General features: G+C 40.3%; 54 protein-coding genes and 3 pseudogenes (2 of these 57 running past the window's edge). 43 read left to right on the plus strand and 14 right to left on the minus strand.

Features of this window, described 5'->3' with window-relative positions; genetic code table 11:
- From ACSU6B_RS08190 to ACSU6B_RS08220, 7 genes are all read left to right on the plus strand, one after another.
- Positions 1–2,483, plus strand: the 3' portion of a protein-coding gene (locus ACSU6B_RS08190; protein ID WP_410884237.1) for a GH32 C-terminal domain-containing protein. It extends 2,884 nt beyond the left edge of the window; 2,483 of the gene's 5,367 nt are visible here — the last part of the coding sequence; its start codon lies beyond the left edge, outside the window; the stop codon is at positions 2,481–2,483.
- Positions 2,484–2,682: 199 nt separating this feature from the next.
- Positions 2,683–5,079, plus strand: coding sequence for a GH32 C-terminal domain-containing protein (locus ACSU6B_RS08195; RefSeq protein ID WP_410884239.1), 2,397 nt, complete (start codon positions 2,683–2,685; stop codon positions 5,077–5,079).
- A gap of 334 nt (positions 5,080–5,413) precedes the next feature.
- Positions 5,414–6,745: a glycoside hydrolase family 68 protein gene (locus ACSU6B_RS08200; protein ID WP_410884241.1), complete on the plus strand. Its 1,332-nt coding sequence runs from the start codon at positions 5,414–5,416 to the stop codon at positions 6,743–6,745.
- A complete protein-coding gene (locus ACSU6B_RS08205) occupies positions 6,745–8,112 on the plus strand; it encodes a glycoside hydrolase family 68 protein (RefSeq protein WP_410884243.1) in 1,368 nt (455 codons plus the stop codon). Before ACSU6B_RS08200 ends, ACSU6B_RS08205 begins: the two co-directional genes overlap by 1 nt.
- A gap of 164 nt (positions 8,113–8,276) precedes the next feature.
- Positions 8,277–9,623, plus strand: coding sequence for a glycoside hydrolase family 68 protein (locus ACSU6B_RS08210; RefSeq protein ID WP_410884245.1), 1,347 nt, complete (start codon positions 8,277–8,279; stop codon positions 9,621–9,623).
- Between the two features lie 128 nt (positions 9,624–9,751).
- Positions 9,752–11,152, plus strand: a complete 1,401-nt coding sequence (locus ACSU6B_RS08215) for a sucrose-specific PTS transporter subunit IIBC (protein WP_410884247.1) — start codon at positions 9,752–9,754, stop codon at positions 11,150–11,152.
- A gap of 51 nt (positions 11,153–11,203) precedes the next feature.
- The gene (locus ACSU6B_RS08220) at positions 11,204–12,058 is read left to right on the plus strand and encodes a PRD domain-containing protein (RefSeq protein ID WP_410884369.1); all 855 of its coding nucleotides are present in this window, start codon (positions 11,204–11,206) and stop codon (positions 12,056–12,058) included.
- A gap of 85 nt (positions 12,059–12,143) precedes the next feature.
- On the opposite strand, the gene ACSU6B_RS08225 is transcribed toward ACSU6B_RS08220, so the two are convergent.
- Positions 12,144–16,568, minus strand: a complete 4,425-nt coding sequence (locus ACSU6B_RS08225; protein WP_410884249.1) for a pullulanase X25 domain-containing protein — start codon at positions 16,566–16,568, stop codon at positions 12,144–12,146.
- A 391-nt stretch (positions 16,569–16,959) separates the two neighbouring features.
- On the opposite strand from ACSU6B_RS08225, the gene ACSU6B_RS08230 reads away from it, so the two are divergent.
- Positions 16,960–18,015, plus strand: coding sequence for a LacI family DNA-binding transcriptional regulator (locus ACSU6B_RS08230; protein ID WP_410884251.1), 1,056 nt, complete (start codon positions 16,960–16,962; stop codon positions 18,013–18,015).
- 35 nt (positions 18,016–18,050) lie between these two features.
- Here the strand turns inward: ACSU6B_RS08230 and ACSU6B_RS08235 are convergent, their stop codons facing one another.
- Positions 18,051–19,805: an alpha-glycosidase gene (locus ACSU6B_RS08235; protein ID WP_410884371.1), complete on the minus strand. Its 1,755-nt coding sequence runs from the start codon at positions 19,803–19,805 to the stop codon at positions 18,051–18,053.
- Positions 19,806–20,076: 271 nt separating this feature from the next.
- On the opposite strand from ACSU6B_RS08235, the pseudogene ACSU6B_RS08240 reads away from it, so the two are divergent.
- From ACSU6B_RS08240 to ACSU6B_RS08265, 6 genes and pseudogenes are all read left to right on the plus strand, one after another.
- Positions 20,077–20,169, plus strand: a pseudogene (locus ACSU6B_RS08240) (hypothetical protein); the annotation flags it as partial.
- A gap of 112 nt (positions 20,170–20,281) precedes the next feature.
- Positions 20,282–21,607 carry a sugar ABC transporter substrate-binding protein gene (locus ACSU6B_RS08245; protein WP_410884253.1) on the plus strand — a complete coding sequence of 442 codons (1,326 nt, stop codon included), beginning with the start codon at positions 20,282–20,284 and terminating at the stop codon, positions 21,605–21,607.
- A 149-nt stretch (positions 21,608–21,756) separates the two neighbouring features.
- Entirely contained in the window at positions 21,757–23,163 is a 1,407-nt protein-coding gene (locus ACSU6B_RS08250; protein ID WP_410884255.1) for a carbohydrate ABC transporter permease, read from the plus strand.
- The gene (locus tag ACSU6B_RS08255; RefSeq protein WP_410884373.1) at positions 23,163–23,999 is read left to right on the plus strand and encodes a sugar ABC transporter permease; all 837 of its coding nucleotides are present in this window, start codon (positions 23,163–23,165) and stop codon (positions 23,997–23,999) included. The genes ACSU6B_RS08250 and ACSU6B_RS08255 overlap by 1 nt, the downstream gene beginning before the upstream one ends.
- Positions 24,000–24,249: 250 nt before the next feature.
- A complete protein-coding gene (locus tag ACSU6B_RS08260) occupies positions 24,250–25,224 on the plus strand; it encodes a LacI family DNA-binding transcriptional regulator (RefSeq protein WP_410884257.1) in 975 nt (324 codons plus the stop codon).
- 330 nt (positions 25,225–25,554) lie between these two features.
- Positions 25,555–26,640 (plus strand): Gfo/Idh/MocA family protein, encoded by a 1,086-nt coding sequence (locus tag ACSU6B_RS08265; protein ID WP_410884259.1) that lies wholly within the window; start codon positions 25,555–25,557, stop codon positions 26,638–26,640.
- A gap of 124 nt (positions 26,641–26,764) precedes the next feature.
- On the opposite strand, the gene ACSU6B_RS08270 is transcribed toward ACSU6B_RS08265, so the two are convergent.
- On the minus strand, positions 26,765–27,541 hold the full coding sequence (locus ACSU6B_RS08270) for an AraC family transcriptional regulator (RefSeq protein WP_214998895.1): 777 nt from the start codon (positions 27,539–27,541) through the stop codon (positions 26,765–26,767).
- A gap of 137 nt (positions 27,542–27,678) precedes the next feature.
- On the opposite strand from ACSU6B_RS08270, the gene ACSU6B_RS08275 reads away from it, so the two are divergent.
- The 8 genes and pseudogenes from ACSU6B_RS08275 (at position 27,679) to ACSU6B_RS08310 (ending at position 35,162) form a co-directional block, all read left to right on the plus strand.
- Positions 27,679–28,440: a sugar phosphate isomerase/epimerase family protein gene (locus tag ACSU6B_RS08275; RefSeq protein ID WP_410884261.1), complete on the plus strand. Its 762-nt coding sequence runs from the start codon at positions 27,679–27,681 to the stop codon at positions 28,438–28,440.
- Positions 28,441–28,599: 159 nt separating this feature from the next.
- On the plus strand, positions 28,600–29,583 hold the full coding sequence (locus ACSU6B_RS08280) for an ROK family glucokinase (RefSeq protein ID WP_410884263.1): 984 nt from the start codon (positions 28,600–28,602) through the stop codon (positions 29,581–29,583).
- Between the two features lie 149 nt (positions 29,584–29,732).
- On the plus strand, positions 29,733–30,461 hold the full coding sequence (locus ACSU6B_RS08285; RefSeq protein ID WP_410884265.1) for a ThuA domain-containing protein: 729 nt from the start codon (positions 29,733–29,735) through the stop codon (positions 30,459–30,461).
- Positions 30,461–31,498, plus strand: coding sequence for a Gfo/Idh/MocA family protein (locus tag ACSU6B_RS08290; RefSeq protein WP_410884267.1), 1,038 nt, complete (start codon positions 30,461–30,463; stop codon positions 31,496–31,498). The genes ACSU6B_RS08285 and ACSU6B_RS08290 overlap by 1 nt, the downstream gene beginning before the upstream one ends.
- A 124-nt stretch (positions 31,499–31,622) precedes the next feature.
- Positions 31,623–32,591, plus strand: a complete 969-nt coding sequence (locus ACSU6B_RS08295) for a sugar phosphate isomerase/epimerase family protein (RefSeq protein WP_410884269.1) — start codon at positions 31,623–31,625, stop codon at positions 32,589–32,591.
- Positions 32,592–32,697: 106 nt separating this feature from the next.
- Entirely contained in the window at positions 32,698–34,368 is a 1,671-nt protein-coding gene (locus ACSU6B_RS08300; protein WP_410884271.1) for a glycoside hydrolase family 13 protein, read from the plus strand.
- Between the two features lie 138 nt (positions 34,369–34,506).
- Positions 34,507–34,719: pseudogene (locus tag ACSU6B_RS08305) on the plus strand (GH36 C-terminal domain-containing protein); the annotation flags it as partial.
- A gap of 173 nt (positions 34,720–34,892) precedes the next feature.
- A complete protein-coding gene (locus ACSU6B_RS08310; protein WP_214998875.1) occupies positions 34,893–35,162 on the plus strand; it encodes a SemiSWEET transporter in 270 nt (89 codons plus the stop codon).
- An 83-nt stretch (positions 35,163–35,245) separates the two neighbouring features.
- Here the strand turns inward: ACSU6B_RS08310 and ACSU6B_RS08315 are convergent, their stop codons facing one another.
- The 6 genes and pseudogenes from ACSU6B_RS08315 to ACSU6B_RS08340 form a co-directional block, all read right to left on the minus strand.
- Positions 35,246–35,635 (minus strand): hypothetical protein, encoded by a 390-nt coding sequence (locus ACSU6B_RS08315; protein ID WP_410884274.1) that lies wholly within the window; start codon positions 35,633–35,635, stop codon positions 35,246–35,248.
- A gap of 140 nt (positions 35,636–35,775) precedes the next feature.
- Positions 35,776–35,945: pseudogene (locus ACSU6B_RS08320) on the minus strand (IS5/IS1182 family transposase); the annotation flags it as partial.
- 219 nt (positions 35,946–36,164) lie between these two features.
- Positions 36,165–36,401: a hypothetical protein gene (locus ACSU6B_RS08325; RefSeq protein ID WP_410884276.1), complete on the minus strand. Its 237-nt coding sequence runs from the start codon at positions 36,399–36,401 to the stop codon at positions 36,165–36,167.
- 61 nt (positions 36,402–36,462) lie between these two features.
- Positions 36,463–36,696 (minus strand): hypothetical protein, encoded by a 234-nt coding sequence (locus ACSU6B_RS08330; protein WP_215002746.1) that lies wholly within the window; start codon positions 36,694–36,696, stop codon positions 36,463–36,465.
- Positions 36,693–36,959: a hypothetical protein gene (locus ACSU6B_RS08335; RefSeq protein WP_215002748.1), complete on the minus strand. Its 267-nt coding sequence runs from the start codon at positions 36,957–36,959 to the stop codon at positions 36,693–36,695. The genes ACSU6B_RS08330 and ACSU6B_RS08335 overlap by 4 nt, the downstream gene beginning before the upstream one ends.
- 28 nt (positions 36,960–36,987) lie before the next feature.
- Entirely contained in the window at positions 36,988–37,218 is a 231-nt protein-coding gene (locus ACSU6B_RS08340; protein WP_215002750.1) for a hypothetical protein, read from the minus strand.
- Positions 37,219–37,453: 235 nt separating this feature from the next.
- Here ACSU6B_RS08340 and ACSU6B_RS08345 point away from each other — a divergent pair, with 235 nt between their 5' ends.
- The 3 genes from ACSU6B_RS08345 to ACSU6B_RS08355 all read left to right on the plus strand — a co-directional run bounded on the left by ACSU6B_RS08345 (position 37,454) and on the right by ACSU6B_RS08355 (position 40,272).
- On the plus strand, positions 37,454–37,927 hold the full coding sequence (locus ACSU6B_RS08345) for an Hsp20/alpha crystallin family protein (RefSeq protein WP_410884278.1): 474 nt from the start codon (positions 37,454–37,456) through the stop codon (positions 37,925–37,927).
- Between the two features lie 79 nt (positions 37,928–38,006).
- Positions 38,007–39,173, plus strand: coding sequence for a hypothetical protein (locus tag ACSU6B_RS08350; RefSeq protein WP_410884280.1), 1,167 nt, complete (start codon positions 38,007–38,009; stop codon positions 39,171–39,173).
- A gap of 130 nt (positions 39,174–39,303) precedes the next feature.
- A complete protein-coding gene (locus ACSU6B_RS08355; protein WP_410884281.1) occupies positions 39,304–40,272 on the plus strand; it encodes a bile acid:sodium symporter family protein in 969 nt (322 codons plus the stop codon).
- Positions 40,273–40,352: 80 nt separating this feature from the next.
- On the opposite strand, the gene ACSU6B_RS08360 is transcribed toward ACSU6B_RS08355, so the two are convergent.
- The 4 genes from ACSU6B_RS08360 to ACSU6B_RS08375 all read right to left on the minus strand — a co-directional run bounded on the left by ACSU6B_RS08360 (position 40,353) and on the right by ACSU6B_RS08375 (position 43,131).
- Positions 40,353–40,565 carry a hypothetical protein gene (locus tag ACSU6B_RS08360; protein WP_215002755.1) on the minus strand — a complete coding sequence of 71 codons (213 nt, stop codon included), beginning with the start codon at positions 40,563–40,565 and terminating at the stop codon, positions 40,353–40,355.
- Positions 40,566–40,664: 99 nt separating this feature from the next.
- Positions 40,665–40,832, minus strand: a complete 168-nt coding sequence (locus tag ACSU6B_RS08365) for a hypothetical protein (protein WP_168242104.1) — start codon at positions 40,830–40,832, stop codon at positions 40,665–40,667.
- Between the two features lie 67 nt (positions 40,833–40,899).
- Entirely contained in the window at positions 40,900–42,636 is a 1,737-nt protein-coding gene (ade, locus tag ACSU6B_RS08370; protein WP_410884284.1) for an adenine deaminase, read from the minus strand.
- Between the two features lie 24 nt (positions 42,637–42,660).
- On the minus strand, positions 42,661–43,131 hold the full coding sequence (locus ACSU6B_RS08375; protein ID WP_410884286.1) for a nucleoside deaminase: 471 nt from the start codon (positions 43,129–43,131) through the stop codon (positions 42,661–42,663).
- A 399-nt stretch (positions 43,132–43,530) separates the two neighbouring features.
- Here ACSU6B_RS08375 and ACSU6B_RS08380 point away from each other — a divergent pair, with 399 nt between their 5' ends.
- The 18 genes from ACSU6B_RS08380 (at position 43,531) to ACSU6B_RS08465 (ending at position 57,226) form a co-directional block, all read left to right on the plus strand.
- Positions 43,531–44,175 (plus strand): NTP transferase domain-containing protein, encoded by a 645-nt coding sequence (locus tag ACSU6B_RS08380; protein WP_410884288.1) that lies wholly within the window; start codon positions 43,531–43,533, stop codon positions 44,173–44,175.
- Between the two features lie 67 nt (positions 44,176–44,242).
- Positions 44,243–44,758 carry a 2-oxo-4-hydroxy-4-carboxy-5-ureidoimidazoline decarboxylase gene (gene uraD / locus ACSU6B_RS08385; RefSeq protein WP_410884290.1) on the plus strand — a complete coding sequence of 172 codons (516 nt, stop codon included), beginning with the start codon at positions 44,243–44,245 and terminating at the stop codon, positions 44,756–44,758.
- 14 nt (positions 44,759–44,772) lie between these two features.
- Entirely contained in the window at positions 44,773–45,726 is a 954-nt protein-coding gene (pucL, locus tag ACSU6B_RS08390; RefSeq protein WP_410884292.1) for a factor-independent urate hydroxylase, read from the plus strand.
- Entirely contained in the window at positions 45,723–46,082 is a 360-nt protein-coding gene (gene uraH, locus ACSU6B_RS08395; RefSeq protein ID WP_410884294.1) for a hydroxyisourate hydrolase, read from the plus strand. Before pucL ends, uraH begins: the two co-directional genes overlap by 4 nt.
- A gap of 13 nt (positions 46,083–46,095) precedes the next feature.
- Entirely contained in the window at positions 46,096–47,454 is a 1,359-nt protein-coding gene (gene allB / locus ACSU6B_RS08400; protein ID WP_410884296.1) for an allantoinase AllB, read from the plus strand.
- 29 nt (positions 47,455–47,483) lie between these two features.
- On the plus strand, positions 47,484–48,743 hold the full coding sequence (locus tag ACSU6B_RS08405) for an ArgE/DapE family deacylase (protein ID WP_410884298.1): 1,260 nt from the start codon (positions 47,484–47,486) through the stop codon (positions 48,741–48,743).
- The gene (locus tag ACSU6B_RS08410; protein WP_168242111.1) at positions 48,740–49,042 is read left to right on the plus strand and encodes an urease subunit gamma; all 303 of its coding nucleotides are present in this window, start codon (positions 48,740–48,742) and stop codon (positions 49,040–49,042) included. The genes ACSU6B_RS08405 and ACSU6B_RS08410 overlap by 4 nt, the downstream gene beginning before the upstream one ends.
- A gap of 208 nt (positions 49,043–49,250) precedes the next feature.
- Positions 49,251–49,580 carry an urease subunit beta gene (locus ACSU6B_RS08415; RefSeq protein WP_410884300.1) on the plus strand — a complete coding sequence of 110 codons (330 nt, stop codon included), beginning with the start codon at positions 49,251–49,253 and terminating at the stop codon, positions 49,578–49,580.
- Positions 49,577–51,289 (plus strand): urease subunit alpha, encoded by a 1,713-nt coding sequence (gene ureC / locus ACSU6B_RS08420; protein WP_410884302.1) that lies wholly within the window; start codon positions 49,577–49,579, stop codon positions 51,287–51,289. Before ACSU6B_RS08415 ends, ureC begins: the two co-directional genes overlap by 4 nt.
- Positions 51,290–51,299: 10 nt before the next feature.
- The gene (gene ureE / locus ACSU6B_RS08425) at positions 51,300–51,746 is read left to right on the plus strand and encodes an urease accessory protein UreE (protein ID WP_410884304.1); all 447 of its coding nucleotides are present in this window, start codon (positions 51,300–51,302) and stop codon (positions 51,744–51,746) included.
- Positions 51,739–52,425, plus strand: a complete 687-nt coding sequence (locus ACSU6B_RS08430) for an urease accessory protein UreF (protein WP_410884306.1) — start codon at positions 51,739–51,741, stop codon at positions 52,423–52,425. The genes ureE and ACSU6B_RS08430 overlap by 8 nt, the downstream gene beginning before the upstream one ends.
- A 24-nt stretch (positions 52,426–52,449) precedes the next feature.
- Positions 52,450–53,061, plus strand: coding sequence for an urease accessory protein UreG (gene ureG / locus ACSU6B_RS08435; RefSeq protein WP_410884308.1), 612 nt, complete (start codon positions 52,450–52,452; stop codon positions 53,059–53,061).
- Positions 53,062–53,880 carry an urease accessory protein UreD gene (locus tag ACSU6B_RS08440; protein WP_410884310.1) on the plus strand — a complete coding sequence of 273 codons (819 nt, stop codon included), beginning with the start codon at positions 53,062–53,064 and terminating at the stop codon, positions 53,878–53,880. It begins immediately after the preceding gene.
- Positions 53,881–53,998: 118 nt separating this feature from the next.
- On the plus strand, positions 53,999–54,454 hold the full coding sequence (locus ACSU6B_RS08445; RefSeq protein WP_410884312.1) for an SRPBCC family protein: 456 nt from the start codon (positions 53,999–54,001) through the stop codon (positions 54,452–54,454).
- 101 nt (positions 54,455–54,555) lie between these two features.
- Positions 54,556–55,491 carry a dipeptidase gene (locus ACSU6B_RS08450; protein WP_410884314.1) on the plus strand — a complete coding sequence of 312 codons (936 nt, stop codon included), beginning with the start codon at positions 54,556–54,558 and terminating at the stop codon, positions 55,489–55,491.
- A complete protein-coding gene (locus tag ACSU6B_RS08455) occupies positions 55,488–56,516 on the plus strand; it encodes a DmpA family aminopeptidase (protein ID WP_410884316.1) in 1,029 nt (342 codons plus the stop codon). Before ACSU6B_RS08450 ends, ACSU6B_RS08455 begins: the two co-directional genes overlap by 4 nt.
- Before the next feature lie 5 nt (positions 56,517–56,521).
- Positions 56,522–56,752, plus strand: coding sequence for an excisionase family DNA-binding protein (locus tag ACSU6B_RS08460; RefSeq protein ID WP_168242119.1), 231 nt, complete (start codon positions 56,522–56,524; stop codon positions 56,750–56,752).
- 99 nt (positions 56,753–56,851) lie between these two features.
- Positions 56,852–57,226: a DUF488 domain-containing protein gene (locus tag ACSU6B_RS08465; RefSeq protein ID WP_410884318.1), complete on the plus strand. Its 375-nt coding sequence runs from the start codon at positions 56,852–56,854 to the stop codon at positions 57,224–57,226.
- Between the two features lie 328 nt (positions 57,227–57,554).
- Here the strand turns inward: ACSU6B_RS08465 and trhA are convergent, their stop codons facing one another.
- A protein-coding gene (gene trhA, locus ACSU6B_RS08470) for a PAQR family membrane homeostasis protein TrhA (RefSeq protein ID WP_410884320.1) crosses the window boundary here: on the minus strand, positions 57,555–57,671 show its end. The gene runs 531 nt beyond the window's last position; 117 of the gene's 648 nt are visible here — the last part of the coding sequence; the start codon falls outside the window, past its right edge — the gene reads right to left on this strand; it ends in the stop codon at positions 57,555–57,557.

Below are 57,671 nucleotides of genomic sequence, written 5' to 3' on the forward strand. Positions count from 1 at the left end.
CGGCAAGCGAAGGTTATATCCTTGGCTTGGGACGGCACGGGAAATGGTCGTTTCAGGCAAGTATCAACGGGGAATGGAAGGAAGTTTGGGCTGCCGAAAACAAACCTCTTGAAAAAAATAAATGGTCGTATATTGTTGCCACCTTTGATAAGGCCGAGCAAAAAATGAAGCTGTATTTAAATGGTGAATTAGTCGGAGAGACGGTCACTCCAAAAGGAACCATCACACCATCATCAAATGATTTATTAATCGGAAAACATAACAGCGCTGCCTTGGTTAATGGAGCTTTCACTGCCAATATGTTTAATGGAATGATAGACGAATTAAAAATGCATAACCTTTCGCTATCAGGGGAAAAAATTAAAGAAAATTATGATTCGTATTTAAGTAGTTTTGAGAATCATAAACCTCCAACACCTGATTTGGCACCAGATCGGAGCAGATATGATGGCGACCGGTACCGACCGCAATATCATTTTATTGCACCGGAGCATTGGATGAACGAGCCTCATGCACCGTTCTACTATAATGGGAAATATCATCTATTCTATCAAAATAATCCCCAAGGCCCATATTGGCATCACATTCATTGGGGGCATTCTGTAAGTGAGGATATGGTTCATTGGAAAGATGCACCGATAGCACTTGCTCCTGATGGCAATTCAGTTGCGCCTGATGGTGTTTGGTCAGGTGGATCAACTGTTGATGCCAATGGGAAACCGGTATTATTTTTTACAGCAGGTGATGATAAAAAGGTTCCTAATCAAATGACGGGTCTTGCAATGAGTAAGGATCCCGGGGACCCGGATTTGAAAGAATGGTCCATGTACGAGAAACCAGTTACGGTTCAAGCGCCAAACCTGCCGGCAAAAGAAGGGGAGGTATGGTACGGGCAATTCCGTGATCCGTATGTTTGGAAAGATGGAGATACATGGTACCAGCTTGTTGGTTCTGGTATTAAAGGAGCGGGGGGAACTGCACTTCTTTATACCTCTAAGAACCTGAAAGATTGGGAATACAAAAAGCCGCTTCTGGTTGGCAATTATAAGCAAAACCCGAAAACAGGCCAGGTTTGGGAGTTGCCAGTATTCCTGCCTTTAGGGAAAGATACTAATGGTGTTGAAAAATATGTCTTCTTCATCAACCCTTGGTTTGATGGATACAATCCGCACAATGTCAAATATGTTTGGTATTGGATTGGGACATGGGACAAAGAAAAGTTAGAGTTTGCCCCTGACCACACGGATCCTAAGCAATTTGATTACGGCGAACACTTTACAGGACCAAGCGGGATGGTTGATGGAAAAGGACGTTCCATTCTCTTTAGTATTGCACAGGACCGAAGGACGGAACAGCAGCATTATGATGCTGGCTGGGCTCATAATGCAGGATTGCCGCTAGAGCTTTCCTTAAACCCAGAAGATGGGTTGGGAATTAAACCCATTACTGAATTGAGTTCTCTAAGGAAAAAGGAACTTGTTTCAATCAAGAATGAAAACACAGAAAAAGCCAATGAATTATTAACAAATGTTAAGGGTGATCAGTTGGAAATTCAACTGGAAATCAATCCAGCCTCTGCAAAACAAGTAGGTATAAAAGCTAGAAAGTCAGCAAATGGCGAGGAAGAAACATTACTATTCTTTGATGTTGAAAAACAATCACTAAACATTGATCGAAACAAATCCAGTCTCGATCCTGATATCCAAAAAGGAATACAGGGCGGAGGGCTTAAGATTGGTAAAGAAAATCTCAAGCTTCATATTTATCTGGACCGGTCAATGATTGAGGCTTATGCAAATGGTGAAAAAAGCATCACATCACGTGTATATCCAACCCTTTCCGATGCTCTGGGCCTTGAGTTATGGAGTAGTGGGGGAAGGGCGAAAGTGGTATCGATGAAGGTATGGGAAATGGGTTCCGCATACGGGGATACGGTTCCTGCCTATTGGCCTGAATCGAATGGCGGCGGAGATCCAATTCCAGAAAGTACAGAATTGCCAAACCATGATTTCCAAACCGGCGATTTAACAGGATGGACTGTTGTAGAAGGGGAAGCTTTTAGTAATGAACACGTTTCTAAGGCAAACGATTGGGGATGGGGCGGACCGTTTAACCAAGCCTCAGACCGAATCGACCCGGAACGATACCATTTATGGGGTTTTAATGGGGAAAAAGGCGGGGATTCATTGACAGGAGTGTTAAAATCGGAGAACTTTGTGTTAGGTGGAAACGGACAAATCGATTTCCTAATTGGCGGCGGAGCTAATATCGACAGACTTTATCTAGCACTGGTAAGAGCTTCAGACGGCAAAGAGTTAATGAAGGAAACGGGTGGCAACTGGGAAGCCTATCGAAGAGTTAACTGGGATGCTTCGGATTATATAGGAGAAAAGTTATACATCAAAGTTGTAGACTATGAAACTGGCGGCTGGGGACATATTAATATTGATGATGTAAATGTACCTGTGGCCATAAAAAGGTAAAATCTTACCTTGATAGATAGGATCAAATAACCTAGAATAATCATGTGAAATTCAATATTGCAGGATTGCGACTGGTTAGCAGGCAAGACCTAAAATGAGTAAAGGACAGAAGGTACCTTTGTGTATATGTCCTTACCTATTTTAGGTCTTTTTTTGTTATTAAGGTTGAATACACTGTACTAGATAAGGAGTTTTTAAGATGAAAAAGAAGAGGATTATATGGATGAGGCTGCTTGTTTTGGCAGTTTGCTTCCTGACGATTACAGGAGTTTTAATCAAAAAACAGGTGAACACCAGATTAGAAACAACCAATATCAATCAAAAGAAGGATCAACCATTAGACCTGGTGCTTAGTAATGGTGCTCTCCATCAGTGGGGATTTGATGAAGGGGATGGTAACGTCACTAGTGATCATGCTCAATCTGTGTCGTCTGTTATTCATTATGCTTTAACATCAGATCCGGAATGGAAAACCGGCATTAGCGGTAAAGCATTATTATTTGATGGATATTCCAATTGGCTGGAAATCCCTTCAGAAAAGGTTCATAACCCAGCTGGGTCTTTTTCGATTGAAGCCTGGGTTGCCCCGAGGGCCTATGAATGGGGAGACAATGGACAGCCCTCCGTGATTATCAATCAACAGGATAAAGGAAATAAACAAGGGTTTATGCTCGGAATGGGACGGCATGGATATATCACGTTTCAACTGGCCTTAAACGGGGAATGGCAGGAAATTTGGTCGCCAGAAGGGAAAATTTTGCCGAAAGATCAATGGTCTCATGTTGTTGCACAATTTGATAAAGAAACAACTAAAGTCTCACTCTATTTAAACGGTGTACTCATTCAAGAAAAAGCAGTGCCTCCGAATAGTGAGTTTACACCAGCAGCTCATACGCCGTTACTTGTTGGAAAACATAATCAGGCAGTCGCTGTGTCTGAGGTTTTCCAAGTTAATATGTTTAATGGATTAATGGACAATGTTTCCCTATACAACAAAGTATTTAGTAATGAATCAATTAAACGACACTATGAAGAAGCCATTAACGGCTGGAACAATAAACTGCCGATACCAGATACTTCATTTGATCGAACGGTTTATAAAGGAGACCGCTATCGTCCTAATTATCATTTTACTGCTCCGCAGCATTGGATGAATGAACCACATGCACCCATTTACTATAACGGAAAATACCATTTATTTTATCAGTTTAATCCAGCTGGTCCTTTTTGGCATCAGATTCATTGGGGACATGCTACAAGTAAAGACATGATTCATTGGGAAGATAGTCCCATTGCTTTAAGTCCAACAGAGGGAACTGCCGCAAGAGACGGCGTATGGTCCGGCAGTGCCACATATGATAAGAATGGAGTACCAGTATTATTTTACACAGCAGGACACGATGAAATGAAGCCGAATCAAATGACTGGTATGGCAAGAGCAGAAGATGCAAATGATGTCAACTTGAATCATTGGATTATGAAACCCAACCCTGTAACGATACAAGAGGAAAATATGGATACACCCAAAGGAAAGGTAATGTTTGGCCAATTTCGTGATCCATACGTATGGAAAGATGGAGACAAATGGTACCAGCTGGTTGGATCGGGTATAAAAGAGGCAGGAGGAACCGCATTACTCTATACCTCAGAAGATCTTGAACACTGGAAGTATGAAAAACCATTGATGATAGGTGATAAAGGGAAATATCCACGTACAGGAGATGTATGGGAACTGCCATTTTTAGTTCCGATTAAAAACAAGGAGACTGGTGAACAAAAATATGTATTCATGATCAGTCCTTATTTTATGTCCCCTAGTCCGGATGCAGCTCGTTTTACATTTTATTGGATCGGGACTTGGGACCCAGATCGGTTGGAGTTTATCCCTGAACATGAGGAGCCTAAACTGTTTGATTATGGTGAACATTTTACAGGAGCACAAGGGTTTGTGGATGAAAAAGGGCGTACCATCGTAACTAGTATTTTACAAGACAGGCGTTCGGAAAGTGAAAAATATCAATCAGGATGGGCACATGGAGCCGGGCTGCCGCTCGAAATCTATTTAAATGATAAGCAAACTCTTGGAATTCGTCCAATTGAAGAGGTCCAGTCACTTCGAAGAGAAGAACTGGCATCCGCCCAAAATGTTACAATGGATGAAGCAAATAAACAGCTTCGAAAAATCAAAAGCGATCAATTCGAAATCGAGTTGGAATTCGATGTTTCTAATACGAAAGCAGCCGGTTTAAAAATATTAAAAGACCCAAATGAACAGGAAGAAACCAGTATTTTTTATGATAATGAAAGGAAAACCATTCATATTGACCGCCAGCATTCAAGTGAAAATCCTGAAATTGAAAAGGGAATTCAAGGTGGTGCGCTAAACCTTGATGACGATATCTTAAAGGTACGCCTATTTGTTGATAAATCGATTGTGGAAGCATACGTCAATAATGAAATAAGTATTTCGTCCCATGTATTTCCAATAATGGATCAATCGAAAGGACTCGAAGTATTTGGAGTGGATGGAGAACCATTTATACGTTTGATGAGGGTATGGAGGATGGCTACAGCCATTGAAGGAGAGAAAGATTAGCCTTACGGGTTTAACTCTATCTAATGAGTTTTGTATTGGTTATATGAAAATATAACTAGTAAATCCTAATGAAATTAAGAGTATATTATCCTATTGTAGGAAATTGTCGAACAGAATATAATGATCCCTGTAAACAAAATTATGCGGGATTGTGACTGGTAAAGCAGGCAAGACCTAAAGTGTATGAAGGGCGAAGTGTACCTTTTTGGTAGACGTACCCTTGTACATTTTAGGTCTTTTTTTGTTCTCTGAAAAAGGATTTTAACTAGTTTTAATAGTCGAAAAATTCTTAACGGACACAATGTTCCCGCGAAAAATGGAGGATTTAGGGGAAATGGAAAAGAAAACTCGTAACAAATCGAAATTGAAAAAGCTGGTTTTGACAGCCGTTGTTGCTGTCAATTGCCTGTCCGTAACACAAGCATTTGCAGCGGAAATCAGTTCAGATTACACATCTATCTGGTCACGTCAGCAAGCAGAAAAAGTAACGCCTACTGACAAAACAACTGCACCGAAAATTGATCTTGATTTTGATCTTGTAGCACCTGATCAATGGGTATGGGATACATGGCCATTACAAAATAGAGATGGTTCAATGGCGATTGTCAATGGCTACCGAGTGGCTTTTGCATTGGTAGCACCGCGTTCTTTAGGATGGGGTGAGCGCCATACAGAAGCAAGAATTGGAATGTTCTACTCCAAGAACGGCAAAGATTGGACGTACGCAGGAATCCCTTATGACTATAATAAAGCCTTGGGGCATATGCAATGGGCCGGAACAGCAATGCTTGATGACAATGGAAAAGTTCATTTATTCTATACGGCAACCGGTGAAAAAACAAATTGGGATAACAATGGATGGGATAAAAGAGCCGTACAGCGGATTGCGAAAACAACCTTTGATATTCATACGGATAAAAACGGGGTTCATCTGACCAATGAAGGTAAACATCAAGTAATTCTTGAAGCAGATGGAAAATATTACGAGACACTTGCACAAGCGAATAGTCCGATCATTACGGCATTCCGTGATCCATTCTTCTTCCAGGATCCGAATACAGGCAAAGACTATATTATTTTCGAAGGACAAGCTGGAAGCGATAGAGACTTTATCAAACCGGAAAATATCGGGGATGAAGAATACCGCAAAACCCATTCCGTTCCTGCAGGAGCCGAATTGTATAACGGTAATATCGGGATCGCAGAAGTACTTGACAAAGACGTAACCAAATTAAAGCTTCTCCCTCCATTGCTTGAGTCGGTTGGAACCAATCACCAGATGGAACGTCCGCACATGGTCGTAAACGGAGATGATTATTATCTATTTACCATCAGCCATACCTTTACGTATGCTCCTGGCCTGACTGGTCCTGATGGTGTCTATGGATTTGTTGGTAAAGGACTGTTCGGCAGCCATAAACCAATGAATGAAAGTGGTCTTGTGATTGCGAATCCAAAGGAAAGCCCTTATCAAGCCTATTCTTGGATGGTTCTTCCAGACCAGCAGGTAATCAGCTTTATTAACGAGCCGAAAGATGAGAACGGTAATGTGAAATTTGGCGGTACATTCGCCCCAACTCTAAAAGTGAAGCTGAATGGTGAAACATCTGAAGTTGTAAAAGAAGGTAAAGCGGGCGAAATTAAACCATTTGGGGCAAATCGCTAATGATAGCTCGAAAAGGAGAAGGAAGGATGACCGTTATGAATAAGAAAGCAGTTTCTGCCATCGTCTTGGCTGCGAGTGTTATAGCCTCAACTTTTTCCGGGGTTTATGTAAAAGCAGAAGACGTAGGGCAAACGACAAATTGGACACGGGAACAGGTCTCAAAAATTGAACTTAATCAAGATAATACCTTGCCTTATACGGATATAAGCAAGCTTAAGAAATTATCACCAGATTATCATATTTGGGACACGTGGCCCCTGTTGGATCGCGATGGAAATATCGCTTCAGTAAAAGGCTGGAAAGTGATGTTTGCCCTATCCGCTCCAAATAATGTGCTGCCTGGAAAAGTACATGACATTGCAACCATCCGCTATTTTTACTCGAAAAATGGTAAGGATTGGACTCTCGGCGGGACACTTTTCCCAGAAGGAGCTTCATTAGGTTCTCGCGAATGGGCTGGATCTGCAATGTTCGATAATGGGAAAATTCATGCCTTCTATACGGCAACTGGCCATAGAGGGGAAGAGCGATTGACATTTGAGCAGCGCATTGCTGAGGCATCCGGTGATATTATTGCTGATAGCAATGGAGTTCATTTTGAAAATTGGGGCAAACACAAGATCATTTTAGAGCCGGACGGTAAATATTATCAGACGAAGGAACAAGCTCAGCAAGGCGAAGGCGGCGGCTACGCTTTCCGTGATCCGATGTGGTTTAAGGACTCAAAAACCGATAAGGAATATATTTTATTTGAAGGAAATTCAGGCGGTACTGTAGGGGAGCGCACATTTAAACAAGAATATGCCGGAAGTTCCGAGTATACAAGCAAGAACCCGGTACCTGCGGGAGCAGTTCATGCCAATGCGAACATTGGTATCGCAGAGGTAGTGGATGGTGATCCTTCTAAACTTAAAATGCTGCCTCCTCTTTTGGAAGCAAATTATGTCAACGAAGAACTGGAACGGCCGCATATTGTAGTAAAAGATAAAAAGTATTATCTCTTTACTGACAGCCATATCAATAAATATGCTGAAGGGCTGCAAGGACCTGAAGGGATGTATGGATTTGTTTCTGATAACTTGATTGGTGGTTATCAGCCGCTGAATAAGAGTGGTTTGGTTTTAGCCAATCCTCCAGGAAACCCATACCAAGCGTATTCATGGCTTGTCCTTCCTAATATGAATGTCGTCGGGTTTGCTCATTTTGGCGATTTAGGCAACATGTCAATTGGTGATGTTGGAAACCAATCACCAGAATTCCAATTTAGCCATTTTGGAGGTACATTGGCGCCAACGATACAGCTATCAATCAAAGGCGACACAACAAAAATAGCAAAAGAGTTAAACCCTGGCTGGATTAAACAATAAGGAAATGATTTGACCGGTTCCCGCGCTCCAATCGCTCACTAAGAGACCGTATAAGCGCTCGTGGAACCGGTTCCTTAGCTCTAATCGGGCGCTTGAAATTTATGGTTAATCAACAAAGTTTTTAACAAAGTAAAAGTAAGAGGGCATTTGGAGGAACACTTTTCATGAAATGGAACAAAGTTAAAAAAAGCAAATCTATCATAGCAGCTATTATCGGACTTTTTATTATCTTCATACCCATTGTTGGTCCAACCGTTTCTGCCCAAGAAAATGCAGATACATTCAACTGGACCAGAGAAAATGTTAGCACTCTAACAATCAATGAGCAAAATACAGCTCCGACATTTAATAAAGATGAGCTCGTTAAACTTTCATCAGACTATTATATTTGGGATGAATGGCCATTGCAGGATTTGAACGGTCATCCAGCTGTAGTAAATGGTTTTAAAATTATTTTCGCCCTATCGGTACCGAAGGATGTCCTTCCTGGAAAACGCCATGATCTAGCTCAAATTCAATATTTCTATTCAAAAGACGGAAAGAGCTGGGTGTCAGGTGGTCCCGTTTTTAAAGATGGAGATGCATTGGGATCCAGACAGTGGGCTGGCTCATCCATCATTAATCAAGATGGGAGATTACAAATCTTTTACACAGCAACAGGGCAAAAAAATGAAGCCGGGCTAAGCTATGATCAGCGGCTGGCAACTGCAACGGCAGATATTCGTACAACAAACACTAGTGCGACCTTTAAGAATTGGTCCAAACATGAAATAATTCTTGAGGCAGATGGTAAATACTATCAATCAAAGGAACAAATAGGGCAGGAAGAATCTTCTTATGCGTTCCGCGATCCGTATTTTTTCCAGGATCCAAAAACGGGCGAAGAATATCTTTTATTTGAAGCGAACTCCGCAGGAAAGCTTGAAGACCGTCCCTATAAAAATGAATATATTGGTTCGGAAGAATTTCGCCTGAACCATGTAACCCCTGAAAGTTCAAAAGCTTTTAATGGCAGCATTGGTATTGCCAAAGCAACCAATAAAGATTTATCCAAATTTGAATTACTGCCGCCCTTATTAGAAGCAAATTATGTCAATGACGAACTGGAGCGGCCGAGTGTAATCGTAAAAGGAAACAGCTACTATCTTTTTACGAAAACACACAGTGAGAAATTTGCACCCGGTCTTGACGCACCGGAAGGATTATATGGATTTACTTCAGACTCTCTCTTTGGAGGCTATCATCCCTTAAATAATAGTGGACTAGTTATTGCAAATCCAACCGATAATCCGTATCAGGCATATTCCTGGATGGTTATGCCGAATGGCACTGTCACGAGTTTTGTGAATTATGTTAATGTGGACAGTAAAGATATGTATGAAGTTGGCGAGCAATCACCGGAGTATCAAATGGAGCATTTCGGCGGAATGCTGGCACCGTCCTTAAAACTATCGATCACACGGGATGGAACAAAGATTGTTCATGAAAAGAAGCAAGGGGTTTTTAAATAAGACACAGTTGTGGCGTTCAGTTTTCTACTGAACGCCACTGTGCATTCTTAAAACATTTGTCATTATTTACCTGAAAATCAATCTACTGCATGATGTGAAACAGACAATCCATAAATTCAAGGTGGAAGATGAACATTCAAGACGAACGGAAAGAAGCTAAAGATATTGCGCAAGAATTATTACCGTTATTAGGCGGTAAAGAAAATATTATGAATATGACCCATTGCACGACTCGTTTGCGTTTTGAACTTTTAGATGAAAGCAAGGTTAATAAAGTTGGAATCGATAAACTGAACGGTGTACATGGAACCTTTTCCCGAATGGGACTTTTCCAAATTATTTTAGGCCCCGGGATTGTCAATAAAGTATACAGGGCCATACTTGAAACAAAACAGACTCCTGTTTCTGGCATCTCTCCTGCAGAACCGCCAAAGGTGAGAATGAATCCTTTTATTCGATTTGCCAGGACCTTGTCCAATATTTTTGTTCCGATTATTCCAGCTATTGTTGCAAGTGGTTTACTAATGGGACTGATCGGAATGATCAAGGTGTTTCACTGGGCACCGTCTGAAAGCTCATTAATGAGAATGCTCGATATCTTTTCAAGTGCCGCCTTTATTATTTTGCCGATATTGATTGGTTTTAGTGCTGCCAAGGAATTTGGAGGCAATCCAATCCTGGGTGCAGTGATAGGTGGGATTTTAACTCACCCTTCCCTGTTAAATCCCTCCAAGCTTGGATATAAAGTACCGGAATATATGGAGTTTCTAGGGGTTGATATCCCTTTAATAGGGTATCAGGGAACCGTAATACCAATATTAATTTCTGTCTTTTTTATGAGTAAGCTCGAATTGCGCTTGAGAAAAATTGTACCAAGTGCATTAGATCTATTTTTTATCCCATTTTTAGTCATCATATGTGTTGGTTCTATCTCACTTTTAGTAATAGGCCCGATCTCATTATTCATTGGTGACATGATGACAAATACTTTTCAGCTTATCTATCAATCTGGAGGTGTACTAGCCGGATTTTTATTTGGCGGCTTGTATTCTCTCATTGTGGTAACGGGGCTGCATCATACTTTACATGCAGTTGAAATGGAATTGCTTGCAAATCCAAAGATAGGTGTTAACTTTTTATTGCCAATTTGGTCTATGGCCAATATGGCTCAAGGAGGAGCGGGGTTAGCCGTATTTTTTAAAACCAAGAATGAGAGACTGAAAAAAATTGCCATCCCTTCATCTTTTTCAGCATTTTTAGGTATTATTGAACCGGTTATGTTTGGGATGAATATAAGATTGTTCAGACCATTTATAGGTGCAGCTATAGGCGGTGCTTTTGGAGGAGCGTATGTGGTTCTTACTCATGTAGTAGCAAACTCTTATGGCTTAACAGGAATTCCAATGATCGCTATTGTAGCTCCATTAGGGTTTTCCAATTTAATGCATTACCTTATTGGACTTGGAATCTCTGTCATAACCGCATTCATAGCTACTTTGATTCTTTGGGTGAAGGAAGAAACCGAGTAAGTAGTCAAGATTTCACAGCCAATGCAAGAGCAAAAGAGGAAGGTGAAAGATATTAGAATTAATAAAATCTTAAATAATAGTGCGGTTGTAGTGAAAGACATAGACGGAGAAAAGATCGTGATGGGAGAAGGAATAGGATTCCAGAAAAGAAAGAATGATTTGGTGAATCAAGCTAAAATTGATAAAGTTTTTGTCATAAAGGATTCAAATGAGCATAAAAAATTCGAAGAAATATTACAATTATTACCGGAAGAGCATATAAAAATCGCAGAAGAAATCATCACTTATGCAGAAATGGAATTGGGTGTCATGATAAACGAGCATATCCATGTCGCTTTTTGTGATCACTTATCATTTGCCATTGAACGATTAACAAATGGCATTTCCATTAAAAATGCGCTACTTGATCAAATTAAAATTCTTTATGTAAAGGAATTTCAAATAGGACTTTGGGCAAAGGCGTTAATCAAAGAAAACTTAGGAGTAGAAATTCCTGAAGACGAAGTAGGTAATATTGCATTGCATATCCATACTGCTAGGATGAATGCAGGAGATATGCAGGAAACGATTGATACCACTACGACTATTCAAGAAATTACAAGAATAATTGAAAGTTGTTTAAATATCAATATTGTGGAAGATACGATGTCATATGAACGATTAATTACCCATTTGCGATTTTCGCTTAAAAGTCTATTATCAAATGAGACGAACCATGATTATGACCAAAAAATGGCTTCGATGATCAAGGAAAATTTTAAAGAAGCATTTTCCTGTGCAAAAGAAGTTGGCCAATTTGTTGAAGGGAAATACCGTGTAAAATACCCTGATGCAGAGTTAATGTATATTTCCATGCATATTCAAAGATTCTATAATCGAGCTGTTATGCGGAAACAACAGTTGTGAAAGCTGATGTCAATACCAAGTCGCTTTTCTTAACTTTCGGCAAAAAAGGTCTGCCATGATTCCGGCAGACCTTTTCGATGACCACTTACTTGGTTTCGCTTATCGTTTTTGTTAGGACATCGATGACATAGTTCTTTGTATTCTTGCTAATAGAACCGCCGTCCTCTTTAAAGATGGTGGACTTTGTGGAGTCAGTTGGTTCGATATGAACAGGTACTTGTGTCTGTCCTGCTTGAAGGGTAAAGGATTGAGTGAAATTCAGATCATTTCCGACTGTCACTTTTTCCCCATTGATAGTGAGGTCAGCTCCCTTAATTGCATTCCCCTTTATAGTCATAGTTGATCCATTGACATCAATTTGACTGACTGCCAGCGGCATATCAATCCAGCGCAGAATGGTATCCTGTACAACCATTTTGTTGTTTCCTTGATTGGTGACCACAATTTTCATATCGGTTCCTGCGGCACCATAGCCGTAGTTACTGATATCGTCATCCGAATGATCGGATGGCGTATGATCTGCCAACCCTTCATGATCCCAAGTATTGTCCCTCGTATATTTATACGTAAGCTCTGTTCCTTCCTCAAGCTCCACTGTGTATTCCCAATCAGGCGTCACAGCGCCATTACGGCTCATAGTCCAGGCACTAGTATTCCAACCATTCAAGCTGCCTGGTATATTGACCTGCGCTGCTAAAGGTGTATAATCCGGTGCATGAACCTTAAAGGTTACTTGTACCATAACAATTTCAGGGGTTACACTTACCTTGTTGGATTCTACATGGTTTCCAGCCTGGTCATAGACACGCACTTGATATTGGTAGGCAGTTCCATTTGCCACCTGATAATCACGGAAGGTGGCGGCACTGCCGTCCAATGTTGAAAGAATTTGGCTGTCACGGTAAATGACCGTTTTAAATGGCTGATCCGGCTGCGTGAGTTTCCAGTTCAAGTTGACCTGACCGGATTCCTTGGTCGGAGTGTCCAAAGTAACATCATTAGCAGGCGGGGTAGTATCAGACGTGCTGTGTGAAAAGGTCACTTCACCAGTAATTGAGTAAACCCATGTATTTCCTAAATCCGGCGTAAAGGCCATTCGGTATTCATATGTGCCCGCCTCATACGCTGTAAAGCTTCCCTGAAACTCATTTGCCTGGTCTCCCTGAGCCTGGCCATTATACAAGGCTTGGTAAGATGTCCAAGCGGTTTGGCCTTTCATTCTTACTTGGAGATCGGCCGTGATTCCTTCTGCTGCACCAGATTCTGTCGCACCTGGCAGGTAAATAGCTGCTTTAACATTGGAGGCCTGTGCCAGATTCAATTCCCTGTTGTCTAAAGTAGTCAGGTCCTTAATACTAGCCTTTGCAGCATCGTAATGAGGCACAAGGCCGGATGAGGCAGCTGGTATAGATTCATTCCCACTTTCATTCACGGCCGTCACAGTAAAATAGTAGGTACGACCATTATTTAAATCGGAAATGTTCACAGATGTACCTGTAGTTTCTTTCACTTTTGTCCATAATCCACCTGAAACGGTAGATTGATAGACATTGTATTTTGTACCTGTTCCTGTCCAGCTTAAAGTAACTTCTTTAGAACCAGCTGTGCCGGTAACTTCTTTAACAGGCTGTGGTTGTTTAACATCATTAACCGTTATTAACATTCTTCCGGACTCTGCTGGAACTGTTAATGACAGCTTGCCATCCTTCGTTGTAGTCAGATATTTAGGGTCCAATTGGTCCACAAAACGAAGACCATTCGCGAGCAGCACTTTTGTATCGATATCAACCGTTTGTGTGGTTTTCCCTCTGTTAATAATGACAAGGCCAGATTTTGTATCTTTTGTCCGGACATAGGCTAACACATCACCCTTTGCGTATAAATGGTGCAGATCGCCATGAGCGAATAGGTCAGTATTTTCCTTGCGGATTTGACCAATCTTTTGATAGTGTGCAATGAGGTCTTTGTTTTCGTTCCCCCAAGGATATGTGCGTCGGTCATCTGGGTCTTTGGATCCTGTTTGACCCGCTTCATCTCCGTAATAAATGGTTGGTGCTCCAGGGTAACCCATTTGCAGGATAGAAGCCAGCTTCAATCGCTTCACACCTTCATCGTATTTGTAGTTCGGATCTTGTTCCGCTCTGAAATACGTATCCGTTCCATTGCCTAACAGGAAGATTGCCCGAGCTGTATCATGGGATCCCATCAGGTTCATGAGGGCATAAAAAGCTTCCTTTGGATAGTCCTCCTGTATAGCGAGAAGGGTGTTTTGAGCATTAGCGGCATTACCGTTCTTTAAGTAATCCAAAATGGCTCCGCGGAAACGATAGTTCATGACTGAGTCATATTGATCCCCTAAGAAGTACTTGGATGCATCATCCCAAATTTCACCTAGAATAAGTGGCTCTTCTTCTTTTTGAAGTGTTTTTCCGGCTCCTATCATAGTCTTGGACTTCATTTGCTTGCGGAATTCCTGCCAGAAGGAACTGTCCACTTCATTAGCTACATCTAGGCGCCAGCCAGATGAACCTCGATTAATCCAAGTTTTTCCTACTGAGTCCTTGTCATAAAAAATATAATTTGCCAATGCTGTGTTGTTAAGTTCACTTGGATGGTCAACCTTTGTGCCGTTAACGGATTCGAATACAGGAAGACTGTCGTATCCCCACCAGCCTTCATACTTATAATGCTCACCCGTCGAAACACCGTTGACTTTTTCATTTGGAACTTTAACATTTTCAATATGGAACCAGTTTTCAAAGCCATATGGGCTAAAGGTTTGTCCTTCAGCCATGAGTATCTGTTTGGCCTTATCCTTAGCTGCAGTTTCAGACAATTTTTCGTTATTCATTAAATCGTAAATACGAGACCAGTATTCATAGGCACCCACTGTTTTATATTTGTGGTAGCGGTCAAAATAGATGGAATCATCAGCCACATGATTAAATACCCCATCCAAAATCAGGTGCATGTTCCGTTTAGACAATTCCTTGGCGAAATCCTCGAATTCTTTTTCCGAGCCAAACATAGGATCCACCTGTTTATAGTCTGCTGCATCATATTTATGGTTGGACGGTGCAAGTGCAATTGGGTTTAAATATAGGGTATTGACGCCAAGTGATTGAAGGTAATCAAGCTTCGCCTTAATACCAGCAATGTCGCCGCCAAAGAAGTCGTTTGTAAATTCTCCGTCCCCTGTGTAGGAGCCAGTGCCTTGTTCATATGGATTATCCGGCAAGGATGACCAGGAGTCGGGATGTTCTATTGGCTGGCTGCCTCGGGCTCCAATCTGATCCTTTACATGGTCATTTGCTTTGTTGCCGTTATAAAAACGGTCCGGATATATTTGATAAACAACAGCTTCCTTCATCCAATCCGGTGTTTGATAGCCCGGGTCGAAAACGGTCAATTGGAAGAGTCCTGCATTTTTATCCTCCGCTTTACCGGTATGCCCTTCCTGTGTGTCTTCTCCGTATTCCACTGTTGTATCCTGATCCCCGGCAATGAATTTATAGCCGTGAACTCCTTTGTCAGACGGTGTAAAGGTGGCTTCCCAGAACTCAATGGCACCTTTGTCTTTTGTGTCTGACCAGCCTGTATTCTTCATTGAAAGAACCTTTGTTGTGCCTGTATTATAGTTTTTCACATACAGGCTGGCTCTGGTCAGGTCACCCTTTTTAGCCGATAATCGGAAGGTGACAGGTTTCCCTGCTGGAACTGCCCCAAACGGCGTCCGGTATACTTGGTCCCATGAATCATGATAAAGAGCATTCTTATCTATCATGCCATCAGATCCAATAGGTTTATAATCTGAATAAACTTCTTTTGTTTGGTTGTTATAGAAAAATGTGATTGTCGTATCAGAGAGTACATTCAGCTTCTCATTTGAACCAGGATAGGATTCCGTCCAGTCCTTGCCCAATACAATCTTGTATTCGTAGCTGCCTCTAGGTACCTTTACAGTAAAGGAATAGACGTTATCAAAATGGGTGTCCTCCATTAATGCTGTTGAGTCTGTCGGACTCCATGCAGTCCCTGCGTGAATGGCAGGTTGAATGGTTCCTACTAAGCGAGGCTTTTTGTCCTCATTTAAAAGTGTGTAATGGGTACTATCAGCAATGGCATGGGTATTGTCATTGTAGTAGAAGGTGACTTTTTTTTGTTCGGTCAGAGTTAGTTTAATGTTGTTTCCACCAGGCGCGCCGCCGTCTCCGTAATTTTCGGACCAGCCTCCTCCAATGGCGATTTTGTATTCATATGTCCCTGACGGCAGTGTGCCAGTAAGGCTGTACAAATCATTTCCTTGGTAATCCATTTGCGTTTTAACAGAAGATGGATCCCAATCTCCTGAATTCCCCAAAACTGCCTGCAGACTGCCAACAAGTACAACCTGCTTTGGTGTTGTTTCTGCCGCTTTGGCTGTTTGACTTGTTACAAGTCCAGAAAATAACTGAAGAATTAGTCCAACTACGGTAACAAGCGACAGCAGTGTTCTCTGATTTCTCTTCATGAAAAATCTCCTTTCCCTAACTCTATTAATCTAGAAAAGCGTTTGCATGTAGTTGCACAAAAAAGCCGTATGTAAGATCCTTAGAGGACTGTATTAGTGTGCAAACGTTTGCGCAATCACTTTCAAAATTTATTATATCTTTTTCTCAGCACAATTCAATAGAAAGCCAGAAAAAAATCTAAATTTTCTGATACATCGTTACCAAAATCGGGAAGTCATTATTTTTTAGCTGTATAACTGGTTGTAAACACTTTATAATAAAGGGTGGATTGTGCAACCGATTTCGTAAATGTAAGTGCTGTAAAGACGATGGAATATGCAAAAATGACCGTTTCTATTATATTAAAATTAGTAGTAGAATCAATTAACTTTGAATGAGAGGGGAGAAGAAATGGCTGTTACCATCAAGGATGTGGCAAAGCTTGCAAATGTCGCACCATCAACTGTTTCAAGAGTAATTGCCAATAATTCACGAATTAGTGAAGCGACGAAACGAAAAGTTAAAAAAGCAATGGAACAGCTAGGGTATCATCCTAACCAAAATGCCAGAAGTCTTGCCAGTCAATCAACCCAAACAATAGGGCTTGTCATGCCGAGTTCTGGAGATGTCGTTTTTCAGAATCCGTTTTTCCCTTCTATTTTACAGGGAATAAGTGAGGGGGCCCGTGAAAAAAAATATGCTTTGCAGATGACAACAGGGAAATTAGAAAACGAAACACTTGAAGCAGTTATTAATATGGTACAAGGGAAAAGAGTAGATGGCATGATTCTTCTTAACTCCAAGGTGGAGGATAAAGTCATTTCGTACTTAAGAGAAAGGGATTTTCCTTTTGTTGTTATTGGAAAACCTTCTAAAGATGCTGAAGAAATCACACATGTTGATAATGATAATGTTCGTGCCATGAGAGAAGCTACTGAATACTTAATAGACCATGGCCATCGGAAAATTGCTTTTATTGGAGGGAACCCAGAACTAATGGTTACGGTTGACCGTTTGAATGGGTATAGGCAGGCTTTAAAAAAGGCAAACATTCCTATAAAAAATGAATATATCCTTCATGAGGAATTCCTAAGGGAAGGCGGTCAAGAGGCGGTGAGTGAGTTAATGGCACTTGAGCAACGCCCAACTTCACTCGTAGTGGTTGATGATTTAATGGCACTAGGTGTACTAAGTACATTAGATGAGCTGGGAATCAGGGTTCCGGAAGAAATCTCAGTCGTTAGTTTTAATAACGTCCTCTTAGCAGAAATGTCCAAACCACCGTTAACTTCAGTGGATATTCATATTTTTGAGCTTGGATATCAAGCATCGAGGAGTTTGATTCAACTAATCGAAGATCGGACAGAACCAACCAAACGGATTATCATTCCTCATCAATTGGTTGAACGTCAATCATGCAGTCACCTCCTGGAGAAACAAAAAGCAGATAGTAATGAGAATCTATAAAAGATTCCCTCTATACCGTCTGCTTTTTCATTGTTTTAGTTCTTCAATTGGATTATTGCGAATCCATAAGGTGGAAGTTCAACTTTTGACGTCTCTCTAAGAGGTATGTTGTTCCATAAATCAACAGGGCTTTTGCCTGTAAAATCATATGGAATCGTCACGCCAAGCTTATCAGCAGAGTTATTAATCGCAATGATAATCGTTTCTCCAGCCGACTGCTTGGAATAAATGATATGGTTTGTATCGGCATTCGTTTCTAAAAACGTAAACTTGCCTTCATTTCTAAATGCAGCATACTCTTTTCGAAGCGAAATTAATTTTTGGACAGTGTGAAAGAGTTCCAGATTTTGTTCCTCTTCATCCCAATTCATGCATTTCCGGCAGCCGGGGTCGTTTTCTCCGGTTAAGCCGATTTCGTCTCCATAATATATACAAGGTGTGCCGATAAATGAGAGTTGGAATAGGAAAAGAAGCTTCAGCTTGTCGATATTTTCATCACAAACCGTTAAAACTCTTGGGGTATCATGACTCCCTAATAAATTAAACGCCACTTCATTCACATTCTTAGGATAAGACATTAACACGTTTGTGAGCTGATGTGCTAACTCTTCCGCATTAATTTTATCTTTTGCAAAAAAGTCCAAGGACGCATTTGTAAACGGATAGTTCATCACTGCATCAAATTGATCTCCTTGAAGCCAAGGCATAGAATCATGCCAAATTTCTCCCAGAATGTAGGCATCAGGTTTGATCGCTTTTACCGTTTTTCTAAACCCTCTCCAAAACTCGTGATCAACTTCATTGGCAACATCGAGGCGCCATCCATCAATATCAAATTCTTCAATCCAGTATTTTGCGACATTAAGAAGATATTCTTTCACTTCAGGATGTTCCGTATTTAACTTTGGCATCAAATGTGTAAAGGCAAATGTATCATAATTTGGTTCCGGAAAAGCTTGCACTGGAAGTTCCTTCAAATGAAACCAATCTTTAAAGTTGGATTTCTCTTGTTTTTCAAGGACATCCTGAAAAGCATCGAAATAAAAACCACTGTGATTGAAAACGGCATCAAGCATGACACGAATCCCATTTTTGTGGCATACTTCCACAAGCTGTTTAAAGGTTTCTTTGTCTCCAAATTGCGGATCAATTTCCATATAATCAATGGTGTCATATTTATGATTCGTAGCCGCTTTAAATATTGGCGTAAAGTAAATGCCTGTAATCCCAAGTTTTACTAAATGATCAATATTTTCAATAATTCCTTCAAAGTCGCCGCCGAAGAATGTATCAGGTTCAGGATCTTGGCTTCCCCACGGAAGTGTGCCTTCAGGGTTTAACTCTGGATTGCCATTCGCAAACCGTTCGGGGAAGATTTGATACCACACCGTATTCTTAACCCATTCCGGCGCTTTGAACACATCAATCGGATTTAAAAATGGAAAACAGAAATAAAAGCTGGAATCACGAGGATCTCTGTCCACAAAACCCCTTTCGCCAAATACAGCGGATTCAGTATTTGAATTGAGTTCAAATCCGTAGCGTAATCGACGGAATTCCGGTTTCACCTCCGCAAACCAGTAATCGAATAATTCATCCGATCCTTCCAATGTCATTGGTTTAGTAAAGTTTGTCCACCCATCTTTTGTCCACTGATAAGGATCCCCATATATTAAAAACACCTTTTTTAAATCACCTTTTTTAGCGCGAAGGCGAATATGCAATGTTTTATTATCATAGGCATAGGCAAAATTGTTTTTCGGTCTGTGATAAACGGCTTCTTTTAACATCATAACTCCTCATTTCAGCTAAATTTGACAAATCATTAGAAAGATTTCAATTATTTCTAAGTCTCGTTTTCAAAAAAAATCAAAAATTATAATGATTAAACAAAAAATAAATAATATATTGACTATTCAGAATTAGAGTGATGTAATAGATTACAAGATAAGTTAAACGTTTACGTAATCATTATATATTTTTTTTATAGTAAAGTAAACGTTTACGTAAAACCGATTTTTAGATTTTTTTTGTTACTGTACAAGGGAGGAAAAAAGTAACGAACAAATGCTGGTTATCCACAATTTAACAGGTAAAGCAAAAGAGTTCACTTTATCAGAAATAGAAAGTGACTTTAGTAAAGTTACACTTTAGTCAATTGTGCAAACGGTTGCAGTAACTTAAATTTTCAACTGTTTATTTTGGTAGAAACTTTACCAAATAAGCATTGAGATAAATATTAATAAATCAAAAGGTGGGAATTAATTTGAAAAAGCTATTAAATCTATCTTTAATCGTACTGTTACTATTTGCATTAGCAGCATGCAGTAAGCCAGGGGCCCAAACAGGAGGAGAAGCTTCAAAAGAAACCGCTAAAAGCAGTTCAGCAAAAGAAACAGCAAAAGAAGAAATCACCCCGGAAGAAGGAGCAAAGCTGGTTTTATGGGATAACAAGGATGAAGAAGGTGAATGGGCAAAATATGTCGCGAAAGAATTCACTAAAAAATATGGAATCCCGGTTAAATATGCAAATGTCAATCATACTGATGCACCTGTAAAGCTTGAAACAGATGGTCCAGCGGGATTAGGAGCGGACGTATTTAATGCAGCCCACGATCATTTAGGAAAGATGAGCAAGGCTGGATTAGTTTATGATAACTATTATGCCGATGAATATAAAGAGCGCTTTATGGACGGTGCCAATACAGCCGTATCTGCAAAAGATGAAGAGGGCAAGCTTAAAACATTTGGTTATCCGTTAAACATTGAAGGAGTTGCCCTTTTCTATAACAAAACTTTATTGGATGAAATGGGCTTTAAACCAGCCGAAACAATGGAAGAATTAATCAAGCAATCGAAAGAGTTTCAGAAAAAACATCCCGGTTCATATGGTTTCATGATCGAACCAGGTAATTTCTACTTAATACATGGATTTGTTGGAGGATATGGCGGTTATATTTTCGGGGACAAAAATACAGATCCAAATGAAATTGGTTTAAACAATGAAGGTTCACTAAAAGCAGCGAAATTAATGCAGCGTATCCGTGATGAAATCTTGCCGCTGAAAAAAGAAGACCTTACTGGAGATGTCATCAATTCATACTTTACTGAAGGTAAACTTTTATATAATATCACTGGTCCTTGGATGGTGAAAAGCTATACAGAGGCTAAAGTGAACTTTGGTATTACAACGCTGCCGAAACTTGACAATGGGGAAGTTCCAACCACTTTTTCAGGATCTAAGGCCTATTATGTAAATGCTTATAGTAAATATCCACAAGCAGCGACATTGTTGGCTAAATTTGCAACAAGTGATGAAATGCTGTTAAAACGTTATGAAATGACAGGTCAGCTGCCGCCTTCTAAAGCATTATTAGAAAATGAAACCATTAAGCAAGACAAAATCAAATATACATTCTTAGAACAAGCACAATATTCTATTTCTATGCCTAATATCCCTGAAATGCAAAATGTATGGGGGGCGGAGGAAGTGGCTTATACAGCGATTTGGAATAAGGCTGCTGAACCTCAAACAGCACTGGATAAAGGGGTTCAACAAATTAAAGATGCCATTAAGTCCCAGACTAAATAATTACATTAAAAATGAGTCTGACTCGTGGGTAAGTCTCCCCGATAATAAAATATATAGAATGCTCTTTTGAGAGAAAACTATCTATTTTGTTGGTTTAAGGGGGTGACGTCTTAAGAGTCCGGCCTCTCATTTCAAAAGGAGGATGAAATATGAGTTCGACAGCTCGAAAATATGTAGATGACCAACTGCCTAACCCGCAAAAACATGGATCAAAGATTAGAAAATCACCGCAACCAGCTAAAAAACCATTCCTGACAAAGCCTAGAATGTCTGCTATACTTTCCGGATTATTTATGGGACTTGGACAGCTGTATAATCGACAAATTGTAAAAGGATTGAGCTTTTTAGCACTGGAATTGTATCTGCTTATTTTTTGGACGGTCCCTTTCCAATGGGCTATGTGGGGGCTTACAACATTAGGGGAAACACCTCAGCATCGGGACGGGTTTAAAATCGTTCCGGGAGACCATTCCATTTTCTTATTAATTGACGGAATCATATTTTTAATTTCATTCCTGCTCTTCCTATGGTTCTATTATTTAAATATTCGGGATGCCTATAAGGTTGCCGTTAAAAATGAAAAAGGAATTAAACCTAATAACACAAAAGAGATGTTTAAAAATATATGGGAAAATGGGTTTCCTTATATTTTGTTAACACCCTCTGTTCTATTTACAGCTTTTCTAACCATTCTTCCATTGTTATTTGGTATTTTAATAGCTTTTACCAATTATTCTGCACCCAATCACTTGCCGCCAAAGCACTTAGTGGATTGGGTAGGATTTGATACCTTTATTCAGTTGTTTCAAATGAAAACATGGAGTGCTACTTTTTATGGTGTGTTTTCATGGACCGTTGTTTGGGCCATTCTTTCAACTGTTACCACTTTATTCTTAGGACTTTTTTTCGCTGTATTACTTAACCAGCAAGGAATTAAATTGAAAAAGTTTTGGCGAAGCATTTTTATCCTGCCATGGGCGATTCCGCAGTTTGTTTCGATTTTAATCATGAGAAACATTTTTAATGGTGAATTTGGTCCTTTAAATCGTTATTTAATGGACTTGGGTGTGATTCAGCATGCAATCCCTTGGTTATCAGATCCATTATGGGCGAAAATGACACTTGTTGTTGTTAATATGTGGTTTGGCTTTCCATTCTGGATGGTATTAATGAGCGGGGTCCTAACAAGTATTGATAAAGAAATATATGAAGCGGCTGATGTGGATGGTGCATCACCCGTACAAAAATTTTGGAAAATTACCATGCCATTGATGATGTTTGCGACTGCACCACTTGCGATCATGTCTTTTGCGGGAAATTTTAATAACTTTAACATTATTTATTTAATGACAGAAGGCGGACCTGTCAATGTGGATTATAGCTATGCAGGATCGACAGACATTTTGATAAGCTGGATTTATAAACTGACACTGGACAATAATCAATTTGCAATGGCTTCTGTCATCTCCATATTGATTTTCGTTGTGATTGCTACATTCTCCATTTGGAACTTTAAAAGAACAAAAGCCTTTAAAGAGGAGGATATGATGTCATGATGGGTTTAAGCTTTAAAAAGAAAATTAGTCATACCATTATTTATACCATTTTAATCATAACAACGGTATTTATTTTATACCCTGTAATTTGGATTCTAACTGGTTCTATGAACCCAGGAAACTCTTTATTCTCTACTCGTTTAATTCCTGAGTCTTTGTCATTTGTACATTATCAATATCTATTTAAAGAAACGGATTATCTATTATGGTATAAAAATACGTTGAAAATTGCATTCGCGAATATGATATTGTCTACGCTTCTAGTCGTAACAGCAGCCTATGCTTTTTCCAGATTTCGTTTTCCCGGAAGAAAACAAGGCTTAATGACCATGCTTGTTTTGCAAATGTTTCCTGGCTTTATGGGCATGATTGCTATCTATATCCTATTACTGCAAATGAATTTACTCGACAACCATTGGGGACTCATTCTCCTTTATTCCGGAGGATCGATTCCATTTGGTGCGTGGCTTGTGAAGGGATACTTTGACGGCTTCCCAAAAAGTCTTGAAGAAGCAGCAAAAATTGACGGTGCCAGCCATATGACGATTTTCTATAAAATTATGATGCCACTCTCAAAACCTATTCTAGTGTTTGTGGCTGTTACAAACTTTATCGGGCCGTGGATGGACTTTATTTTTGCAAAGCTTGTTTTACGTTCTGATGAAAAGAAAACATTGGCTGTTGGGCTATTCGAGATGGTAACAGGCCGGGGTAATACAGAGTTTACTAACTTTGCTGCCGGTGCGGTGTTAGTCGCTGTACCAATTACGATTTTATTCCTTATATTCCAGGGTCATCTTACAGAAGGACTGAAAGCAGGGGCCAATAAAGGTTAATGATGAAGGGACTTCCGTAAAAGATTTCGATTTTAGTAAAAGAGAAGAAATGAAAAATGGATTGCTTCATTCACTAGCAGGAATGGCGGTAGAGTTTCATTGCTTCTCTTTTTGAATTTTTAGGCAATGCTTTAGAATTTCATCCTACAAAAACATAGAAATGAAGAGGAGTGAAAGGATGTTGAAGTAGTTTTATACATATGGTAATGTTTATTAGTAAAACGTTTACGTGGAAAGTTGGTGATAGATAATGGTTACTATTAAAGATGTAGCAAAACAAGCAGGGGTATCTGTCGCGACTGTTTCTCGTATTTTAAATAACCTGCCAGGCTACTCTGAAGAAACGAAACAGCGGGTAGAACAAGTGATTGAATCGATTGGCTATCAGCCTAACGCTGTTGCCCGGGGTTTGATTAATCGTGAAACAAAAACAATTGGCGTCCTTGTCCCCGATGTATCACATCTATTTGCAAATGAGGTTCTTGCAGGGATTGAGGAACGTGCTCATGAGCTTGGTTATACTGTGATGATCTGTAAAACAAACTATCGTACAAGGGATTATTTACAAACTTTGTATGAAAAACGTGTAGATGGAATTATTATGGTGAGTGGCACGATTACGCCTGATGAATATAAACAGATAGAAATGATGAAGATACCGGTAGTATTAGTCGCAACCCAAACAAACTATCCTATACGTTTTTTAAAAGTGGATGATTATCAAGCTTCATATGATGCTGCAGCCTATCTAATTAAAAAGGGTCATTCTCGTATTGGGATGATTGCAGGAACAAAAGAAGATGCCGTAACGACCATTCCACGTGTAAAAGGATTTACAGATGCGTTAAATGACGCTGGTATAAAAGTAACCAATGAAAAGATTACGCACGGCGATTATCATTTTAAAAGTGGAATAGAATGTATGGATCAATTATTAAACAACGATCCGTCCATTACAGGGGTATTTTGTGCAAGTGATGAAATGGCTGCAGGTGCATTATCTTTTTTATATAAACAAGGAATCAGAGTTCCAGAAAAACTATCGCTTATTGGGTTTGATAACACTCCAACGGCTGAAAAGGCGATTCCGCCACTTACGACGGTAGCGCAGCCATTATACGAAATGGGAAGGTCCTCCGTTCAGTTATTATTGGATCCCTCTGTTACCGTGAATCAGATTTTTCCCCATCAAATTGTTGAACGTGACACTGTCCGTTCCTTATAGTAAGATTCAATTTTTTGTAACGTTGAGTGAAAATGATGGATTTATTACTTTCACTCAACGTTGTAAAATCGCTAAAATGTAAACGTTTACACTTAAAAATGAATATAAGATAATGAAATTTAATTGCGCAAAGAATATGAAGTAAATGAAAATGAAGATCTTTCTAGAATGAAAAATAGCAAAATAATAGATATTTCAATTATATTATCTATGTTTATTTGCATATCCAAGATATAAGATGTAATCAAATAAGTAATGTTTTAAAAAAGCAGAAGTGAGAATTAAAGAAAACCTATAGAGAAAATGATGGCAAAAAAAGGAGATATAAAAATGACGAATAGAAACTATCATTTAGTTATAGTTGGTTACGGTGGTATGGGAAGCTATCATGGAAAGCTGCTCAAAGAAAACCAAAACATAAATGTCGTTGGAACCTATGATATTCTGGAGGAAAGAAGAGCCGCTTCCTTGGCTGATGGATACAAGGTATATGAAAGTTTAGCTGCTGTTTTAGCCGACGATTCTGTTGATTTTGTTCTTATTGCCACTCCAAACGATGTGCATAAAGAAATCGCAGTCGCAGCCTTAAACGCCAAAAAGCATGTAATTTGTGAAAAGCCTGTCACTATTTACAGTGAAGAGTTAATCGAAATTATGCAGGCTGCAAAAATGAATGACAGAGCGTTTATTGTGCACCAAAACCGCAGATGGGATGAAGACTTTCTAACGATAAAAAAAGTATACGATGAACTGATTATCGGAGATGTCTTTCATATTGAATCACGGGTACAAGGAGCAAACGGGATTCCGGGAGACTGGCGCCATCAGAAGGCTTATGGCGGGGGGATGCTGCTGGACTGGGGTGTCCATTTACTAGATCAACTGCTATTTATGATCGACAGTAAGATTACGAGTGTCTATGCCAATTTAAGTTATATTTTAGGGAACGAAGTAGACGATGGTTTTCAAGTGTTTATCACGTTTGAAAACGGCATCACCTCTTTAGTGGAAGTGGGAACAACAAACTTCATTCAACTGCCGCGGTGGTACGCAAAAGGAACAACAGGAACGGCAGTCATCCATGATTGGGATATTAACGGTAAAATCGTGACGCAAAATCGGGGAGTGGAGGTAGAAGCTCCGAAACCGATTAAAGCCGGGCAAGGGTTGACGAAAACGATGGCACCTCCGTCTGAAAAAGCTGTCAGTACATCGGATTTACCGAAAGTAGATAAGACGATGGAAAGCTTTTATGACAATGTGATTTCTGTAGTAGAAGGAAAAGCAGAACCAATCATCAAAAATGAGGAAGTTTTGCGTGTCTTACAATTGATGGAAACGATTTTTAAATCAGCAGAGACAAACGAAGTCGTCAAAGACTTTGATAGGGTAATGGACGGGAAAATCCTATTTTAGATATATAAATGTGGATTGTATCAAATAATAGAAAAGCTAGAAATACTGATGTAAGTGGGAAACTCAGTGATTTCTAGCTTTTCTAATTTTATTAAAACATTCATGTATAAGGCAAACATGTAATCTAATATTCTATCCGCCTGTACGCACCAGGAGCAACGCCGTATTTCTTTTTAAATACCTTATGAAAGTAAGGATAGGTTCCGAATCCGCAGTCTTCAGCAATCTGTTCAAGTGTCAGTGTAGTGTATTTCATCCGCTCAATGGCCGAGGATAAGCGGATTGCCTGCGCGTATTCCATCATCGTTTTCCCAACGCTGCTTTTGAATAAATGAACGGACCTTGAGACGCTGAGCCCAGCATGCTGCGCCACATCCTCCACTTTAAAGGCGATCGTGGCATGCTCCTCAATGTAACGCATCATCCGTGTCACCGTATACGGGTGACTGAAGGATCGGCCGGCTTCGCTGATAGCCCGTTCCAGAGATAAACAGAGCGCTCGCAGCAAATAGCCGGAGAGCTCTTCGTTTTGGCTGGATGATGGACGGCGTTTTTCAATCATGATCTGGCGCCATAAGGTCAACAGCTTTTCATCCAAATCGATTCGGGAAACATCCGGCTTTTCAGAACGGCTCCACCATTCGTCCATCCACGCGCCTTCACAAACTAAGTGATAATCTCCGCTGTTTTGCCCCTCTTTGACAAGCAGTTCATAGTGATCCCCAGGTTTAATGAGCAGTAGGTCTCCTTTCGCGAGTTCCATTTTTCTCCCCTTCACGACTACTTCGCAGAGACCTTCTGTTTGCAGTCTGAAAAGATACGAAGGGTATCCGGATTTATGTTGAGAATGATATCCATTTGTGTGAAAGGAATAGCCGCAAAAAAATATGTTCGTCGTCATAAGCTCCCTCTATTCTAACAAAATAGAAAAATAGCAAAATAGTAGATGTTTTAATTATATCATCTATGTTTATTTGTAGATATACAATATAAGATGTAATCAAATAAGTAATGTTCCAAGAAAGTGGGGGGATAAGGATGATCAAAATTCCAGTAGCTGTACAAATGTATACATTGCGGGAAGAAAGCGCGCAAGATTTTGCTGGCACTTTAAAAAAGGTGGCAGAGCTTGGCTTCGATGGTGTTGAATTTGCCGGGTATGGTGGATTGCCTGCAAAAGAAGTAAAAGTGTTATTGGATGAGCTTGGCCTTCAGGCAGCAGCGAGCCATGTGCCACTTGAACAATTGGAGAATAATTTAGCCGGGGTTATAGAAGATCAGAAAATACTAGGAAGTAAGTATGTTGTCTGCCCTTACATAATGCCAGATCGTCGCAGCGAGGATGACTACAAAGCCCTTATCTCTTTATTAGATAAAGTTGGTGAAACATGCCGTCAGGAGGGCATCACAATTTGTTATCACAATCACGATTTTGAACTTAATCGTATGTCTGATGGCAGAACGGCGCTCGAAGCTATTTTTGATGATACTAAGGCAGACAATGTGCATACAGAGCTGGATGTGTATTGGCTGACAAAAGCAGGCGAAAAGCCGGTGGAGTGGATCAATCGTTATCAAAAGAGAACCCCGCTCATTCATTTAAAAGACATGACGACAGATGGAGAACAATTTTTTGCGGAGCTTGGTACAGGCGGCGTTGACCTTGATGCAATATTGCATATGGGAGAAGAAGCAGGTGTTCAGTGGTGGGTCGTCGAACAGGATTTAAGCCGCCTTACACCATTTGAAAGCATTGAAATCAGCATAAATTATTTGAAAGAAAAACACCGAAATCTGTAGAAACAATAGGAATATGGAAAACTCCTAGTAGTTAGTGTATTTTTGGGGGACGCTGAAGGAAACAATTTGGAATTTTTTTTATTTATGATAGAAGAATTAAGTCAAATGCTAATTATGTGAAAAAATCAGAAATTTAAAGATGAAAAAGAGTGAATGGATATGGATGCGAAATGGTTAGTTGGTGTGGATTTAGGTGGAACCACGATTAAAATGGCATTTATCAGTCTGAATGGCGATATCATTTATAGCTGGGAAATAGATACTGACAAAAGGGAAAGCGGCCGATATATTCCTACAACGATTGCAAGCACGATTGACCAAAAGTTAAACGAATTAAATCAAACAAAAAATAGGCTAATCGGTATCGGAATCGGAGCGCCAGGTCCTGTTAATGTGGATGGTTCCATTGAGGTGGCTGTAAACTTGGGATGGAGGAAATTCCCTTTACAAGCTATTCTCGAGCGGGAAACTTCCTTGCCAGTTGCTGTAGAAAATGATGCTAATATTGCGGCAATCGGTGAAATGTGGAAGGGTGCTGGCAAAGGAGCTAAAAACTTAATCTGTGTAACATTGGGAACTGGTGTCGGAGGCGGGATTATCGTCAATGGTGAGATTGTGCATGGTGTAAATGGAGCCGGTGGTGAAATTGGTCATATTACATCTGTTCCTAGAAACGGCTCACCTTGTAATTGTGGGAAATCAGGATGTTTAGAAACTGTAGCATCCGCAACAGGAATTTCCCGATTAGCACTAGAGAAATTAGATTCTACCAATGATATTAGTAAAATAAGAGACTATTACGAGAAACATCAAACTATATCGGCCAAGCTGGTTTTTGATGCTGCAAACGAAGGGGATGAACTCGCCAAGCGAGTCATTCAACAGGTTGTATACCATTTAGGATTGGCTCTGGCGAATTTAGCTAATGGATTAAATCCCGAAAAAATTGTCATTGGAGGCGGCGTTTCAAAAGCGGGCGACACTTTGTTAGGACCTTTGAAAGAGGAATTTGTTTTATATACTTTTCCAAGAGTGGCGCAAGGTGCAGAGATTGTTATTGCTACATTAGGTAATAATGCAGGCGTAATTGGAGGAGCATGGCTGGCAAAAGAGAGACTAATAAATAAATCCAAAGTTAAATGATATGGTCACCTAAAATTGTTTTTAATTTACCGTCAAAGGATTATTAGGTTCAATATTTTCCACCCTTCGTGTCAATGTAAGCCGTTTCATAAATTCTATAAATCTCTAAAATTAACTGTAAAGTATTCAACTAAAAGGAGTCGTTCATCATGTTAAAAGTAACTGTATGGAATGAAAATCGTCATGAACAAAAAAATCCAGTCGTACGAGATATTTATCCAACCGGGATCCATGGTGCGATTGCCCAATTCCTTCAGGCCGAAGGAATCGTAACAAGAACGGCTACTCTTGATGAGCCGGAACATGGCTTAACCGATGAAGTACTAGCTGCTACCGATGTATTAGTTTGGTGGGGACATCTAGCACATGGAGAAGTGAAAGATGAAGTCGTTCAAAAAGTTCAACAGCGTGTTCTCGATGGAATGGGACTGATTGTTCTCCACTCCGGCCATTTTTCAAAAATCTTTAAAACATTAATGGGAACCAGCTGTGATTTAAAATGGCGGGAAGCTGATGAAAAAGAACGACTTTGGGTTGTGAGTCCAAGCCATCCGATAACAGAAGGAATCACTGAATATATTGAATTAGAAAAAGAAGAAATGTATGGGGAGCATTTTGATATCCCACAGCCGGATGAGCTTATTTTTACGAGCTGGTTTGAAGGCGGCGAAGTATTCCGCAGCGGCTGTACATACAAACGTGGAAATGGGAAAGTATTTTATTTCAGACCGGGCCACGAAACCTATCCAACCTACCATAACGAGCAAATTCAACGCGTGATTATCAATGCAGTAAAATGGGCCGCGCCTGTTAAACGTGAACGGCCAATTTATGGAAATGCGAAACCACTAGAACAAATTAAAGGGGGACAAAAATAATGAAAAAGTTAAAAGTTGGAGTAATCGGATGCGGCAGTATTGCCCAGCATCGCCATTTACCTGAATATAAAGCGAACCAAAATGTAGAGCTAGTGGCAGTTTGTGATATCAATGAAAGCCGAGTTAAAGAAATAGCAGAGAAATATGAAGTCACTGCTTACACAAACTATGAAGAGTTATTAAGAAGCGGAACGGTTGATGCAGTCAGCGTTTGTACACCAAACTATCTTCATGCCCCAATTTCGATTGCTGCCTTAAATGCAGGTCTTCATGTTCTTTGTGAAAAACCAATGGCTACTTCTAAAAAAGAAGCCGAAGCAATGATCGCCGCGGCCAAAGAAAGTGGCAAAAAGTTAATGATTGGTCATAATCAGCGTTTTGTACCTTCCCATCAAAGAGCACGTCAGCTGATTGCAAGCGGGGAAATTGGCAAAATTTATAGTTTCCGCACAGCCTTCGGGCATGGCGGTCCAGAGAGATGGAGTGTAGATGGGAAAGAAAGCTGGTTTTTTGAAAAAGAAAAAGCATTCGTAGGTGCAATGGGCGATTTGGGTGTCCATAAGACCGATTTACTACGGTATGTACTAGGTGAAGAAATTACTGAGGTTGGTTCTTTTGTTGAAACAAGCGCCAAAGATTTTGCTGATGTCGATGACAATGCGGTTTGTGTATTAAAAACAGAAAGCGGGATTATCGGAACACTTGCAGCAAGCTGGGCTTATGTCAGTAAGGAAGATAATTCAACCATTATATATGGTGAAAAAGCCATTCTGCGGTTAGAGGATGATCCAACTAATTCACTTGTCGTTCAATATGCCAACGGTGAAGTCGTAAATTATCAGCTTGGAAAAATTCAGTCGAATGATTCGGGCGGCCAACGTACAACACATGTGATCAATCATTTTGTGGATGCTGTTATTCATAATCATGATACACCTGTTCCTGGTGAGGAAGGAAAAAAATCTCTCGAAGTGATTTTAGCAGCACTTCAATCAAGTGAAACAAAACAAATTGTTAAAGTGAGCGAGCTATCATAAATTTCCGTTAGATATAAAGGGTGGTGGACCATATTGGGCCGCCATCTCTCTATTGATGTCTACAAGTTACCTATCACGGATCAATCGTATAAAGAGCGAGCAGTTATAGAGAGGGGAATTCATTATGAGACTTGGAGTTTTTACCGTATTATTCGCTGAAAAATCATTCGAGGAAATGCTTGATACAGTTAAAGAAGCCGGACTACATGCAGTTGAAATAGGAACGGGATGCTATCCTGGAAACAACCACTGTGATTTAGATGGGTTATTGGAAAGTGAAGAGGCTAGACGTGAGTATATCCAAAAGGTTGAGGAACGCGGACTGGTAATCAGTGCATTCAGCTGCCATGGAAACCCGATTTCTCCTGAAAAGGAATTTGCTAACAACTCGCATGAAACACTCTTGAAAACTATTAAACTTGCTTCGCTTCTCGATGTGCCGGTTGTTAACTGTTTTTCAGGAACAGCAGGAGATCATGAAGGGGCGAAATATCCAAATTGGCCTGTAACACCTTGGCCTAATGAATATGGAGACGTATTAAAGTGGCAATGGGAAGAAAAACTGATTCCTTATTGGAAGGAAGTTGGCCAATTTGCTAAGGAGCACAACGTGAAAATAGGACTTGAACTACACGGAGGTTTTTTAGTCCACACACCATATACACTCTTAAAGCTGCGTGAGGAAACCTGTGATGCCATTGGCGCTAACTTAGACCCAAGTCATCTATGGTGGCAGGGAATTGATCCAGTTGCAGCGATTAAAATTTTAGCAAAAGAAAATGCGATTCATCATTTTCATGCGAAAGACACATACATTGATCAGGAAAACGTGAATATGTATGGATTAACGGATATGCAGCCCTATGGAGAAGTGAAAACGAGGGCTTGGTCATTCCGTTCGGTTGGCTGTGGACATAGCCTGAAAGAATGGTCCGACATGATGAGTGCACTAAGAACCTATGGCTATGATTATGTGGTCAGCATTGAACATGAAGACCCAATTATGTCTATTAACGAAGGGTTCAATCGGGCAGTAACCAATTTAAAATCGATCTTAATTGAGGAGCCAGTTTCCCAAATGTGGTGGGTGTAATGATGAAGAATATAACAGTTGCCGTTAATCTTGAAGCAGTACTTAATACAGGAGAAGAAGCCGGTGTAGAGTGGTGGGTGGTCGTTGATCGAACTGAGGTGCACAAGTGAACAAAAAGTGGTGGAAAGAAAGTGTCGCCTATCAAGTCTATCCTCGAAGTTTCATGGACAGCAATGGGGACGGGATTGGTGATTTAAAAGGTGTAACCGCCAAATTAGATTACCTAAAAGAGCTAGGAATTGATGTAATTTGGCTGTCGCCGATGTATAAATCACCGAATGACGACAATGGTTATGATATTTCAGATTACCAGGATATTATGGATGAATTTGGAACGATGGCAGACTTTGATGAGTTGCTTGACGGAGTTCACCACCGTGGAATGAAAATAATCCTGGATTTAGTCATCAATCATACGAGCGATGAACACCCTTGGTTTATTGAGTCACGCTCCTCTAAGGACAACCCGAAGCGTGACTGGTACATTTGGAGAGATGGCCAAGATGGAAAAGCACCGAACAATTGGGAGTCGATTTTCAGTGGGCCAGCTTGGAGATATGATAAAGAAACAGAACAGTATTTCATGCACATCTTCTCTGCACGTCAGCCTGATTTGAATTGGGAAAACCCTGAGGTAAGGGATGCATTATACGATATGGTTAACTGGTGGCTTGAAAAAGGAATCGACGGTTTCCGAGTAGATGCAATCTCTCATATAAAAAAAGAACCAGGATTCCCTGATATGCCTAACCCAGATCGTTTAGATTTCGTCCCTTGCTTTCCTAAAATGATGAATGTCGATGGAATTGATGAGTTTCTCACAGAATTCACTCAAAAAACCATTAAAAACTATGACATCATGACCGTTGGGGAGGCAAATGGCGTCGGGCTTAATGAAGCTGATCAATGGGTGGGTGAAGAAAACGGCTATTTCAATATGATTTTCCAATTCGAGTTTTTAGACTTATGGGATAAGGATGCAGAAGGATCCATTGACGTTCGTAAATTAAAAAAGGTTTTAACCAAATGGCAGACAGGTTTGGAAGGCAGAGGATGGAATGCCTTATTTATTGAAAACCATGATCAGCCGCGCCGGGTTTCTAGCTGGGGAAATGACCGGGAGTTTTGGAAAGAGAGTGCTAAAATGCTAGGGGCGCTATATTTCCTAATGAAAGGGACTCCATTTATTTACCAGGGTCAGGAAATTGGGATGACGAACGTCCAATTCCCGTCTATTCATGATTACAACGATGTTGGCATGATTAACTATTATCATGTTGAAACTGCCAAAGGCCGTTCCCATGATGAAATTATGAAGGTCATTTGGGAAAAGGGGCGAGACAATGCTCGGACGCCGATGCAATGGGACTCATCTAACATGGGTGGATTCACTACCGGCGATCAAACATGGCTCGGTGTGAATCCAAACTTCACAGAAATAAATGTAGAATCACAATTAAACGATCCTGACTCGATTTTATCATTTTATAAAAAATTGATTCGCTTAAGAAAAGAGAATCCCGTGTTTGTTTATGGCACTTACAACTTAATAGCTGCGAATCATCCGAAACTGTTTGTGTATTCGCGCAGATTAGGTAAACAAAAAGTACTGGTTATTAACAATTTTAGTGAAAAATCAACAAGGTTTCGCGTCCCAGGTAGTTTATCTTATTCCACTTCTGACCTTGTCCTTAATAATTATGAGGGTGTGGATAAGAAATTACGGAGAAATTTCACATTAAAACCTTATGAAACAAGGGTATATATACTGAAGTAAAACTTGAGGGCATTTGCCCCTTTTCTCGTTTTTGAGAGACCTATAAATATTGGGATTTAATGAATGATGAATAAATAATTAAACAAAGAACAAGTTAATATTATGTATTTTTTAAAGGTAAAATGAAAGGACAAGACAGAAGCAATCGTCTATTATTTCCGGGTTTTGGCAAAACCAGCTGCACCAACTGCAGTTTTAAGGCTAAAGGGAATTGATCATTCAAAACAATATCGAGTTGACGCTACCGATCAAGTATTTGGCGGGGATGAACTCTCATTTGTTGGACTCGCTATTCTGGTGGAAATAAAGGGAGACTTTCAAAGTTTTGTTTGGAATTTGAAAGAACTATAGTTTTTGATAGTTAAAGTCCATAAAAAGGTATAAGGGAACGATGAAAACCAATGTATTAAATGGCTTCATCGCTTTTCTTTTTGGTAGATAAAAAAAGTGAGGGAGGAGTAGCCAATTTAATAAAATTAGATTCAAGGACTTTAAACGATATATGGAGATAAGGAGACAAAAGAATGCAGGAGCTCGTTCCACTTTTTGGCTATGTTGCAGCTATTTTAACCACCCTTTCATTCCTGCCACAGGCAATTAAAACAATCAGAGAGAAAAATACAGAAGGAATATCATTAGTCATGTACAGCTTGTTCACTAGCGGAGTTTTAATGTGGCTGTTGTATGGACTATTTGTAAACGATATTCCAATAATTGTTGCAAACGCTGTAACGTTAATTTTAGCTGTAACAATATTAACTTTAAAAATTAAATATAGTGCAAATGCTAATTAATACAAAAAAGACGATTCGGAGCCGAAGCGTCTTTATTCATGTTTGTTACTCTAGATATAAATCCGTTTAGTCGTTTTCAACAATTAAATTCCCCATTTCATGGATACCTTTAAAGTGCAGCAGCTGGCAGGATTATTTTGGTTTGGTTTTGTGGTGAGTTCGAAGATGACGCCACTTGGCGTAAATGTAGTTATCACAGGGACTTTTAATCCGACGGTACTGATTAAATGATCAACATCCGCTTTTTTTCCTTGCTGGGCAGCACTCATCACTTTTCGAGCGAAACCTAAATCCCCTAAGCGATCTAGCAAAATACTTCCTTGAGCCATTAATTGCCGAAATGATTTGACTGACTCCTCAAATATTTTAACATCTACTGGCGGATAACTCCTTGGGAATGTATGCACCATCAATTGAGGCGGGTAAACAGGCAATGGAGGATAGATTGGATAGTGATATGAGTAAAAATACATTCGTACTCTGCTCCTTCCATATTTAAAACACAAGGCAATATACGGTATGTATCTTTGGAAATATTGGTTACTGGAAAGTTTTGTATAAAACGTGATACATATCACCGAAATGATTGTCCGTTGTGACAACTTTAGGCTCACTCGGATCGGATGCCATAAATATAACCAATAAACATCATTTTAAATAGAATAGTGGGATCGGAAGGGCGTCCGTTATCATCACTATAATAAGGACGTACCTTTTCAAGAGGAATGAAAGATCAATATATTTATCAATAAAACGAAGAAGGTGATTGTCAGGAACTAATTCAAATTAACGCGGTGAATGGTTAAAGTTATTGTAGAAAATAAGAGGCTGTCGTAAGTTTCTCGACAGCCTGAGCAACTGAATTAACTCAGTTGCTATTATTATTAGTCCTACATTCTTTAATTTCCCCTGCATCCAGAGGGTATTAAATAAAAACATACAAGATTAGTATTCTTGTATCTTGAGGAAGAACTTTTTGATTTTTTCGGAGGCTCGAATGTTTTAAACCACACTATTTTTAACGGTAGCACTATCGCTGCCATCAGGATCAAATAAAGCAACGCTTGGAAAATTTACAGGGGATAGATCTCCATTTTGTTCCCCAATTCCTTGGTTCCGTTTATAGCTCACTAGTTGGTCGATTAATTGAAGAGAGCCCATATTCGCCACAGCTCCATTATCAATAGTATTAATTTTAAATCCCAGGACATTTATGACCGTCGGAGTGATAAATACCATATAAACACCTCAATTTGTAATATAAAATCCTATAAGCTCAAGAATGGTCCTAAAAGAGATACTATAAAAAACTTGATTTGACCGTTGGGCTATCAATTAAATCCATATCCCATACCCCGGATTGAGATTGTATGGTGGGGGATAAATCTCCATTCTGTTCCCCAATTCCTTGGTTCCGTTTGTATGAAACAAATAGATCCAGGTGCTGACTTGGACCAAGATTGAGAACTGCTCCATGGTCAATGGAATTAATCTTAATACCTAAAATATTGAGTACAACTGGCGCAAATGTCATGGTGTCATTCCTAAGGGGTTAGGCAGATTAGCTGTTTCAAAAGAGGAATTGGAATCAAACTGATCCCGATCATCAACACTGCTCCTCGTACCAAGAAAGTTGCTTCCATCTCCCATATTTTGCCCTAACCCCATATTTTTCTTGTCTGAGTTATGCCATTCAGCCAAAAGGTTTTGACCAACATTTATAGCTGATGCATTCTCAAAGGAATTCACTTTAATAATATTTATATTTATGTTGATATAAGGGACTGGACCAGCCATGTTAAACCTCCTAAGTAGTTCATACAGGTTAAATATTTGATTTTACTGTGTAAGAATCCTCGATATCATTATCTATGACTGAACCTTTTGAGTAAACCCTCAGGGTATTATCTGCTATTTGTTGCCCAAACCCCTGATTTTTTTTGGCACTTACATTTCTGTTTTTTTTAATAGTGGAACTAAATGATATTGAACTTAAATGATCAATATTATTCAGTTTAAAAGCGCCGATATTCACCTTGGTTGGTAAAAAGAACATAGATCATTATCCTTCCTTTTTTTCTTCCCGGGTATGTAAAGATATGCAACTTTAGTAGAAATTATGTTAGCTGCTAATCTAGATAGTATGTAAGATGGGAATAACGATATTTATTACGGTTAAGCTCTAAAGATTTTATATGAATGAATTAATAAAAATTAAATATGATTATCTATAGATGAGACATTATTAGGAATATTTAAATCATTACGATACATCGCAAGGGGGATCCATCATGGATATGAATAAGATGTTGCAATGGATGGATTTAGCAAAAAAATATCAGAATACCGATTTTTGGAATGAGATATTAGGACAGTCCTCCCTTGAAGAATTTATGAAGAATAAGTCAGATTTTTGGCAGGCCGGTGACTCTTCTTTAGAACCTAGACAAGCAAAAACATTTCCACCAACAGATATCTACATAACAGATGAGGAGGTTATGTTGATATCGGATCTGGCCGGTTACGGGAAAGAAAATATTCAATTGTCTGTGTCAGGTACAAAGCTATTAATAAAAGGAAACAACAACCAGACATATAAAGGTGAGCTAGTGCAGAATGAAAGATATCAGGGAGATTTTGAACGAATGATTCAGCTCCCAGAACCTACGTATCCAAATCAGATTCGGGCAAGATTTCATAATGGACTTCTTATTGTTGCATATAAACGGCAATTTAGGAATGAAGAGCAAGTACCAATTGAATAACCTTACTTGTTTGAAGAATTACTGGTTTTCATTGGTCTTTATACTGTGGGGAAAAAATAAATAATTGTGGGGATTTATTATGTCTATGAAAGGGATTTTTAATCAAAATAGTAAAAAAACGAGGAATGATGTGAATGAGTTTGAACAGCAGATTTTAAGAATAAATGCACTTGAAGTTCATATGAAAAATTTGTTAAAGTTTGAAAAACAGGTTCGGACATTCATGCTTGGAATGGGCAGAGGAGAAAAAGAAGAGAATCCTTGGATTGAACGTAAAAACGAGGTAAACAAAAAGTCTCAAATAAAAGGTCCTTCGTTAGAAAACTTTGAAAAAACCCAGAAATGTGATTTGTGTGACAAAAAACTTAATGAACTGACTGGGAGGCTAAACAAGTTTGAACAATCTGTTCGAGAAATAATATTATCCGTAAATACAAGTCAGACCACTTCCTTGTCCGTGGAAGAAGAACAGGAGAGGGAAGGAAGATTGCTACATTTAGTGGAACGACGTCTTTCAGAAAAATTAGCTACTCATATTAAAAAGCAAGAAATGATGCAAGAAAAAGTAGGGTCGTTGGAAAGTCTAATTTTGAAACTAATGGAACGAGAAAACCATCAATTCAACGGCTTCTCTAAGGAAGAGAGAATTAATCAATCGATATTAGAAGGAATAGCAGTAATCGGCTCACCCTGTGATGGGGACGAGCTGGAAGAAGCAGATGTTGAATCATTTGATTCACATATCAAAATGAGAGTCCTTGCGTTGGAAAATAATTATTTACTAGTTAATGAAGTACAAGCTGGGCTACTTAAAAGAGTGGATAATCTTATAGAAAAATGTAATGAGTTAACAAAGAAAATGGTGGAAACAGAAGATGTGACTATGCAGCAAGATTCCATTTGTAACACATTATATATAGATAAGCTTTATTTAGATAAATATGAGCAAAACAACAACTTTGCCCAGCTTGGCATTAATCATCTGAGTGGTGCCCTAAACATTGGTGCCACATATGGAAGAGATGTTGTACCAAAGAAAATAACTGAGCAAGTAAAAGAGGACCTAGCAAAAATGAAGACTGTAAAAGAGGAAATGGAAAAAAATCATACTAGTGCAGAAAAACAGACAGATTCCCAAAATAATGAATCATCATCTTACGTAAATTCCATACCACCTGAGGAAGATATACCATATACTGACATTGTTATAGAGGACGACCCTTCCCTTGGAGAAAATCCTTTTTAAATTTGAAAAACTAATAAAAAAGGCGTATTTGGATATTTTTAGGTTCTCGAAATTCTTGAGCTCCAAGCTGAATAAATGTGGTATTCTTGATAATGGAGTATACACAATTTAAGTGTTTGGGGAGAGGCATATGCTGCAAAAGATAAATAAACAACTAGAAAGAATCATGCCATTAATTACCCCGGTTGGTGTATTGACTGGAGTATTGTTCAGTGGCCATCTTAAGGACTTTTCATATTTAATTCCTTGGATTTTTGCTTTTATGACCTTCGCTGGGAGTTTAAGTTCCAATTTCCATTCATTAAAAGAGGTAATCGTTCATCCGTTTCCAATTTTTATTGCAATGGCAATCCTTCATGTTCTCATGCCAATTTGGGCCTGGGGTGTAGGTCATGTCGCTTTTTCTGGTGATGTTTACACGATTACCGGACTTGTCTTGGGAATGGTCATTCCAACAGGAGTGACAAGCTTTATGTGGGTAGCCATTTACAAAGGAAACATTCCATTAGTCTTATCGATCATTTTAATTGATACCTTGCTTTCACCAATCATTGTTCCATATTCGCTATCGTTATTTATAGGTGAAAAAATTGAAATGGACTTTATCAGTATAATGAAAGGTCTATTGGGAATGGTAGTCATTCCTTCCTTGATTGGGATGTACTTAAACCAAGTTACAAAGGGGAAAATTAAAGACCAATTAGGGACACGGCTTGCTCCTTTTTCAAAAATTAGCCTTGGATTTGTGGTCATGCTTAATGGGGCAGTAGTCGCACCCTATTTAAGAGAGCTTAACCTTAAACTAGTGAGTATAACCTTAACGGTCTTCTTGATTGCGCTGACTGGTTACTTGTTTTCATTTTTAATTGGTCGATTTTTTAATGGTGGACGAGACAACGTCATTTCGCTGACATTCACTGGCGGGATGAGAAATATCAGTGCTGGGGCCGTTATAGCTATTACTTACTTCCCAGCTGCAGTTGCGGTACCAGTAGTGGTTGGGATGTTATTTCAGCAAATACTTGCCTCGTTAAATGGGCATTTTCTCAATCGTTACTATAATAAAAATGTGGAAAAGCAAGAATCGGTTGCAATGTAAAAAGATGTTTAAAAAAGAAATCCCCTCGGAATTATTTGCGAGGGGATGTTTTTATGAGGGAATTCCCTCAAAAGAGCCGATTACTTTGTTGCATACTTGATAATTCCGGATAAATAAACGGAGCAGTCTCGTTGGACAACTTCTCTCATTTTTATTTTTCCGTCTTGTACTAATTCTCTAACCAAGCCTTCAATAAGCTTTTCATCTTCTTTAACAGCCTTTGGAATCTCAATTGAAAATAAATTACTCCGACTGGCGTAGTGTAGATTTTTTAATAATTCAGCTTTATTCATTGGACAACCCCTTTACCTTATCTTCGACATTTTGGGGTATTTCTCCTTTGAATTTAAAGATATAATTTCCAATGACAAAGAACTCAGCAAAAAAATAGCTTAATCTTTTGTTAGTTCTTCTTCAAAGAAAAAGGTATTCGGATGTTCATTGACAATGTAAGAGTACCTTTTCATGTTTTTTACATATTGAGATTTATTGATTGTTACTGATTCACCCGAAGAACGAATATTTACTTCATCACCCTCATTAAATATACTTTTCTTCATTTTCCCATCCTTTCAAACCAGGGTGTTTTCTTCTATCCAGCACCTTTGCTGGATATTTTATTATTTCCTAAGCGTCGAGATCTATATGCTCAAACTTACTAATCTGGAACAAACCCTTATCAGTTAGCTTTAGTTCCGGTATGACAGGAAGTGATAAAAACGAAATCGTTAAAAATGGGTTGAAGTGGTCGTGTGCACCTAGTTTTTTGAGGGCAAGATTTATCTCATTTAGACTCGAATAAACCTCTTGATACGGGCGATCTGACATTAACCCTGCGATGGAAAGTCTTAATAAGGCAATCACTTCGCCTTGATTGACAACAACGAGACCCCCTTGGATATCTTTGATCGCTTTGGAAGCAACTACCATATCCAAATCGGTTGTTCCGGCAATAATAAGATTATGGGAATCGTGAGCAATGGTGGTTGCAATCGCACCGGTTTTTAAACCTAAACCTTTGACAATCCCTAATCCAATTTGATTTTTCATATGATGGCGCTCAATCACGGCCAGCTTTAATTGGTCTTTTATGATAGAGGGTTGAAATATCCCTGAATCACAAGCATTAACTTTTTCAATAATATGACGCGTTACAAGACTATTGGGGATAATTTCAATAATATTTGCTTTGTTCGTTTTTAATGGGATTTGGAAATGATTTTCCGTTAATTCATGGAAACGAACAGAATTTCTTAACCGGTCTGTTTCAACCAAGGAATTGTCCTGTGATTCAATAATAAGACGTCCATTCTCGACAACGGCAATCCCATCTTTATAAACGGTTGTAATAGTAATTTTCTCAAGATCATCAAACAGGAAGAAATCTGCTTTGTATCCAGGTGCGATCGCACCCTTAGCCTCCAGCCCAAAGCATTCTGCTGCATTAATGGTTGCCATTTGAATCGCAGTGATGGAAGAGAGACCTGAGGCGATAGCAAGTCTTACGTTGTGATCGATGCTGCCATCATGGATGAGATCGTCTAAATGCTTATCATCCGTTACAAATAAACATCTTCTTGCATTTCGCTCATTGACGATGGGAATCAATTGTTGTAAGTCTTTTGCCACCGTACCTTCGCGAATCATTAAATACATTCCTCTTCTGAGACGTTCTTTTGCTTCTATTGCTGTTGTACTTTCATGATCTGTTCGAATGCCTGCTGCCATATACACATTCAAATCATTGGCCGATAGCCCCGCCGCGTGGCCGTCAATTTTTTTGCCAGATTGTTTTGCTGTTAAGATTTTTTCAAGCATGTCGTCCTCAGCCTTTAGAACTGCTGGGAAATTCATGACTTCAGCTAATCCTAAGACTCGTGGCTGCTGATAAAAGGGTCTTAGATCTTTTGCATTAAGAGTAGCGCCGGAATTTTCAAATTCGGTCGCAGGAACACATGAAGGAAGCATGAAGAAAAAGTCAAACGGTAAGTTTTCAGAGGAATCAAGCATGTATTGTATCCCCTCAGAACCTAATACATTGGCAATTTCATGTGGGTCTGCAATGATGGTAGTTACCCCGTGCGGAAGAAGAACCTTTGCAAATTCATTTGGTGTGACCATAGAGGACTCAATATGAACATGACCATCGATAAAAGCAGGAGATATATAGCGGCCATTTGCATCAATCACCCTATTCCCCTCATAATCACCTATACCGGCAAAGTATCCATCAACAATCGCAATGTCTCCTTCAATAATTTCTCCATTAAAGACATCGATAATTTTCCCATTTTTAATGACCGTATCCGCTGGCTCTCTTTTAGATGCTATAGAGATTCGTCTCTTTAACTGTTTTCCCTCCATAGGACAACATCCTTTTCTGTCATATTAATACTCTACTTTATCTTGTGAATTCTCCCATGTTCTAAACGGAATATCTCCATCTGGTGGAAAAATCTTTTTCATAGGTATTTTTCGATAGTCGATGGGGAGGGAGAGTTGATCATAAATAAATTGATCATCAAACCCTATTTTCGCTGCATCTTGTTTGGTACAAGCATAATAAACAGCCTTGGGGCGTGCCCAATAAATGGCTCCGATGCACATCGGACAAGGTTCACAGCTGGTATAGATTTCACAATCGTTCAGCTGAAAGTCGTTTAAATTCCGGCAGGCATCTCGAATGGCTTGCACCTCGGCATGTGCAGTGGGATCGTTTGTCCCGGTTACTTCATTTCGGCCGATTCCAATAACCTTTCCGTCCTTGACGACGACCGCTCCAAATGGTCCCCCTTGCTTCGTCAAAACATTATTTAGCGCTAGTTCAATTGCCTTTTCCATAAAGTGAGAATCTGTCATACAACCTCTCCATTCCAGTTAATTAATTTAAAATACATTATTCTACATGATGCTTACAATTGCTCAATTGTTGTAGGTATATCTAACATATTTTTTTATAAAATTGCTCTGGTTACTTGCCTGTTGATTTCGGTTCCAATCAACAATTTTCCATGTTAGATTATATGACATTAGTGTAGATACTATTTCCCCTTTTGGATATTATTGTGAAAAAAGATGACATAAGCTTTGTTGGTAATGTTCGTCTATCTACTGAAAATCTACCCAGTATCAGAAAATTGAAAAAGAACCTGGGTGTATTTTGGGAGGTCTATCAATATATATAGTGTTAGGTAACTCGGAATGAATAGGGGGTCAAGATGGAAGGGATTCAAAAAAGGCATCAAAAGGTGGGTTCTCTTGAAGGATAACGACGGAGTCTTTGCAGTCTATCTTGCGGCGGGTAAGAGCCGCCGGATGGGGGTGAATAAGCTGGCACTCCCTTGGGGGCAGAAAACTGTTGGTAATTCAGCCTTAGAAAAGGCAGTGAATTCCAAACTGGACTATACGATTGTGGTGACAAGGGAAGAGGATACGCTCAACTGGATAGATGGCACCCTTTTCAGAACCCCCCTCCGAGAACGCTGGAAAGCTTTGAGATGCCGTGATGCTGATAAAGGGCAGGCACATTCCTTGCAATGTGGATTGCTTGCAGCCATGGAAATGGAACCGAAAGGAATCATGATTCTTCTTGCTGATCAACCGCTTTTACCAGTAGAAATCATCAATGATTTGGTTAAACGATACCTGAAGGAATATCAGGGAAATAAAAATGTTCCGTTTATAGCGGCTAGCTTTCAGGGGATTCCGAGACCGCCCATTATTTTTTCGCCAAAGGTGGTTCCTGATTTACTGAAACTAGAGGGGGATGAAGGGGCACGACAGCTTTTTAAAAAGGAAAAATTAACTGGCATACTAGTTAACTATGAGAACGGTTGGGACTTTTTTGACGTCGATACCAAAGATGAATATGAATGGCTGAAAGGGTGGAGGCACGAGTGGTGAAGAGAGGCAAGTTGTCTGTTTCTCCTGAAATCCTGCTGAAATCAGTTAGGTTGGGAGAGATGGAACCATGGATGTAATGAAGAATAATCAAGGCTCCATAGAGGAAATAAATCAAATGAACAAAGAGGAATTTGTGAGAACAGTAGGCTGGGTGTTTGAGCACTCCCCGTGGGTGGCTGAGAAGGCATGGGAGAGTATACCCTTTCAATCTCGTGAGGAACTATTACAAATAATGGTGACAGTTGTAAAAAATTCAGAGGCAGCCTTTCAATTGGCCCTGCTCCGTGCCCATCCGGATCTTGGTACTAGATTAAAAATATCAGAGGTTTCGCAAAAGGAGCAAGCTGGAGTAGGTCTTAATCGGCTCTCGAAGAATGAACATAGTGAGTTTGTTTCACTCAATCAGAGGTATGTCGAGCAATTTGATTTTCCTTTTATTATGGCAGTGAAGGGCCAAAGCAAGGAAACAATCCTTGCAGCAATGAAAGAACGTGTGGGCAATACCTATGAACAAGAATTCCTGACCGCTTTGGATGAGGTCTATAAAATTGCAGGGTTCCGCTTAAATGATGTTATTCAATAAAGGGGGATGATGATATGCAAAGAACGATGCGCTACGGAAAAGCAGATGTTTGGGTTTATCGTACCTACGCAGCCCCATTAACAGGAGTCCGTCCGATTCCTGAATCAGCCTTTACGGGCCGCAGTAATATTCTGTTTGGAATGAATGTGAAGGTGGCAGTAGAAGGCGAAGCCTTCTTATCGTCGTTTAAAGATGGGGATAATACATTAGTTGTGGCGACGGATTCGATGAAAAATTTCATTCTAAAACATGCTGGCGATTATGAAGGTTCAACACAAGAAGGATTCCTAGAATTTGTCGCCCGCCGTTTCCTTGAAACGTATCCTCATATGAGTGCTGTCGATATCTCTAGCGAACAAATCCCATTTGACGAGCTCCCAGTCCCAACGAAAGATAGTTTTGAACCGAGTCCATTCGTATTCCGCTATTCATTAAATGAACAATCGTTGGCTCAAGTTGAAGTGAAACGCTCTGGAGAAAAGATCATCACAGCCGATCATCTCAGCAGTTTGAAGGGACTAAAGCTTTTAAAGGTACGTGGCAGCTCCTTTTATGGATTTGTGAAGGATGAATATACGACACTGCCAGAATCCTATGACCGGCCACTATTTATCTTTTTGAATATTGGGTGGCGCTATAACGATTTCGATGCTGCAAAGGGCAGTACCACAGATGGGTATGTCGCAGCAGAGCAAGTTAGAGATATTGCTTATACGGTTTTTCATGAAGAGAATTCTCCCTCCATTCAAAATCTTATCTACCGCATTGGTCTTCGTATATTAGAGCGTTTTCCACAGTTAGTGGAGGTTCACTTTGAATCCAATAACCGGACCTGGGAAACCGTTTTAGACGAAATTCCTGCCTCACAAGAAGGGAAAGTTTTTACCGAACCGCGTCCTCCGTATGGGTTTCAATGTTTTTCCATGACACGTAAAGATTTAGAAAATCCAGGGGAATCACCGAAATGACTGGAAAGGTAACTACCCATGTCCTGGATTTAAGTTTGGGAAAGCCGGCAAGTGGCGTCCTGGTGGAATTATGGCGAGTTATTCCAGACAACAAATTCGAATTCATTCAAATCAGCTATACGAATGAAGATGGCCGGGTCAATCAACCTCTCCTCGAAGGGGCATCCATGAAAAAGGGAGTTTATGAAATTCGTTTTCATGTTGGAGATTATTTCAGCAATCGCAGCATATTACTCGGAGATCCTTCGTTCCTAGATTGTGTCCCCATTCGCTTTGGCATTTCTGAACCCGCCTCATATTATCATGTACCATTGTTGATTTCACCGGGTGGGTACACTACGTATCGCGGGAGTTAAGGAGGGTCATAAGATGAAAGAACTTTGGGTGAAGAATGGGCTTGTTTTTACTGAGGAAGGCTTTCGAGAGGTAAATATTCGAGTCCTTGATGAGAGGATTGACTCCCTTGTAAAAAGTGAAGGAGAACCATTGAAAGAGGAAACGGATACGATTATTGATGCAAGTGGCTGTCTAGTGGTTCCAGGCTTTATTGATGCCCATGTCCATTTCAATGATCCAGGAAGAACGGATTGGGAAGGAATCGAGACAGGAAGCCGAGCTGCAGCTATCGGTGGAACGACTACCATTTTTGATATGCCACTGAATTGTGCACCCTCTGTTACTAATTTTAAGAATTTACTTGATAAAAAAGATTATTTAACCTCTATGTCACATGTTGATTATGCTCTTTGGGGCGGAATGACAGACACGAACCTCGCTAACCGGGAAGAACTCACTCAAATGAGTAAGGGGATTATTGCCTGGAAAGCATTTATGAGTGAGAGCGGGATTGAAGATTTCCGCTTTGTCCCGCCAGATGGATTGAAACAAGCCATGCAAGCAGCAAAGGAGCATAAGAAGATTCTCGCCCTCCATGCAGAATGGAATGAAGAGATTAATAAATTTACAGCTTTCTATAAACATAGGGACGGGATGAATGAACGAAAGGCCTTTCTCGCGAGCAGGCCCGTTTCAGCAGAAGAGAAAGCGGTTAGTTATGCTTTAGAACTTGCTGCCAAATACGGAACAGCCCTTCATTTTGTTCATATTAGTTCGGCGAAAGTAATCGGACTAATCGAGCAAGCCAAAAAAAGCGGTGTAGACGTCACGGTTGAAACCTGCCCGCATTATTTGATTTTTGATGAAGAGGATTTTATTAAAAGTGGTGCCATCCTCAAATGTGCACCGCCGCTAAGACCGCGCGAAGAGGTAGAGGGGCTATGGGACTGCATTAAGAGAGGCTGGATGGACACAATTGGCTCCGATCATTCCCCGTGTCTTTATTCGATGAAAGCAACGGATTCCATCTGGGATGCATGGGGAGGGATTCAAGGGGTTCAATTTACATGGCTTTCACTGCTTGATGAGGCCCTTAAACGGAGAATTAACCTTAAACAAATTTTACCATTAGGGACGTCGAATGTGGCTGAACGGTTTGGAATAGCAGACCAAAAAGGGAGAATTCGTCCCGGCTTAGATGCTGACCTTGTTTTGATACGTTTAGATGAATCAACGATTGCTGATAAACAGTCATTAGCTTTTCGAAATGTATTTTCACCCTATGAAAATAAGGAGTTTTTGCTCAGGGTGAAGAAAACGATTTTACGAGGAAAGGTCATTTTTGATGATCAATCCGGGGTGATCCAGGAGAAATTTGGTGTTTGCTTGTAAGTGGACACGCAGCAAAAAGGAGGATCTTTATGAATCAGGATAAGGAAAGTTTGGTCCAGTGGATTGAGGAGCACCAAACAGAAATGATTGATTTTTTAAAAAAAATAGTGCAAGTTCCTTCAGATAACCCTGCAGGTGATTGTTACCCTATTGCGGCCTTCTTACACCACCAGCTTCAAGAGCTTAGCTTTGTGGATGTATCTCTATTAGAGGTAGATGAAGAGGAAGTCAAAGCTGCTGGAATGATTAGTTTGGCAAATGTCCTTAGCAGCACCGTGTTTGGGAACGGGGAAGGAACAAATATTGTCTTAAATGCACATGGTGATGTGGTGCCCCCTGGGTTAGGCTGGAGTGTTGATCCATACGGAGGGGAGATCATTAATGGAAAGATGTATGGACGTGGCGTGGCAGTTTCCAAATCTGATATTGCTGCCTATTCTTACGCCGTTTTAGCCTTAAAACAAGCCAAAATCAGTCAACCTCTGCACGGGAAAGTCGACCTTGCTTTTACTTTTGATGAAGAAACAGGCGGAGAATTAGGACCCAAAAGGCTGCTTGATCAAGGGAATATCAGTCCTGACCAGGCGATTGCAGCCGGCTTTACCTATTCGGCAGTTAATGCCCATAACGGCTGTTTACATTTTGAAGTGAAAACAACAGGGAAGTCTGCCCATGCCGCCCTGCCGCATACAGGAATTGATGCACTTGAGGCGACGACAAAGATTTTAAATGGTTTATACGAATATCGGCAGACTCTCGCGGCCAATAAATCTTCTGTGCCTGGGATTGACCACCCAACCTTGGTTGTCGGTCTCATTTCGGGAGGAATTAACACAAATGTTGTACCTGATGAATGTACAATAAGGGTTGACCGAAGATTGATTCCAGGTGAAGACGGGGCTCAAGCGGAAGTGGAATTTAGAAAAGTTGTAGGAGAAGCGGTTAAGACGACTCAGGGAATAAAACTAGAAATTCGAAAAATACTTCATGCAGAAAGCTTCGGGCCTGTTCCGGAAGACTCACCACTGATTTCAGCATTATCCACGAACTGGCGGTCCATTATGAAAGGGAAAGGTGATTTAGCGATAAACGGAGTACCGATCTATGCAGATGCCCGCCATTTTTATGAAAAAGGCATCCCAACGATCATGTTTGGTGTTGGGCCCAAATTGCTGGAAGAGGCTAATGGGCACCGGGCTGATGAAAATATCCGTGTAGATGATCTGGTGGATGCCACAAAGATTATTGCCTGTACACTTTACGATTTACTAGGGGGAGGTAAGGGATGAAATTAACCCAGCGGGAGCAGGAAAAATTAATGATTGTCATTGCAGCAGACTTGGCCAGGCGCCGAAAGGACCGGGGTCTAAAATTAAATTATCCCGAAGCGATTGCCCTCATCACCTACGAAATTATGGAGGGGGCAAGAGATGGGAAATCGGTGGCTGAATTAATGAGTGAGGGAACAAAGATATTATCAAGCGAAGATGTGATGGAAGGGATACCGGAAATGATTCACGATATCCAAGTAGAGGCAACATTTCCAGATGGAACCAAGCTTGTTACCGTACATGAGCCGATTCGCTAGATTTAGAGCGGTTTGGTGGGACTTTTATCTAATTTTACAAGAAAGATAGGGGGATTTTACAAAATAGAGGGTTAATTTTACAAAAAACAAATTTATTTTACGAATGAGAAGTCCGATTTTACAAAAAATGAAGTTATTTTACGAAATAGATAGTTAATTTTACGGTAAATGTAAAATAACTTCCAATTGTGGAGGGGGAGTAAAAGAAATGATACCAGGAGAATATCGATTAAGGCAAGAGCCGATTATCTGCAACCAGGGTAGGAAGGCTTCTAAAGTTATGGTGCTCAATCAAGGTGACCGGCCAATTCAAATCGGGTCCCATTTTCATTTTTACGAAGTGAATTCCGCACTAAAATTTGAACGAGTCCAAGCATTTGGCAGGCACCTAAATATCCCTGCCGGTACCGCTGTCCGGTTTGAACCAGGGGATGCGAAAGAAGTAGAACTCGTTCCCTTCGCCGGTCAGCGTGAAGTCTATGGGTTAAATAATAAAACAGATGGCCCATTGGACCAAGGAGAGAGGAATCCGATATGAGCTTTCGAATGTCGAGAAAACAATATGCAGACATGTTTGGTCCTACAACGGGTGATGCCATCCGGCTAGCGGACACCGATTTATTTATCGAAATAGAAAAGGATCTTACCGTTTATGGTGATGAGGTCAAATTTGGCGGTGGAAAAGTAATCCGTGACGGGATGGGGCAGCATCCGCTTGCTACACGAGCAGATGGGGCACTTGATGCTGTCATAACCAATGCGATTATTCTAGACTATAGCGGGATTTATAAGGCGGACATTGGAATTCGTGATGGCCGAATCGCTGGGATTGGAAAAAGTGGAAATCCTCTATTAATGGAAGGGGTAGACATGATCATTGGGGCTTCAACGGAAGTCATTGCTGGAGAAGGCATGATTGTAACAGCTGGCGGCATTGATGCCCATATCCATTTTATAAGCCCGCAGCAAATCGAAACCGCCCTTTCATCTGGGATTACAACCATGATTGGCGGCGGCACTGGTCCGGCAACCGGAACAAATGCAACCACTTGTACACCGGGAGAATGGAATATTCACCGAATGTTAGAAGCTGCCGAAGAATTCCCAATGAATCTTGGATTCTTAGGAAAGGGAAATTCGTCTGCTGAAGAACCGTTAATTGAACAAATCAAAGCCGGTGTGATTGGACTTAAACTGCATGAAGACTGGGGGACGACCGCCTCAGCCATTGACCACTGCCTCAGGGTAGCGGACAAGTATGATGTCCAAGTTGCCATTCACACCGATACATTAAATGAAGGCGGTTTTGTCGAAGATACTTTGGCAGCCATTAATGGCCGAGTTATCCATACTTACCATACAGAAGGGGCCGGCGGCGGTCATGCTCCCGATATTATTAAGGTCGCAAGCTTCCCGTATATCCTGCCGTCATCCACCAATCCAACACGACCTTATACAAAAAATACCTTAGATGAACACTTAGATATGCTAATGGTTTGTCATCACTTAGACCCGGACGTACCTGAGGACATTGCCTTTGCTGATTCACGCATCAGAAAAGAAACGATTGCAGCGGAAGATATTCTCCACGACATGGGCGTATTCAGCATGATAAGTTCAGATTCACAAGCAATGGGAAGAGTCGGCGAAGTGATTACTCGAACCTGGCAAACCGCTGATAAGATGCGAAAGCAACGAGGCAAGTTGCCTGAAGACACAGGAGTAGGAGATAACTCCCGTGTAAAGCGATACATTGCCAAATATACGATTAATCCGGCAATTACGCACGGTATTGCTGAGGAGGTTGGTTCGGTGGAAGTGGGGAAATTGGCGGATCTCGTCATTTGGGAACCTGCATTCTTTGGTGTTAAACCAGAGATCGTCATTAAAGGTGGAATGATTGCCCACAGTTTAATGGGAGATCCGAATGCCTCCATTCCTACTCCGCAGCCAGTTCTGTACCGTCCAATGTTTGCTTCCTTCGGAAAAGCCAAGTACAGCACCTCGATTACTTTTATGTCAAAAGCAGCCATTGAACTTTGTGTACCTGAAAAGCTTGGACTAAAAAAACAAATCAAACCAGTACAGGGAATTCGCCGACTATCAAAAACAGATATGAAGCTCAATGCGGAAATGCCAACAATTGTAGTCGATCCACAAACCTATGAAGTTATTGTGGATGGTGAGCTAGTGACCTGTGAACCAGCAGAAGTATTACCGATGGCACAGCGTTATTTCTTATTTTAGGAGGAAAATCATGATTATTGAAAAAGTCGTGGGAAATGTAGATGAAATCGCAGCCTCTGGCCGCCACATCGAAAGAGTATATTTAGCCAGTGATGACTTAGTGAAGCGAATTCAGCGGGTGACAACGGACCACGGTAAAGAGATTGGCATCCGATTAAAAGAACCAAAAGACCTGATTGATGGCGATGTATTATTCATGGATGACCGAAATATAATCGTTGTCAGTGTCACGAGTGACGACTTGCTGGTAATTCATCCGACAAGCTTTAAGCAAATGGGGGAAATTGCGCATCAGTTAGGTAACCGCCACTCTCCTGCACAATTTGTAGGCCAGGTGATGCTCGTCCAATATGATTACCTTGTTGAAGAACTGCTGAAACAATTAGAGATTCCATACACAAGGGAAGATAGAAAAGTGAAAAAGGCATTCCGGCATATCGGTCACTCCCATGGATAATCAACTCTTGTCCTTATTGCAAATAGGGGATTCCAATTTTCCGTCGGGAGCTTTTTCTCATTCATTTGGATTGGAGACCTACATCCAAGAAGAAGCCGTCTATAGTAAGGAAACCTTTTTTGAATGGATTCGAATTTACTTGGAAAAACAAATCGCCTATACCGATGGACTTGCCTGCCGCCTAACCTTTGACTCCTTATTTAAAGATGATATCGAAGGGCTATGGGTGCTCGATCAAAAATTGTTTGTCCAGAATATCCCTAAAGAAGCACGAGAGGCAAACCGGAGGATTGGGGATAGATTGATTCGGATGGGAATTGATTTATATTCGATCCCATTATTAGAAGAATACCTAAAAAAGATACGTGCCAAGGAGGCGTATGGTCATCCTGGAATTGCTTTTTCGATTATCTGCCAGTACTTAGGAATCGAGAAAAGACAAGGAATACTGACATTCCTGTATTCAAGTATGGTGACCCTTATTCAGAATGGTGTAAGAGGGATACCACTAGGGCAAACAGCAGGTCAACGTATTCTTTTAGAATTACACCCTTATTTACAAAAGACTACAGAGATAATTGAAGGAATGGATGCTGATGACTTTGGAGCTGTGGCTCCTGGAATTGAAATTTCACAAATGCGCCACGAGAGATTACATACCCGTTTGTTTATGTCCTAAAAAATGATGAAAGAAGGGATAACGATGGAACCGATACGTATAGGAGTTGGCGGACCAGTTGGAGCAGGGAAGACGTTGCTTGTGGAGCGATTAACGAGACACCTCAAAGATGAATATAACATGGCGGTCGTAACCAATGACATTTACACCAAGGAAGATGCACAATTTTTAAGAAAAAATAGTGTACTTTCAGAGGATCGAATTATTGGTGTGGAAACAGGAGGATGCCCGCATACGGCGATCCGGGAAGACGCATCCATGAATTTCGCTGCCATTGATGAGCTAAAGGAGAAACATCCGAATCTATCACTTATTTTTGTCGAGAGCGGCGGCGATAACCTAGCCGCCACCTTTAGTCCCGAACTCGTAGACTTTTCTATTTATATTATTGATGTAGCCCAAGGGGAAAAAATTCCGCGTAAAGGCGGCCAAGGGATGATTAAATCTGATCTGTTTATCATCAACAAAATTGATTTAGCCCCATATGTAGGAGCAAGCTTAGAAGTCATGGAGGCAGATACAAAGCTGGCAAGAGGCAGGAAGCCATATATCTTTACAAACTTAAAAGAGGATGTTGGTGTAAACGAGGTTATTGAGTGGCTCAAGTTAAATGCGCTATTGGAAGGATTAGGGTAGGTGGAACAGCGGACCGGATATTTGCGACTAACAGGTGCAAAGAAAGGTAAGAAAACGATTCTAAAAGAATCCTACTCAGAGGGTGCATTAAAAATTACTAGACCTGTTTACCTAACAGGAGGCGGCGAAGCCTATTTTTATGTGATGAATCCGGGTGGGGGATACATTGATGGTGATTCCTATCAAACGGTCATCTTATTGGAGGAGGATGCTGAGGTAGTTGTTACCACCCAATCCTCTACTAAAATATATAAAACACGAACCTCTCCGGCTTTTCAGGAAATGGACATTCATTTGAAAAGCGGAAGTGTTTTAGAATATCTTCCAGATCCAGTCATTGCTTACCAGCATGCTTGTTTCAAACAGCGTACGGTCATTCGAATGGAACAAAACTCTTCTCTTATTTGCACAGATATCTTTACTCCAGGCTGGGCTCCTGATGGGACACTTTTTAAATATGACTTACTCCAAGCAAAAATGGAAATTTATATGGAAGACAAACTTATTTTATTTGATCATGTAAAACTTCAACCTGACAATGATCTTAAAGGGATTGGCATGATGGAAGGATTTTCTCATTTTGGGACGATGATTGTTATTGATCATCGTATCAATCCTGCTTTAGTAGAAGAGTTGCAAGAAATTCTCGATACTTTCCTTGATGTTAGAATTGGTATTTCGATACTAGCCGTATCAGGGTTTGCGCTTAGGGTATTGGCTAATACCACACAGGTTATAGAAAAAATCTTACATGTCTGTCATGAAATCATTAGGATCAAAGTATTGGAAAAAGAACCTGTATTTCTAAGAAAATATTAATCGGCTGGTGTATCATCCATCGCCGATTTTTTCTTGTCTTTACAGAATAATTGTAGTTCGGTTTTTCATTGCAGTATAATGAGAGTATCTAGAATGCCTATATTTGAGGAGGGAAGAAATGAGTAAGCTTTTTGTTGACCAAACGATTGAGATCAATGCTCCAGCGTCAAAGGTATGGGATATTCTTACGGTCAGTCAGTATAATAACCGTTGGGCGACTGAATTTTCAAGTGGCGGACCACAGTTTCATCTCGATTCCACCTGGGAGCTCGGAAGTCCTGTACTATGGAAAGGCGAGGATGGGACCGTCATTGTTGAAGGAAATGTGACGGCTCTGGAGCCAAATAAACTACTCCGCTTTACCGTATTGGATGTCCGGAGTGAGGAAAAGGCACTTGTCACGGAAGAAGACGGGATCACCTTCCGTTTGTCTGAGGACAATGGAAAAACGACTCTACATATTTTACAAGGGGATTTCTCAGTGATGCCGGAAGGGAAGAAATACCGCGATTTAAGTGCTGAAATTTGGGACAAGGTGCTCCCAATGGTCAAAGAAATGGCGGAATCAAACTAACTAGTTTTTTTGAAAAACTTAAATTTATGTTGGGCTAGGTAAATGATTCTCCTAGCCTTATTTTGTTGTGTTAAAATTTTTATAAAAAGGAGACTTGCTAAATGAATATCATTGATTTACATTGTGATGCCCTAATGAAACTCCAAGAAGCGCATGGTACGTTACGATTTGCTGATGCGCCAGAGTTACAAACTAGTAAAACACGCCTCCAGCAGGGCCAAATCAAAGTCCAGTGTTTTGCGATATTTATTGAACCCGAAATAAAGGGGGACCAGAAATTTCAGGTTGTCCTTGAGCAAATCGATTATTTTTACAAGGAAGTGCTTGGAAAAAATCCAGACATGTTCCATATCAAAGAATGGTCGGATTTTGATCGCTTAAAGATCGGTCAGATTGGCGCAATGTTAACGCTTGAAGGCGTGGATCCAATTGGCAACGATTTATCAAAGCTCCATATTCTCTATCAACTAGGTGTCCGTTCCGTTGGTTTGACATGGAACCAAGCCAATCTTGCCGCTGATGGCGCTGGTGAACCGCGCGGCGCGGGGCTGACGCTGTTCGGAAAAGAAATTGTCGAGTTTAATAACGAGCATCAAATCCTGACCGATGTTTCTCACTTAAGCGACAAAGGGATTTGGGAAGTCATTGAATTAGCCAAGTATCCGATTGCGAGCCACTCGAATGCTCGATCACTATGCAACCATCTGCGAAACCTCACAGATGAACAGGCGGCGGCGATGTTTGCTAAGGGTGGACTCATTCATGTTGTCTACAATCCACCTTTTGTAAAAGAATCGGGAGAAGTGACGATTTCAGATCTTGTTAAACATATTGATCACTTTTGCTCATTGGGAGGAGTCAAACAAATTGGATTTGGCTCGGATTTTGATGGGATTTCGACATTTATTACGAATTTAGATGACGCCGCGAAGAGCCAAAATCTTATTAATGAACTATTAAAATATTACAGTGAAGAAGTGGTCCGCGGATTTGCCTATCAAAACTTTCTTGATCATCGGCCAGGATTTAGACGATGAAAGTTAGAGAAAAAGGAATCATCGTTGGCAAGCTGCCAACTGGCAAGAAAAACTGTATAACGGATGTTGCAGATGTGATGGTGGGACATGTAACACTTGACTACCCTCTTAATGAGTCTGGGGAAGAGTATGCCTGTACAGGTGTAACGGCGATACTGCCACATAAGGGCAATTTGTTTAAAGAAAAAGTAACCGCAGCGAGTTATGTCATTAATGGCTTTGGAAAAACCACTGGTCTTGTTCAGTTAAATGAGCTTGGAGTTATTGAATCGCCCATCATGTTAACGAATACCTTCGCGGTACCAGCTGTCACACAGGGAGTGCTGGAATACATGTTAGAGGAGAATCAAGAAATTGGTGACACGACAGGAACTGTTAACGTGGTAGTAGGGGAATGCAATGATAGCTACTTAAATTCTATTCGTTTATTTTCTGTTAAACCTGAGCATGCAGTTGAGGCAATCAAGAATGCATCGGATTGCCGGGCGGTTGAAGGGGCAGTCGGGGCAGGCAAGGGAATGATTTGTTTCGGTTATAAAGGGGGAATTGGTTCCTCTTCACGTATGGTTGAGGACTATACAGTTGGCTGCCTTGTCCTCTGCAATTTTGGTAAAAAGGAAGAACTGCAGAGATATCGCTATTCAGAGAGCGAAGGTTTATCTGAAACTTCGGATGGCTCGATTATCATTGTCTTAGCAATCGATGCCCCTTTAAGTAATCGGCAATTGCAGCGCTTGGCGAAACGCTGCGGCATTGGTCTCGGTCGAACCGGCAGTCATTTTAGTCATGGCAGTGGGGATATAGTCATCGCCTTTTCCACGGCACATAAAATTCCTCATTACTCAGATGAGAAGATTGAAACCCGCAGCCAGCTCCGTGAGGATCATCCGATGATGAATCAACTTTTTACAGCGGCGGCTGAAGCAACAGAGGAAGCGATACTGAATTCATTGTCACAAGCGGGCAATACAATGGGAAAAGCAGGCCGGGTTGTCCAACAAATCAATTTATTAAAAGAGGAGTAATCATATTGTACATTACTATAAAAGAGACAGCAGAATATTTATCGGTTCCTGAGGCAACTGTCAAAAGCCTCATCCAACAAAAGAAAATCCGCGCCCTATTTGACGGGGAAGAGTACCTAATCTACAAAGAACAATTCAGCACCCACCTAAAACAAATGGAAAATTACAAACAACTAATCGAAGAAATCCTGAACGAACCCATTCCAGAAAGTATCGATGTAAAAGACGAAGATTAATAGAGGGCAATTGGTGCCTGACACCACTCGTGGACAAATCTATGGGTTTGTCCATATGGAGTGGACACAAAAACTAATATAAGAATGAGGTGAATTATTATGTCTAATCTTTTTATGAAAAGGATCTATGAGCCCAATGAGGAAATGGATGGATGTAGAATTTTAATTGACCGTTTATGGCCGAGGGGAATTTCGAAGGATGCGGCGAAGCTTTCGTATTGGTTTAAAGATCTAGCTCCAAGCAATGAGCTGAGGAAGTGGTTTTGTCATAAGCCTGAGCTGTTTGAGGAATTTAGTAGAAGATACCTTAATGAACTTCGAACCGACGAACAAAAACTGGAATATATCCGGCAAATCATTGAAATGGAAGCTGTGGGCCCAGTAACACTCCTCTATGGAGCAAAGGACCCGGTCCATAATCACGCACTGGTATTGATGGAGGAACTTGGTAGATTAATTGGGATAGAACGATAAAGTAGAAGGGATTTCAATCGTATGATGCCCGTGGAGAGGGGAAAATTGGTCCAGCGGTAATCATAGGAAGCGTATGATGCCCGGAAAGGGTAAAAAATTGGTTCAGCGGTAACTTGTGGAATTAGAAAGGTATTAAAGGCAAATCCAAATAACATCGCACCAAGCCCAATCACAATCAGTTGAGAAATCAATCGAAACAACATGAACACCTCTATCTTTTCGTGGTGCTTTTTTAATAGTCCTCGTATTATTTTGTGCTATTTTTAAAAAGTTTATTTCAAAAAACAAAAAACGCCATCAAAAGAGGGCGTTTCAAATGCAACAAAAATTAAATGACATATAGGAACACTGTTAAAAAATGCGCTATACTTCCTAGCAAAATGAAAATATGGAAAATCTCATGGAAGCCCATGTATTTTGACTGCAAGAACTTAGGTTTGGCACC

Source organism: Neobacillus sp. C211 (assembly GCF_051842875.1).
Classification (GTDB): Bacteria; Bacillota; Bacilli; order Bacillales; family Cytobacillaceae; genus Neobacillus.

Coding starts and splice junctions, on each gene's coding strand:
- ACSU6B_RS08235 (WP_410884371.1), bottom strand. CDS start 19,805: ATGTTAAAAGAAGCCGTTTATCACAGACCGAAAAACAATTTTGCCTAT.
- ACSU6B_RS08465 (WP_410884318.1), top strand. CDS start 56,852: ATGTCTAATCTTTTTATGAAAAGGATCTATGAGCCCAATGAGGAAATG.
- ACSU6B_RS08275 (WP_410884261.1), top strand. CDS start 27,679: ATGATCAAAATTCCAGTAGCTGTACAAATGTATACATTGCGGGAAGAA.
- ACSU6B_RS08415 (WP_410884300.1), top strand. CDS start 49,251: ATGATACCAGGAGAATATCGATTAAGGCAAGAGCCGATTATCTGCAAC.
- ureG (WP_410884308.1), top strand. CDS start 52,450: ATGGAACCGATACGTATAGGAGTTGGCGGACCAGTTGGAGCAGGGAAG.
- uraD (WP_410884290.1), top strand. CDS start 44,243: ATGGATGTAATGAAGAATAATCAAGGCTCCATAGAGGAAATAAATCAA.
- ACSU6B_RS08260 (WP_410884257.1), top strand. CDS start 24,250: ATGGTTACTATTAAAGATGTAGCAAAACAAGCAGGGGTATCTGTCGCG.
- ACSU6B_RS08265 (WP_410884259.1), top strand. CDS start 25,555: ATGACGAATAGAAACTATCATTTAGTTATAGTTGGTTACGGTGGTATG.
- ACSU6B_RS08330 (WP_215002746.1), bottom strand. CDS start 36,696: ATGACATTTGCGCCAGTTGTACTCAATATTTTAGGTATTAAGATTAAT.
- ACSU6B_RS08375 (WP_410884286.1), bottom strand. CDS start 43,131: ATGACAGATTCTCACTTTATGGAAAAGGCAATTGAACTAGCGCTAAAT.
- ACSU6B_RS08270 (WP_214998895.1), bottom strand. CDS start 27,541: ATGACGACGAACATATTTTTTTGCGGCTATTCCTTTCACACAAATGGA.
- ACSU6B_RS08325 (WP_410884276.1), bottom strand. CDS start 36,401: ATGGTATTTATCACTCCGACGGTCATAAATGTCCTGGGATTTAAAATT.
- ACSU6B_RS08200 (WP_410884241.1), top strand. CDS start 5,414: ATGGAAAAGAAAACTCGTAACAAATCGAAATTGAAAAAGCTGGTTTTG.
- ACSU6B_RS08250 (WP_410884255.1), top strand. CDS start 21,757: ATGAGTTCGACAGCTCGAAAATATGTAGATGACCAACTGCCTAACCCG.
- pucL (WP_410884292.1), top strand. CDS start 44,773: ATGCAAAGAACGATGCGCTACGGAAAAGCAGATGTTTGGGTTTATCGT.
- ACSU6B_RS08345 (WP_410884278.1), top strand. CDS start 37,454: ATGGATATGAATAAGATGTTGCAATGGATGGATTTAGCAAAAAAATAT.
- ACSU6B_RS08280 (WP_410884263.1), top strand. CDS start 28,600: ATGGATGCGAAATGGTTAGTTGGTGTGGATTTAGGTGGAACCACGATT.
- ureC (WP_410884302.1), top strand. CDS start 49,577: ATGAGCTTTCGAATGTCGAGAAAACAATATGCAGACATGTTTGGTCCT.
- ACSU6B_RS08195 (WP_410884239.1), top strand. CDS start 2,683: ATGAAAAAGAAGAGGATTATATGGATGAGGCTGCTTGTTTTGGCAGTT.
- ACSU6B_RS08335 (WP_215002748.1), bottom strand. CDS start 36,959: ATGGCTGGTCCAGTCCCTTATATCAACATAAATATAAATATTATTAAA.
- ureE (WP_410884304.1), top strand. CDS start 51,300: ATGATTATTGAAAAAGTCGTGGGAAATGTAGATGAAATCGCAGCCTCT.
- ACSU6B_RS08450 (WP_410884314.1), top strand. CDS start 54,556: ATGAATATCATTGATTTACATTGTGATGCCCTAATGAAACTCCAAGAA.
- ACSU6B_RS08225 (WP_410884249.1), bottom strand. CDS start 16,568: ATGAAGAGAAATCAGAGAACACTGCTGTCGCTTGTTACCGTAGTTGGA.
- ACSU6B_RS08360 (WP_215002755.1), bottom strand. CDS start 40,565: ATGAATAAAGCTGAATTATTAAAAAATCTACACTACGCCAGTCGGAGT.
- ACSU6B_RS08205 (WP_410884243.1), top strand. CDS start 6,745: ATGATAGCTCGAAAAGGAGAAGGAAGGATGACCGTTATGAATAAGAAA.
- ACSU6B_RS08315 (WP_410884274.1), bottom strand. CDS start 35,635: ATGTATTTTTACTCATATCACTATCCAATCTATCCTCCATTGCCTGTT.
- uraH (WP_410884294.1), top strand. CDS start 45,723: ATGACTGGAAAGGTAACTACCCATGTCCTGGATTTAAGTTTGGGAAAG.
- ACSU6B_RS08365 (WP_168242104.1), bottom strand. CDS start 40,832: ATGAAGAAAAGTATATTTAATGAGGGTGATGAAGTAAATATTCGTTCT.
- ACSU6B_RS08350 (WP_410884280.1), top strand. CDS start 38,007: ATGTCTATGAAAGGGATTTTTAATCAAAATAGTAAAAAAACGAGGAAT.
- ACSU6B_RS08445 (WP_410884312.1), top strand. CDS start 53,999: ATGAGTAAGCTTTTTGTTGACCAAACGATTGAGATCAATGCTCCAGCG.
- ACSU6B_RS08295 (WP_410884269.1), top strand. CDS start 31,623: ATGAGACTTGGAGTTTTTACCGTATTATTCGCTGAAAAATCATTCGAG.
- ACSU6B_RS08310 (WP_214998875.1), top strand. CDS start 34,893: ATGCAGGAGCTCGTTCCACTTTTTGGCTATGTTGCAGCTATTTTAACC.
- ACSU6B_RS08230 (WP_410884251.1), top strand. CDS start 16,960: ATGGCTGTTACCATCAAGGATGTGGCAAAGCTTGCAAATGTCGCACCA.
- ACSU6B_RS08210 (WP_410884245.1), top strand. CDS start 8,277: ATGAAATGGAACAAAGTTAAAAAAAGCAAATCTATCATAGCAGCTATT.
- ACSU6B_RS08405 (WP_410884298.1), top strand. CDS start 47,484: ATGAATCAGGATAAGGAAAGTTTGGTCCAGTGGATTGAGGAGCACCAA.
- ACSU6B_RS08455 (WP_410884316.1), top strand. CDS start 55,488: ATGAAAGTTAGAGAAAAAGGAATCATCGTTGGCAAGCTGCCAACTGGC.
- ACSU6B_RS08290 (WP_410884267.1), top strand. CDS start 30,461: ATGAAAAAGTTAAAAGTTGGAGTAATCGGATGCGGCAGTATTGCCCAG.
- ACSU6B_RS08285 (WP_410884265.1), top strand. CDS start 29,733: ATGTTAAAAGTAACTGTATGGAATGAAAATCGTCATGAACAAAAAAAT.
- ACSU6B_RS08215 (WP_410884247.1), top strand. CDS start 9,752: ATGAACATTCAAGACGAACGGAAAGAAGCTAAAGATATTGCGCAAGAA.
- allB (WP_410884296.1), top strand. CDS start 46,096: ATGAAAGAACTTTGGGTGAAGAATGGGCTTGTTTTTACTGAGGAAGGC.
- ACSU6B_RS08355 (WP_410884281.1), top strand. CDS start 39,304: ATGCTGCAAAAGATAAATAAACAACTAGAAAGAATCATGCCATTAATT.
- ACSU6B_RS08430 (WP_410884306.1), top strand. CDS start 51,739: ATGGATAATCAACTCTTGTCCTTATTGCAAATAGGGGATTCCAATTTT.
- ACSU6B_RS08410 (WP_168242111.1), top strand. CDS start 48,740: ATGAAATTAACCCAGCGGGAGCAGGAAAAATTAATGATTGTCATTGCA.
- ACSU6B_RS08255 (WP_410884373.1), top strand. CDS start 23,163: ATGGGTTTAAGCTTTAAAAAGAAAATTAGTCATACCATTATTTATACC.
- ade (WP_410884284.1), bottom strand. CDS start 42,636: ATGGAGGGAAAACAGTTAAAGAGACGAATCTCTATAGCATCTAAAAGA.
- ACSU6B_RS08340 (WP_215002750.1), bottom strand. CDS start 37,218: ATGTTCTTTTTACCAACCAAGGTGAATATCGGCGCTTTTAAACTGAAT.